We start from the raw sequence: 44,545 nt of genomic DNA, 5'->3' as shown, positions 1-44,545 counted from the left end.
CACGGCCGCTGGTGACGCACCGTCGTTGTTCGTCGGGGTGGCAGCCGCCAGCCTGCTGGCCGCTGCGCGGGCCGCCGAGCTCACCACGCGGCCGGCGCGGGCAGCGGCCAGGTCGGCGCGGAAGTCGGCCGCGTGCTGGTAGCGCTCCTCTCGGTCCTTGGCGAGCGCGTGCAGCGCTACGGCGTCCAGCGCCGGAGGAACGCTCGACTCGTAGGTGGACGGGGGCTGCGGCATCTCGCCGATGTGCTGGTAGACCAGCGAGACCGGCTCGCCGATGAAGGGAGTGCGCCCGGTGAGCAGCTCGAAGAACAGGCAGCCCGTCGAGTAGAGATCGGAGCGGGCGTCGACCGTGGCTCCCTGCGCCTGCTCCGGCGAGAGGTAGCGGGCCGTCCCGATGACCGCCTGGGTCTGGGTCATCGTGGCCGCGGTGTCGGCGAGGGCGCGGGCGATCCCGAAGTCCATCACCTTGACGGCGCCGGTCGGCGTCAGCATGACGTTGGCCGGCTTGATGTCGCGGTGGACGATGCCCTTCTCGTGGCTGTACTCCAGCGCCTCCAGGACGCCCGAGGTCACCCGTGCCGCCTCGTCCGGCGCGAACGGTCCCGACTCGTCGAGCACCTCGCGCAGGGTGCGGCCCTCGACGTACTCCATGACGATGTAGGGGATCGCGACGCCGGCGCCGCCGGACTCGGTCGTGTGTTCCTCGCCCGAGTCGTAGACCGCGACGATGGCGGGATGGTTGAGCCCGGCCGCCGACTGCGCCTCGCGTCGGAAGCGGGCGAGGAAGGACGTGTCGCGTGCCAGGTCGGCGCGCAGCACCTTGACGGCGACACTGCGACCGAGGCGCGTGTCGTGGCCGAGGTGCACCTCCGCCATACCGCCGCGCCCTATCAGCTCGCCGATCTCGTAACGCCCGCCGAGCAGGCGGGGTGCCCCGTTCATCGTCCCAACCCTGCTTCCATGACCTTCTTGGCTATCGGTGCGCTCACTGTGCTGCCGGTGGCCTCGCTGCGCAGCGTCCCACCGTCCTCCACGACGACGGCAACGGCGATCTTCGGGTTCTTCGCCGGGGCGAACCCGGTGAACCAGACGTGCGCCGCCAGCCCCTCCCCATGTTCGGCGGTGCCGGTCTTGCCTGCCACCTGCACGCCCGGGATCTGCGCGTTTCGACCGGTGCCGCTGTTCACGACATCCTCCATCATCGAGGTGAGCTGGTCGGCCACGCCCGGCCGCACCGCTTCGGAGAGTTGCTGGGGGTGGGCGGTGTCGATGACGTCCAGGTCGCTGCTGCGCACGTCCTTGACCAGGTAGGGCGACATCACCGTGCCGCCGTTGGCGATCCCGGCGGTCACCATGGCGACCTGCAGGGGGGTGACGCGCACGTCGTACTGGCCGACCGCCGCCTGGGCCGTCTGCGGCTTGTTGAGCTCGTCGGGGACCACGCTCGGCGTCACCCGCATCGGCACGTGCAGCGTCTGGCCGAACCCGAACTTGTCGGCCTGGCTGCGCAGGGCGTCGGGACCCAGCTGGAGACCGAGCCAGCCGAAGGAGGAGTTGCAGGACATCTCGAGCGCGTGCCGCAGCGTCGTCCTGCCGTTCGGCCCGCAGATCTCGTGGCCGAAGTTGGGCAGCGTCGCCGAGGTGTCGGGCAGGTCCAGCTCGCGGGGGCCCGGGACCACCGAGCTGGGCGAGTACTTGCCGGAGCTGAGGGCCGCCGCCGCGGTGACGAGCTTGAACGTCGACCCCGGCGGGTAGAGGTCGCCCGCGATGGCCCGGTTGATCATCGGCCGGCCCTTGTCGGCGTTCAGCGACTTCCACGCCTCGGACACCTTGGTGAGGTTGTGGCTGGCCAGGGCGTTGGGGTCGTACTGCGGCTTGCTGACCATGGCGAGGATGGCCCCCGTGGTGGGGTCGAGCGCCACGACCGCGCCGCGCTGGTCGCCCAGGGCTTCCTCGGCGGCCTGCTGCACCTTGGCGTCGATGGTGAGCTCGAGCGTCGCCCCCTGCGGCGGCTTGCCGGTGATCACGTCGACGATGCGTCGGTAGAACAGCTTGTCGGACTGGCCGGACAGCAGCTCGTTCTCTGCCGACTCCAGTCCGCCGCCGGCGCCGTAGGTGAAGGAGTAGTAGCCGGTCACGTGGGAGTACTCCTTGCCCTGCGGGTAGGCCCGGATCCATTTGAGCTGGTCCTTGGTGGGCAGGGACTGCGCGACCGGCTTGCCGTCGACGAGGATGGCGCCGCGCTCCTTGCTATAGCTGGCGAGCAGGGTGCGCCGGTTGCCGGGCCGGTCGGCAAGGTCCTTGGCCTGGACGAACTGGATCCAGGTCGTGGACAGCAGCAGGACACAGAACATCGCGGCCACGACGAAGGCCAGTCGGCGGATCGGGGCGTTCACCGGGTCTTCACCACCCGGGTGTCGTCTCGGCCGAGGCCGCCCGGGTCGGCGGCCTGCGGCGCGGGACGACGTGCCTGGTCACTGATGCGCAGCAGCAGGGCGACGATGGTCCAGTTGGCGAGCAGGGAAGACCCTCCTTGGGACAGGAACGGCATGGTCAGGCCGGTGAGCGGGATGACGCGGGTGACGCCCCCGACCACGACGAAGCACTGCAGGGCCACGGAGAACGACAGACCGGTCGCGAGCAGCTTGCCGAAGCCGTCGCGGGCGCCGATCGCGGTCCGCAGGCCGCGCTCGACCAGCAGGGCGTAGAGCAGCAGCAGGGCCATCGCGCCGATCAGACCGAGCTCCTCGGCGAAGCTCGGGAAGATGAAGTCGCTCTCGGCGAAGTAGGTCAGGTCGGGGTGCCCGCGGCCGAGTCCGCTGCCGAACAGCCCGCCGGCGCCCATGCCCTCGAGCCCGAGCACGAGCTGGTCGGAGACCTTGAGCGCGGCGTCGGAAAAGGGATGCAGCCACAGCAGCACCCGCTCCTGCACGTGGCCGAACATGAGGTAGGCGAGGTAGGCGCCGCCGCCGAAGAGGATCAGGCCGATGGCGATCCAGGAGCGGCGCTCGGTCGCGACATACAGCATCGAGACGAACAGGCCGAAGAACAGCAGCGACGACCCGAGGTCGCGCTCGAAGACCAGCACGCCGAGGCTGGCCAGCCACGCGATCAGGATCGGGCCGAGGTCGCGGGCCCGCGGCAGCGGGAGACCGAGCACCCTGCGGCCCACCAGCGCGAGCGCGTCCCGGGTCTGCACGAGGTAGCCGGCGAAGAAGATGGTGAGCAGGATCTTGGCGACCTCGCCGGGCTGGAAGGACAGCGGCCCGATCTGGATCCAGATGTTGGAGCCGTTGACCTGACTGCCGATGAGGGGCAGCAGCGGCAGCAGCAGGAGCACGAGGCCGGCGGCCATCATGGAGAACGTGTAGCGCGCGAGGTGTCGGTGGTCACGCAGGAACACGATCACCAGGGCCGCCAGGATGACCGACAGCGCACTCCACATCAGCTGCCGGGTCGCCAGGCCCTCCGAGATGTCGCGCGAGTGCGCAATGTCCAGCCGGTGGATCATCACCAGGCCGAGGCCGTTGAGCAGGGTGACGATCGGCAGGAGGAGCGGATCGGCATACGAGGCACGCCATCGCAGCACGAGGTGGAAGGCGCCGGTGATGACCAGCAGACCCACGCCGTAGGTGAGCAGGTCCGGCGGCAGCGAGCCGCCGCTGGTGGCGAGCCCGACGTTGACGTAGGCGACCAGCACGATGCAGATCGCCAGCAGCAGCAGGGCGAGCTCGACGTTGCGCCGGGTCCGGGGCGGGATGGAGGTCACTGTGCTCATGGGTGGCAGCTGCCTCCCGTCGCTGCGAAGACCCGGCACGGCTCGGACTCACCGCGCAGCTGCGCGACGATCTTGACGGCGTCGTCGTGGCTGGCGGCGCTGAGCGTGTCGGCCACCTGGTCGCGGTAGTAGTCGGGCAGGTCGGCGACGAAGACGTCGGTCTCCGTGTCCACTGACGACAGCGAGACCGGGCCGAGGTCCTGGGACACTCCGCGGTAGATCGTCACCCGGCCGTCGTGCTCGCCGACGTAGTACTGCTGCTGGGACCACCCGTATGCCGCGAAGGCGCCGCCGCCGATGACGACGACCGCGAGCACCAGGGCGGCGATCCAGCGGACCCACCGCGCCAGGCCCGAGTGCGGGCCCTCCTCGGCGAGGGTCGGCGGGAAGTCGTCCTCCTCCTCCACGTCGGGCGCGTTGGCCTGACGGGACAGGGCGCGGGCCTTCTCGGCCGGCGTCGGCTCCTTGGTCGGCACGACCGTGGTGGCGCGCCGCTCGGCGGCCGCCCCGACCACCTCGGCCGTGGTGGGGGTGCCGCTCTGGCTGCTCGGGACCACCTCTGCGACCACGCAGGTGACGTTGTCGCGCGCGCTCGCGCGCAGCGCCACCTGGATCAGCCGGTCGGCGATCTCGCCCGGGGTGCCGTCGCCCCCGAAGATCTCCTCGATGATCTCGCTGGAGACGAAGTCGGACAGACCGTCGGAGCACAGCAGGTAGCGGTCACCGGGGCGGGCCTCGCGCAGCGACAGGTCCGGGTCGTCGTCCGCGCGGCCGGTCATCACCCGGGTGACCAGCGAGCGCTGAGGGTGGTGCAGGGCCTCGTCCGGTGTGATCCGGCCCTCGTCGAGCAGGCTCTGCACGAAGGAGTGGTCGCGGGTGATCTGGGTGAAGACACCGTCGCGCAACAGGTAGGCCCGGGAGTCGCCGATGTTGGCCAGCGCCAGCTTGTTGCCGCTGCGCAGCATCGCGATCAGCGTGGTGCCCATCCCGTCGAGCTCGGGCGAGTCCTCCATCGCGTCGCGTAACCGCCGGTTCGCACGGCGGACCGCCTTGCCAAGCTGCTCGAGGACGTCGTCGGCGCCGTGGTTCTCGCCGTCGAGGTGGACCAGCTCGCCGACCACGAGGGAGCTGGCGACGTCTCCGGCCGCGTGCCCGCCCATGCCGTCCGCGAGGATCAGCAGGTCGGGCCCGGCGTAACCGGAGTCCTCGTTGCGGCTCTTGCTGCCGAGGCCGAGGTCTGAGCGAGCCGCGTAGCGCAGCGCGATAGGCATCCCGGGCTACTTCCGCAGCTCGATGACGGTCCGCCCGATCCGCAGGCGCGAGCCCACGTCGAGGCGGGCGCCCTCCCCGATGCGCTGGTTGCCGAGCCAGGTGCCGTTGGTGGAGCCGAGGTCGTCGGCATACCAGCCGTCGTCGCGCCGGTAGATGCGCACGTGCCGGCCCGAGGCGAAGTCGTCACCGAGGACAAGGGTGCACTCGGGGTTGCGCCCGATCAACAGGCCCGCGTCCGTCAGCGGCAGCGTGGTGCCCCGCAGCGATCCCTCGATCACGGTGATGTTGGTCGGTCCGCGACGGATGGCGCGGGGCGGCTTCGCGGGACGAGGCGTCTCCTGGGCCCGGGACTGTTTGGTGCTGCGGGAGACCACGCGGGTGCCGTAGAGGTCGCCGCGGAGCACCCCCACCACGCTGAACACGAACGCCCACAGCAGGGCGAGCAGGCCGAGGCGGATGACCGTGACGGTGAGCTCACTCATGCCGGGGCCCCCGGAGAAGTATCTGAGGCCGGGTGGCAGGGGGCCCTCCTCATCGGCGGCCACCGAGGCGGAACGTGAGGGCGGTGCGGCCGACGGTGACCCGGTCGCCGTCGGACAAGCGCTGGGAGCGGACGCGCTCGCCGTTGACGAAGGTGCCGTTGGTCGAGTCGAGGTCGCGGATGCTGGTCAGCAGGTGCGGGCCGTCGCTGGTCACCCGGATCTCGCTGTGCTGGCGGGAGATGCCGGGGTCGTCGAGCACCACGTCGGCGGAGTCGTCGCGGCCGAGCACGGTGATGGCGCTGAGCAGTGGGTAGCGCTGACCGTCGATGTCCAGCCACGGCCGGTGCGCGGCGCTCGGGCGCTGGCGTTGCGGGCGGGGCGGGGTCGGCGGGGCCTGCTGGGGAGCGGCCGCGGGATGCTGCGCCGGGGGCGGGGCGACGGGCGCGCCCGGCTCGGGCTCCGGCATACGGCCTGCGGGTGGCCCGTATGCCGAGTGGTCCGGCTGCTGCGGCTCGTGCGGCTGGTGCTGCGGGCGCGGGGCGTGCTGCTGGCGCCGGGCGGCGCGGGCCGTGGACGGGCGCAGCTGGAAGACCCCCGTCTCCAGCTCCTCGTTGCACTCGAAGTGGACGTGCACGGGGCCACCAGGGGTGTAGCGCTGGGTCTCGGCGTGCTCCTGGGCGGAGGCCACCAGCTCGTCGGTCAGCTCGTCGGCGTAGGCGGTGAGGTGCTCGTAGTCGGTCTCGGACAGCTCGACAGTGAACAGGTTGGGCACGATGGTGCGGCCCCGGCCGAGGACGGCGGCGCGGTCGTCCATGGCCCGCCGCACCGCGGAGGCGATCTCGACCGGCTGCACCTCGGACTTGAAGGCTCGCGCGAAGACCCCGTTGACCGCTCGCTCGATCCGCTGTTCGACGCGATCGAACACACCCATGTCGGCCTCCCTCCTTGGTCTTGGCCGGTCGCTCTGTTTGACGCTTGCCTGACGCCCCGCGAGGCGTGGTGGTTCCCGCGCCCGGGTTGGCGGCGGCGCTGCTCGTCGCTCGATGGTAACGGGCGGGGCTGGACCGACGGTCGAGGCGCGACCCCGGTTTGTGCTCCGAGGGGGTCGTGCAGCACACTATGGGAGCGCGCGCGAGTGGCGGAATGGCAGACGCGCTGGCTTCAGGTGCCAGTGTCCGAGAGGGCGTGGGGGTTCAAATCCCCCCTCGCGCACCAATGAGAGAAGGACCCCCACGCTTTTCGGGGGTCCTTCTCTCATTGGTATGGAACAGGCGGATTTGCGACGGCTCCCCCGCGCGTCAAGCCGCGCTGGCAAACATCGCCGGCGACCCGGCATACAGGGCCTTGAGCTCCCCTTTGCCAGCGCGGCTTGACCAGTCGCCCGGCGGAAGGCACCGCACGGGGTGGAATTTCGCAAGTCGCGCTGGCACTACTCGCTCGAGCGCGCCGAAAACCGGCGTGTCGCGACTCTTGGCGCGGCCAGTGCCAGCGTGACGTGCGTTCCGCCGCGGGCTAGACCGGCACGGCCTCGGTCTCGGACCGGCAGAGCAGTCGCTCGAAGGTGTGCGCGATCTCGTCGGCGGCGGCCGACGGGGAGCTGGAGGTCCAAGCGACCACCCCGTCGGGCCGGATCAGCACGGCTCCGGGAGCGCCGATCGCGGAGTCCGCAGCGAGCGGGTGGACCGTGACCGGCAGGCCGATCTGTGCGGCGAAGGACTCGGCCGCCACGCGGCTGGTCTCGAAGCCCTCCGGCAGCAGCAGCGCGAAGCCACCCGCAGTCAGGTCGAGGGTGGACACCGTCCTTGCCTCGTCGACCCAGTGGTGTGGTGCTCGCGCACCCACGCTCCAGCGCGCCTCGCGCGGGTCCTGGAGCGGTGGCTCCACGACGTCGTCACCCGACACGGCGCTCGACCGGTGCAGCCCGCCGAGCTCGATGGACGGGTCGTCGAGCTGGGGCTGCAGGTCGTCCTGCGGCAACGAGGGGTCGACCCGCAACACGTAGCGCGTGTATGCCTGTTCGACGGTCAGCTCGGCGATCGGACGACGTTCCGCGTCATAGGTGTCGAGCAGCTCTGGACCGGCGATCCCGCGATGCACGAGGGCGAGCTTCCAGGCGAGGTTGTGGGCGTCGGCGACCCCCGTGTTGCCCCCGAAACCGCCCGTCGGCGGCATGACGTGTCCCGCGTCGCCGGCGAGCAGCACCCGTCCGCTCCGGAGCGACTGCGCCGTGGCCGCGCCCGCCGACCAGTACTGCACGCTCTCCACCTCGACGGGCAGGTCGTCGCCGCCGCCGAGTGCCGTGCGCACGAGCTCAAGACACCGGTCGGTCTGCAGGTCGTGCGAGGGGTTGCTGTCGCGCGCCCCGTCGGCGTCGAACGTCGCGAAGACGGCGAGGAACCCCGACTGCGCATCCAGCGAGAAGCGGAAGAAGCCCAGCAGATCGGGATGGTTCACGTAGACGACGCTGAGGTTGCGGTCGCCGATCAGCTCGCGCAGGTCGGCGCGGAAGTAGATCGTCACGCAGTCGGCAAAGTCGCCGTGGCCGGTCATCGGGAGGCCGAGCTGCTCGCGGATCCCGCTGTGCGCACCGTCAGCCGCCACGACGTAGTCGGCAGTGACCTCGAACGGCTCACCCCCGTCACGGGGCCGGAGCGCGGCGGCGACGTGGTCGGCGTGCGGCGTCAGCGAGACGAGCTCGGTGTGGAAGAGGTGCTCGGCGCCGAGCTCGACGGCCCGGTCGCGCAGCACCGGCTCCAGTCCCACCTGGGTGATGAACAGCCGTGCCGTCGGGCTGAGGTCCTCGACCCCGGCGTTGAAGTTGGCGAAGAACGTCGCGAGCTGCTTGCCACCGAGGCTCTCCACCGCGACGATCGCACCGTTTTGCACGAACTCCCTGGCGGCCGCGGCCTCCACGGCTTCCTGGATGCCGAGCCCCCGAAACACTTCCATCGTCCGCTGGTGGAACGACGCCGCGCGGGGATGGATCGCGGTGCCGGCGTGGCTCTCCACGAGCAGGTGCGGCACCTCGTGTTGCGCGAGCAGCGCGGACAGGGACAGCCCGACGAGGCTCCCCCCGACGATGAGCACAGGGGTATGACGTGTGGACATGGTGACCTCCGGGCGACGGGCGACGCCGCGCGGCTCACTCGGTCTTGCCGGCCGCGGAGTCGTGCGTCGCCGAACTGGCGAAATCGGTGTAGGTGTACGGGTTGTCGAGGATCTTGGTCTCGGGGATGTCGGGGTTCATCCCGTGCTGCCAAGCCTCTTCGCCGAGCTCGGAGCGCAGGTGCTCGACGGTCGCGTCGACCTCGCGGCGCACGGCGGACAGATCGATCCCGAGCAGTTGGTGGTCGTGCTTGACGACCCGTCCGTCGACGATCACGGTGTGCACGTCTCCGCGCTGCGCCTGGTAGGCCACGTGGCCGAAGGGGTTGAGGATCGGGAACATTGCGGGTGACGCGTCGTTCTTGAGCAGCACGACGTCGGCGAGCCGGCCGGCCTCGATCGAGCCCAGCCGGTCGCCCATCCCGAGCGCCTCGGCGCCACCGCGGGTCGCCCACTCGACGACCTGGTCCGAGCGCAGGTGCAACTGGGTGATGGTCTCCCCGGACTGGTGCGCCTCGAGGTGCTCCCGTGCTCGATCGGCGCCGAGGGTGGCGCGCATCGCCGAGAACAGGTCGCCGCTCATCCACACGCTCGTGTCCATCGACAGCGAGACGTTGATGTCGTGTGCCCGCAGGGCCCAGCTGGGCGGGTAGCCCTGGCCGCAGGTCTCCTCGCTCTCCGACGCGAGCGAGACGTGCCCGCCGGTGGCCGCGATCCGGTTGTACGAGTCGTGGTTGAGCGTGGCCGCGTGGACGTAGATCGTGCTCGGAGCCATGAAGCCGTGCTCGTGCATCAGCCGGATGCCGTCGTCATTGGTGGCGCCCCAGACACCGGCGTGCGTGGTCACCGGCACGTCCAACCCGCGCGCGACCTCGAACGCGGCCCGCTCGGGGAACTCCGGGTCGCCGGTCACGTCGAAGGCCATCTGGAAGCCGAGCAGGTCGGAGCCGTGGAAGCGCCGCTCGTAGAACCGCTTGAACTCCGGGGCCGTCGCCCACTCCCACGGGCCGGCCTGGATGTTGCCGTAGGCCAGCACGAACCGCCCGGGCACGGCCTCCAGCGCGTCCACCGCCGCATCGGCGTGGTCGATCGTCTGCAGTCCGTGCGACCAGTCGACCGTCGTGGTCACTCCCGCGTCGAGCGCCTCCACGGCGGAGAGCAGGTTGCCCGCGTGCACGTCCTCGGGACGGAACGTCTTGCCGTGCTCGAGGTAGTACCAGACGAAGTACTGCGTGAGCGTCCAGTCGGCGCCGTAGCCGCGCATGGCCGTCTGCCACATGTGGCGGTGCGTGTCGATCATGCCCGGCATGACGATGCCGCCGGTCGCGTCGATCTCGACCGTCCCGTCGGGCACCGCCAGCGCCGGGCCGACTTCCGCGATGGTGTTGCCCACCACGAGGACGTCAGCCTGGGGCAGGACCGTCCGGGTCGCATCCATCGTGAGGACGGTGCCACCCCGCAGCACCACCGGACGACCGTTCTCGAATGCCGTGTGGCCAGGCGCTGTCATGGCTGCCTTCCCATTCTGCGGAGAATGGCGGACGATTGTCCGTATGACGGTCACTCTCCGATGGAGACAGGATCCGACGGGCGCTCCAGTCTGTCAAGAGGTCGCGCGGACAGTAGGGTCGACCGCGGTTCCGTTCCCGACTCACCCCGCGCAGGAGGTGCCGCATGGCAGGCCGTGACGCCAATCCGGACTTCATCGAGTCGATCGCGCGGGGCTTCGACGTCATCAAGGCCTTCCGGCCGGAGCGCCCCGCGATGGCCCTCAGCGACGTCGCCGCCACCACCGGCCTGGCCCGGCCGACCGCACGGCGGATCCTCGGCACCTTGCAGGCCCTCGGCTACGTGCGCGCGGCGGACGGGCGCTTCTCGCTCACCCCGAGGGTCCTCGAGCTCGGCCTGAGCTACGTCCAGTCCGTCGGGCTCTGGGACGTCGCCCGACCACACATGGAGAGCCTCGTCGCAGAGACCCACGAGTCGAGCTCGATCGCCCAGCTCGACGGCTCGGACATCGTGTATGTCGCACGCACGCCGGTGCCCAAACTCATCACCCTCGCCGTGCACATCGGGACTCGATTCCCCGCTGTGTCAACCTCATTGGGCAAGGTGCTCTTGGCGGACCTGGACCCGGCCGAGCTCGGGCGCGTCCTGGCCGAGCCCGGCCGATCGGGCATCGAACCCCGGATCGCCCCGACCCGCGAGGAGCTGGATGCCCTGCTGCGCGACGTCCGGGCCAAGGGGTGGGCGGCCACCGACGAGCAGCTCGCCCGCGGCATCCGCTCGGTCGCGGTGCCACTGCGGGGCGGCAGCGGCCGGGTGGTCGCGGCAATGAACGTGACGGTTCACGCCGCCGAGACCTCGATGGACACCCTGCTCGGCCAGCACCTTCCGGCGCTGCTGCGCACGGCGAGCGAGATCAGCGCCGACTTCGCCCTCCGCGACGAACTGCCGCTGCGCGTCAGCCCCACGGAACGGCACCCGGCCTGACCTTCGGTGTGCCCATCCCGCACCACTCCGCTCCCTTGACACCGACGCGACGTCGGACGAAACTCGACAAGTGCGGACAGTCGTCCGCGATGCGGACGACGTGGAGGCGAACAGGTGGCGGCGCAGGCGAACGAGACCGGGGCGGCGCCGGACGGGCCGCTCGCCGGGTTGCTCGTCGCCGACTTCTCCCGGATCCTGGCCGGCCCCTACGCGAGCATGTTGCTGGGCGACCTCGGGGCGGACGTCGTCAAGGTGGAGAGCCCGGGCGGGGACGACACCCGGACATGGGTGCCACCGGTGCGCGGCGACCGGTCGACCTACTACCTGGCGATCAACCGCAACAAGCGGTCCATCGCCCTCGACTTCACCGACGCCGACGATCTCGCCGCGGCCCGGGAGCTCGCGGCCCGCGCCGACGTCGTGCTGGAGAACTTCAAGCCCGGCGGACTGCGCAAGTTCGGACTCGACTACGAAAGCGTGGCGGCGGACAACCCTGGTGTCGTCTACGCCTCGATCAGCGGCTTCGGCTCCACCGGCGGTGCGGCGCTGCCCGGCTACGACCTGATCGTCCAGGCCATCTCCGGCCTGATGAGCCTCACCGGTGACGCGGACGGCTCGCCCTACCGGGCCGGCATCTCGGTCTTCGACGTGATGTCCGGGATGCAAGCCACCATCGGTGTGCTCGCCGCGCTCGAGCACCGCCACGTCTCCGGCACCGGCCAGCACATCGAGGTGAACCTGCTCTCGACCGCCCTGTCGGGCATGGTCAACCAGACCAGCGCCTGGGCCGCGGGGGGCGTCGTCCCCACCCGCATGGGCAACGCGCACCCCAGCCTGTTCCCCTACGAGCCGCTCCCGACCGCGGACGGCGAGCTGATCGTCACGGCAGGCAACGACGGCCAGTTCGTGAAGTTGTGCACCGCGCTGGGCGTCCCCGAGCTCGCCGACGACCCCCGGTTCGCGCACAACCAGGACCGCACCGCGCGGCGTGAGGAGCTGCGTCCGCTGCTCGTCGAACGGCTCGCCACCCGAACGCGCGCCGAGTGGTTCCGCGACCTCACCGCGGCCGGAGTCGCGTGCGGCCCGATCAACACGGTCGCCGAGGGCGTCGAGTTCGCGCAGGGCATCGGCCTCGACCCCGTCGTGCTCGTGGGTGACGGTGAGGGGGCCGTGCCGTCGATCCGCAACCCACTGCGCTTCTCGGAGACCCCCGCCCGCTACCTGCTGCCACCCCCGGAGCTCGACGAACACGGTGCCGAGATCCGCGCGTGGCTGACCGGGACCGGCGGCGACGAGCACCACGACGGAGGCACCCGATGACCGCAACACCCCAACTGCCCGAGTACCCGACGTCACTCGGCGTCTCGACCCCCACCACGATCTCGCTGCTCGGCCAGGACCTCGCGAGAGACCTCATGGGCACGGTCGGCTTCGGTGAGCTCGCGTACCGACTGCTCACCCAGCGTCAGCCGACGCCCGGCCAGGTCCGGGTCTTCGAGGCCGTGCTGGTCGCGCTCGCCGACCACGGGTTCACCCCGACCGCGATCGCGGCACGGCTCACGCTGCTGTCGGCTCCCGACTCGCTGCAGGGCGCCGTCGCCGCCGGCCTGCTGGGCGGCGGATCCCGCTTCCTCGGAGTGACCGAGGACTGTGGCCAGTTTCTTGCAAAAGCCCTGTCGCGGCATACGGATCTGGTCCCTGAGTCGCTCGAGGACGCCGCCGGATGGGACGCGCTGGGCGAGGTCGCCGTGCGCGAGACACGCGAGCAGGGGCGCTACGTGCCCGGGCTCGGCCACCCGGTCCACAAGGTGGAGGACCCGCGGACCCCACGGCTGATCCAGCTCGCCGACGAGTCCGACACCCACGGTCCGCACCTGCGCCTCTTCGAGGCGATCGGCCGGGTCCACGAACCGATCCTCGGGCGGCACCTGCCGCTCAACGGCGCCGGTGTGTGCGGGGCCGCGCTCGCCGACATCGACATCCCGCTCGGGATGCTGCGAGGGGTTGCCCTGCTCGCCCGCACCGCAGGCCTGCTCGGCCAGCTCGCCGAGGAACAGCGCGACGGAATCGGCATGGACGTCTACCTGTCCGTCGACCGCCACGCGCGATACCAGGCACCGGACGACAGCGTCCGGTGACACGATCGGACGAGGAGGTTTCGCACCATGGCCGACGTCGTTGCCGTCATCGCCTCGACCCACCACCCGTTCTACTACCGCGCGAGCCGGGCCACCGGGGATGACCGGCCGCCGTTCGCCGACGAGTGGGTCGCCAAGATCGAACGGTTCCGCGAGACACTGACCCGCGCCTCCCCCGATGTCCTGGTGATGGTCGGGAGCGACCACTTCCACCAGTTCTGGCTCGACAACATGCCGCAGTTCCTCGTCGGCAAGGCACCCTTCTACGACGCCAACTGGTACAACGAGGAGCGCGAGTTCGGCCTGCCGAAGATGCGTCTGGCCGGCGACCTCGACCTCTCGACCCACTTGCTGCGCAACGGGATCGACGCCGGCTTCGACCTCGCCTTCAGCAACGAGCTGCGGGTGGACCACTCGATCACCTGCCCGATCATCACGCTGCGACCAGAGGCCGACCTGCCGATCGTGCCGATCTACACCAACATCTTCGCCCCGCCGTTGCCGCAGCCGTCCCGCTTCGTCGAACTGGGCCGGACGATCCGGCGGCTCGTCGAGAGCTGGCCGTCGGGTCTGCGCGTCGCCATCATCGGGACCGGTCACCTCTCCCTCGAACTCGGCGGACCCCGCCAGTTCGGGCCGCATGGGCCGGACCCCGACTTCGATCGCAAGGCGGTGCAATGGATCTCGAGCGGTGACATCGAGGGCTGTCTCGCCCAGGTGACCCTCGACAGCCTGCACGCGCCGGGCAACGCCACGCACGGCTTCATGGACTTCATGCTGATGATGGGGGTGGCCGGCGAGCACGTCCCCGCCGACTACGTGGACAGCCTCGACCTGTTCCACACGATGGAGGCCTACTTCACCTGGTATCCGACGGGAGCACCGCGATGAGCAAATACCTCCTCGACAAGTTCCTCTTCACGGTCGACCGCGACCCCGAGCTCGTCGAGCGCTACCGCGACGACCCGGCCGGCACGGTGGCCTGGTGGGAGGAGCACCTCGCCAACCGCCTGCTGGGCTGTGCGACCTTCGAGGCCAGCACCGGGCAGGCGTTCAACGAGCAGGAGCGACAAGCGCTTTCGACGCACGACTACCCGACCCTGTTCGAACTCGGCGCGCACCCCTTCCTCACCCTGACGCTGTTCATCGCGATGTTCGAGCGTGACCACGACGAGCCGCTCGGCTTCCAGCTGGAGTATGCCGCCCGGCTGGCCCACCACTCGCTCCCCTACCCCGACATCAGCACCTGATGCGCGCCGCCCAGGTCACCGGGCACGGCGAGCCGCCGCGGCTCACCGAGGCCGCACCGCCCCCACGCTCGGCCGGCCACGCGCTGATCGCCACGAGCGCGGTGCCGATCACCCCGCTCGACATCCTCTGCGCGACCGGCCGTTCCTACTTCGGCGCGCCGGCGCTGCCCTATGTCCCGGGCGTGCAGGGCGTGGGCACCGTGCTCGAGTCCGACACCGTGCCTGCCGGGACCCGGGTCTGGTTCCCCACGTCGGCCGGCATGGCACCCGGCGACGGCAGCCTCGCCGAACGGGCCGTCGCTCCGGAGGCCGACCTCGTCCCGTTGCCCGAGGGCGTTGACGACGAGCTGGTCGCGGCCCTCGGCCTGTCCGGGGTCGCCGCGTGGATGGCGGTGACGTGGCGCGGTGCGCTGCGGCCCGGTGAGACCGTCCTGGTGCTCGGCGCGGGAGGAGTCGTCGGTCAGGTCGCGGTGCAGGTCGCCCTGCTGCGGGGAGCGGGGCGGGTCGTGGCCGCGGCACGTGCGCAGGACTCCCGAGACCTCGCCCTGTCCTATGGCGCGCACGCCGCCGTCGCCCTCACCGCGGACGACGACGTGCCCGGGCTCGCTGCCAGGCTCGAGCAGGCCTGCGAAGGACAGATCGACCTCGTCATCGACCCGCTCTGCGGAGTGCCGGCGACGGCGGCCGGGCGCGTGCTGGCCGGCCGCGGCCGCCTGGTCAACCTCGGCAGCTCTGCCGGTCCCACGGCCGAGTTCGACTCGGCGTCGCTTCGCAGCCGGACCGCATCGGTCCTCGGCTACACGAACAACGCCCTGACCACCGAGCAGCGGCGCGAGGCACTGTCCGCGCTGCTCGCGCTGGCCGCCGACGAGGGCCTCACGGTCGGTCACGAGGTGGTCGACTGGGCGGACGCTGCGGACGGCTGGTCCCGTCAGGCGACGGGCCGCGCCCGTCGCCGAGTCGTGGTCCGCGTCGGCTGAGGGAACGGCGGATCGCCGGCGGAGAGCCCGAGGCAGCCGGGTTCTCTGGTAGGACTGCTGGCGTGCGGATCAGCGAGGTCGACCACGTGGCGGACACGCTCGACGGGGTCCGGCGGACCACCTCGGCGGGGCTGGCTCAATGGAGGTACCACGGACGGGTGGTGGCGCGGCAGCTCGACGACACGCTCCTCGCGATCCGCGCGGAGTTCGACTACCGCGATGCCGTGCTGCGACAGTTCCCCGGGACCTTCAGCCTCCCGGCGCGCTTCGCCAAGCACATGATGGTCGTCGCCGACCTGGACGGCGGCGACCCGGGCGCGATCGAGGACGCGCTCGTCGCGGCGTGGGAGCTCCAGCGCAGTGGCGGCTGACTGGACGCTGGTCACGCGTCCTCGAAGCGTCGCAGGCAGGGGACGTGGCCCGGGAGCGAGGCACAGCGATGACTCTTGAGCGCACTCCGATGAGACGGGAACAGCGATGACCGACCAGGTGCACGGGACGCACGACTTCGCGGAGGACCCCCGCAACGAGCAGGTGCTCATCTACGTCCGCGGCGAGCTCAAGCGACGACCGGAGGCGACTGTGTCGGTCCTCGACGGTGGCTTCGTCCTGGGCGACGGGGTCTGGGAGGGGCTGCGGGTCCACCGGGGCCAGGTCGCCTTCCTCGACCAGCACCTCGACCGGCTCTACGAGGGCGCGGCAGCGATCGACCTCGACGTGGGGATGACCCGGGAGGAGCTGACCCGGGCGATCCACGAGACGCTGGACGCCAACGGGATGACCGAGGGGGTGCACGTGCGGCTGATGGTCACGCGCGGACTGAAGGCCACGCCATACCAGGACCCCCGGGTGACCATCGGGCCGGCGACGATCGTGATCCTTCCGGAATACAAGGAGCCGTTGCCTGCGGTGGCGCAGAAGGGGATTCGGTTGTTCACCGTCCACGTGCGCCGCCCCGGACCGGACATCCTCGACCCACGGCTCAACTCGCACAGCAAGCTGAACGACATCACCGCCTGCATCCAGGCCTACAAGGCCGGCGCGGATGAGGCGCTCATGCTCGACCCGCACGGCTTCGTCGCCACCTGCAACTCCACCCACTTCTTCATCGTCCGGGACGGTGAGCTCTGGACCTCGACCGGTGACTACTGCCTGGGAGGGATCACGCGTGGCAACGTGCTGCGCGTGGCCCGGGAGGCCGGCATACCCACGTTCGAGCGCAACTTCAGCACCACGCAGGTGTATGGCGCGGACGAGGCCTTCGTCACGGGGACCTTCGCCGGCCTGGTCCCGGTGCGCGAGGTGGACGGCCGCGCGATCGGCGACGGGCCGCGACCGGTGTCGACGCGGCTGCGCGGGCTCTACCGGGAGCTGGTCGACCGCGACGTGGCCGAGCGCGCGGCGGGCGGTCGCTGATGGTGGCCCGGTTGGCGGTGTGGTCGGGGCCGCGCAACATCTCCACGGCACTGATGCGGTCGTGGGAGAACCGCCCCGACACGATGGTCGTCGACGAGCCGCTGTTTGCCCACTGGCTCACGGAGACCGGCACAGACCACCCCGGGCGCGAGGACGTGATCGCGACCTACGACAGCGACTGGCGCCGGGTCGCCGAGCAGCTCACCGGCCCCCTGCCGGACGGCGTCGAGGTGTTCTACCAGAAGCACATGGCCCACCACCTCACCCCGCAGATCCAGCACGGGTGGATGGCGCGGCTCACCAACGTGCTGCTCATCCGCGACCCGCGGGAGGTCATCGCGTCCTACCAGAAGGGCCGGCCGCGGTTCGTCGCCCGTGACCTCGGGTTCGAGCAGCTGGTCGAGCTCTACGACGAGCTCGGCGCGACAGGCGAGGCGCCGATGGTGATCGACGCCTCGGACTTCCTCCGGGCACCAGAACCACACCTGCGCGCCCTGTGCGAGCTGATCGGCGTCGACTTCACCGACCGGATGCTGGAGTGGCCGCCCGGACCTCGCGACAGTGACGGGGTCTGGGCGCCCTACTGGTACAAGACCGTCTGGGAATCAACCGGATTCGCCCCTTGGACGCCCCGAGAGGTGCACCTCTCTGGGCTGGCCGCGGAGGTGGCCGAGGAATGCCGGTCTCCCTACGAGCGACTGTATGCCGTGCGCCTGCGGGTATAGCTGCGCGCACGACAGGCGGCTGTGCGCGGAGCGGTCAGAGGTGAGCTGATGGCCTTCCGCGCGGACGCCCCGGCCGCGGCCCGGATCGGCGCAGCAACAGCAGCGAGACCCCCGCAGCAACCCACCACGGTGCGGCACTCCCGACGCCCAGCAGCTGGGTCGCCAAGACCGGTGCAGCAGTCGTGGCCACACCCCACGACAACCCGAAGACCGCAAGGTATGCCGCCCGGGCACCCTCGGGTGCCAGCGCCGCCGCCCCTGCCTGGAGGTTGCCGAGCAGCAGCGCCGACCCGGCCGAGACCACGGCCAGGCTGAGCGCGAACGTGGCCAGCCGTCCCGCAAGCGCGGCCCCGGTGAAACCGGCACAGAGCACCACGGCGCCGAGGCGCACCGCCCGGTGCCTGCCCGCCGCTCCACCGGTCCACCGGCTGACCCGGGAGACCAGCGGCTGCGCCGCGAGCGCGGCCAACGCCTCCACGGCCAGCACGATGCCGGTGGCGGCGTTGGACCAACCGCGGGCAGGCACGGTCAGCGGCAGCGCGAAGACGGTCATCATGGTCACCAGGGCGAACACCGTGCCCACGATGGTGTGGCGCAGCAGTCGCGGGTCGCCTGCGGCCAGGGCCAGCGGGCCCCGCACCCGGGGTGAGATCGCGCGCGCGGCGCGGTTGCCCGGCATACCAGCGGGTGGGCGGACCGACGCGCCAGCGCCGGTGTCAGCTGTGACCGGCCGGGTCTCGGGCAGCTGCCACGTCACGAGCGCGGCGCAGAGCAGGCAGGTCAGAGCATCGATCACGAACAACCACGGAAGGCCGACGGTGGCAGTCGTCGCGGCCGCGATCAGCCCGGCCAAAACGCCCGCCACCGCAAGGGATCCCCAGACCAGCGCGTAGGCCGAGGACAGCTGCTCGGCTGCCACCAGGTCGGTCCGACAGCGCTCCGCCGAACAGCCGCGAGGGGATCGTGCAGAGGCCGAACACCGTCAGCACCAGCCCCGTCGTGCGCAAGGCGGCACCGAGGTCCTGCGTCAGGTGGACCCCGAGGAAGGCCATGCTGAACCCACCCAGCCGGTTGACGCACCGCGCGACCACGAGCACCACCAGGGCGCGGGGCGGGCGCCGTGCCCGGCAGGTTGCGGCTAGGCTGAGCGATGACTGCTGTCCATCTGTTTGCCGGTCACGCACCGGTGGACCGTACCGAGGGCGAGGGTGACTGGTCAAGTGGAGTTCAACAGTCACGTATGGCGTCTGCTCACCGTCACGACATCGCTCGTCAACGCCTTGACCCCGGGTCTGGACGGCGGTCGGCCGGTGACCGTGCCGGAGGGGCCGGCCCTGCGCGAGGTCGTGGCCGAGGCCGTGCGCACGGACGACTACCGCCACCACCCGAGCCGTGCCGAGGCGACCGCGATGGCCGATCTTGCCCGGCGGGTGCGGCCGGTCTTCGTCTCCACCGAGCAGGAAGACCTCCCCGCCGCGGCCGCACTCGTCAACGCGCTCATCGAGCAGACTGCGCCGCGGCCCCGATTGGACGGCCCCGAGCAAGGCCCGTTCCGGTTGCACTTCCACGGTCCGGACGACAGCTTCGAGCGAGGCTGGGCCGCGGGCATCGCCGCCGGGCTCGCCCTCGCGATCGGCAGCGACCTGGCCGGACGGCTCGGCGTCTGCACCGCGCCCGACTGCGACCGGGTCTTCGTCGACTCCAGCCGCAACGCGGGCCGGCGCTTCTGCTCGACCCGGTGCCAGAGCCGGGTCAAGGCGGCGGCCCACCGGGCCCGGCTCCGGGCGCACGCGCCCTGACCCGTCATATCGACGTCTGCTTGCACAGACCGCCCACGCGGTGACGGATCTTGCGCTATTGCGATAGCCTCGCAACTGCGGGAGCTCGCCGGGCCTCCCGCGGAGGAGCAGTCGTGGCAGAGCAGACCTGCGAGACGCGGAAAGCGCAACAGCTCCATCGGACGACGTCCCGCGTCGCCGACTTCCGGCGCAGTCTGAGCCGCACCGACCGTCGCAGCCTCCTCGGGATGACGGGTGTCATCCTCGCGCTCCACGTCGTCGGCTTCGGCGTGCTCCTGGGTCTGGTCGTCCCCCAGCACTACCACCTCGGCGGGGCGCACCCCGTGTTCACCGTCGGGGTGGGCCTGCTCGCCTACACCTTCGGGTTGCGGCACGCCTTCGATGCCGACCACATCGCCGCGGTTGACAACACCACCCGCAAGCTGATGGCCGACCGCGACGAGAGCGGAGTGGGCCGCCAGCCGCTCTCGGTGGGCTTCTGGTTCTCCCTCGGCCACTCGACCATCGTGTTCGCGCTCGCGTTCCTCTTCGCCGTGGGAGTCAAGGCGCTGGCGGGGCCGGTCGAGAACGGGTCGTCCGGCCTGCACTCGGTCACGGGCGTCATCGGCGCCTCGGTCTCCGGCATCTTCCTGTGGATCCTCGGGCTCCTCAACCTCGCGGTGCTGCTCGGCATCGTGAAGGTCTTCCGCAGGATGCGACACGGGGACTTCGACGAGGAGGAGCTCGAGGCACGCCTGGCCCAGCGCGGCTTCATGAACCGGTTCCTCGGCGGGTTGACCAAGTCGGTGCGCAAGCCCTGGCACATCTACCCGGTCGGCCTGCTCTTCGGCCTCGGTTTCGACACCGCCACCGAGGTCGGGCTGCTGGTCCTCGCCGGTGGGGCCGCGGCATTCAGCCTGCCGTTCTGGACGATCCTCGTGCTGCCGGTCCTGTTCGCCGCGGCGATGTGTCTGATGGACACCGTCGACGGCGTCTTCATGAACGCCGCCTACGGCTGGGCGTTCGCCCGCCCGGTGCGCAAGGTCTTCTACAACATCACCATCACCGGAGTCTCCGTGGCGGTGGCCCTGATCATCGGCTCCATCGAGCTGATCGGCGTGCTCGCCGACCAGGCCCACATCAGGTCCGGCCCGATCGCGGCCATCGCGCACATTCCGCTCGACGAAGCGGGCTACGCGATCGTGCTGCTCTTCGTCCTCTCCTGGGCCCTGGCCCTCGCGATCTGGCACTTCGGCCGGATCGAGGAGCGCTGGTCGACCACCCTCTCCTGAGCGCGGTGCGCCCTGCCCGTTGCCTGCCTGCCGATTGCCTGCCTGCCGATTGCCTGCCTGCCGAGCGACGTCCAGCACGCGCGGTGAGAAACCGCGCCCCGGCCGGTCTAAGGCTCATAGGACGGCCCTCGACCCGGAGATAAGGCATCTGACCGATCCGGTAGGGCACCTCAGGGCGCCACCGTGGAGGGCACACCACGAGACCAGGAGTCAGCATGCAGCTGTCAGCGGCCCGAGCCGCCCGGGCAGGACACCACCCCCACCACGGCGCTCGCACCGGCATACCCTGCCAGGACCACGACGCCGAGCTGTGGTTTGCCGAGCGCCCCGCCGACGTCGAGCTGGCCAAGTCGCTCTGCGGCTTCTGCCCACTGCGCGACGCCTGCCTGGCCGGGGCGGTCGAGCGGAGCGAGCCATGGGGTGTGTGGGGCGGCCAGCTGCTGGTCAACGGATCCGTCGTCGCCAGCAAGCGCGGCCGCGGCCGCCCACGCAAGAATGCGGCAGCCTGATCGTGCCCGGGACCGGGCGCCCGCAGCGGGTCCCCGGTGGTGTTGAGTAGGCGAATGCTGCAGATCGCCGTCGCCGCCGCCCTGGTGGCGGTGTTGGCCGGCCTGGCGCAGGCCGTCACCGGATTCGGCTTCGCGATGGTGTCGATCCCGCTGCTGGCGCTGTGGTCCGACTCCCGGCTCGCGATCGTGGCGATCACCATGCTCGCGGCGTTCCTCACCCTGGTCGCGGGGATCCGCGAGCGTCGTCACGTGCAGTGGCGGACCATGCGGCTGGTCACCGTGGCGGGAGTCGTCGGTATGCCGGTCGGCCTGCTCGCGCTGAAGCTCGCCAGCGTCCGCACCCTGTCCCTGCTCATCGGCGGCATGGTGCTGGTTTCGGTCGTCATCCTGGCCCGGGGCCTGCGGCTCGAACCCCGCACCAGCTCCACGCTGGCGGCCGGGTGGCTGAGCGGAGCGCTGCTGACCTCGACCGGGATGAACGGCCCCCCTCTCGTGGCGACATTTCAGGCGATGCGCCTGACACCACATACCTTCCGCGCGACCCTCCAGGCGGCGTTCTTCGTCCAGGACATGTTCGCGATCGCCGGCTTCGTCATCATCGGGCAGCTGTCCACCCATGCGCTCGTGGCCGCCGCCGCGGGTGTCCCGGGCGTCCTGGTCGGATGGTTTCTCGGTGACCGGGTGTTCCGCCTGATCTCGCCGCGGCTCTTCCGCTGGCTCGTGCTGCTGCTCATGACGGCCACCGGTTGCGTGGCACTGGCCCAGGCCGCCTGAGGCGGCCCGGGCCGGTGTCGTGCTGCGAAGCGTTGTCCCGCGGTCACCGCGGCAGGACCGGCCGCAGGTGGAGCAGGTGCCTCCACGGGTGCCGTGCCGCCTCCGGCGCCTCCTGTGCCCGCCGGCGGCGCTCCTCGCGCTGCCGCTCGGCTGCGAACGCCTGCTCGGCGCGCTCGCGGCGGTAGGCGTTCTCGATGATGGTCAACGTGGTGCTCGTGCGATACATGACTGGCTCCTGGGGACTCGAGGTGATGTCCTCGACACTGCCCGTCTGAGGTAGCCCGCCGCATCGGGCGAACGTCGTATCTGTGCCGGCGTCGTCGAACAGGGCACCTCAGGCCGACCCGACCGAAAGGCCCGGTTCCCCCTGTCCTCCCTCGCCGTCCCCAACTACGGTGGCACGGTATGCCGTCACTCACCGGTGGCGATGGACGCCGCCCACGGGGGTGGCCCGGAGAAAGGTGGTGCGATGCAGAGGATCTCGCTCGAGGCCCTGGCCCGTCAACAGCTCGAGGCCGCGGCTCGTTCCGGCGGTGGCCGTGCTGCCGACACGGTCTACGGCGGGCACGAGAAGGTGCTGCGCCAGACGGTCATCGCCCTGACCCAGGGGTCCACGCTCGCGGAGCACGAGAGCCCGGGGGACGCCACCCTGCTCGTGCTGCGCGGCCGGGTGCGGCTGACCGCCGGGGAGGAAGGCTGGGAGGGCCGGGACGGTGACCTGATCATCATTCCCGAGACCCGGCACGCGGTCGAGGCGCTCGAGGACTCCACCTTCCTGCTCACCGTGGCCAAACGTTGACCCGGACGGTGAGACGACGAGACCCCCGACCGGCGGTGGCCGGACGGGGGTCTCGAGTGGAGCTCAGACCTGCGGCGTCTCCTGGATGCCGATGCTGAACTGCACCGCACCGGCCTGGTCGACGGAGGCGTCGAGCACCTTGTCGTCCAAGGAGGTGGCTGCCTCCTGCTCGAGGAAGATCCGCGCGGGGCCGTTCTCGACGACGGTGTCGCCGGGCTCGGGGGCCTCGGCAGGGGCAACCGCCAGCGCGTTCTGGTCGGACCCTTCGTGACTGATCCGGAGGCCGGCGCCGTCGGCCTGGCTGTTCTGCTCGGTGATGGCCTGCACCACCGTGGTCGCGTTCTCGGTGAGGGTGAGCACAAGACTCTCCTGTCCGATAGAAAGTGGGACACCTCCACCCTGCGTGATCTGCCGCCCGATCTCAAACTGGCGGCAGGTTACGCGCGCGTAGGTGGTCGGTAACATGTCGTGATGCAGCAGAAGACCCCCTCCGCCAGCCCGTGGTGGTGGCACGAGCACCGTCCCTCCAGCCTGGCCGACATCGTGCCCGAGAACGCCCGCCGCCACCCCGCGCGCGTCGTGCTGAACCGGTGGCGCGACCGCGCCTGGCAACCGGTGACGGCGGCGCAGTTCGACGCCGAGGTCCGTGAGATCGCGCTCGGCTTCATCGCGAGTGGCGTGCGGCCTGGTGACCGGGTCGCGCTGATGGCCAGGACGTCATACGAGTGGACTCTCGTGGACGCGGCGCTCTGGGCGACCGGCGCGGTGACCGTGCCGGTCTACGAGACGTCCTCGGCCGAGCAGCTCGCGTGGATCCTCACCGACTCGGGCGCCGTCGCCTGCGTCCTCGGCACTGCCGGCCACGCAGCCCGGCTCGCCTCGCTCGAGGGGCGCGTGCCGGCCCTGCGCGACCACTGGGTGATCGAGGCCGCCGACGGGCAACCCGGGCTGCCGGATCTCGTCGAGGCAGGACGCGCCGACGGCACGGACGCCGCCGAGCTGGAGCGACGGCGCAAGGCGCTCACGCCGGAGACCCTCGCGACGATCATCTACACGTCGGGCACGACGGGTCGCCCCAAGGGGTGCGAGCTGACGCACGGCAACTTCCTGGCCGAGATCATCAGCGCCATCGACTTCCTGCCGGAGCTGTTCGAGGAGGACGACGCGGCCACCCTGCTGTTCCTGCCGCTCGCCCACGTCTTCGGCCGGATGATCCAGACCGCGGTGCTGCTGGCCGGGGTGCGGACCGGGCACACCGACGTCGCCCGCATCACGCGCGATTTGCCGACCTTCCGCCCCACGTTCGTCCTGGCCGTGCCCCGGGTCTTCGAGCGCGTCTTCGACGGCGCCCAGCGCAAGGCGGCCGCGGCGGGCAAGGAGCGGATCTTCTCGATGGCGGCGGACACCGCGATCGCCTACAGCACCGCCCTGGAGACCGGCCGCCCCGGGCCGCTGCTGCGAGCGCGCCGGGCGCTCTTCGACCGGCTCGTTAATCACAAGATCAAGGACGCGCTCGGCGGCCAGACCTCCTGGGCCGTCTCGGGCGGTGCAGCGCTCGGGCCACGGCTGGCGCACTTCTTCCGCGGCATCGGAGTGACGATCCTCGAGGGTTACGGTCTCACCGAGACCACCGCGGCCGCGACGGTCAACACCCGGGCCGCGACCCGGATCGGCACGGTCGGACGCGCGTTGCCTGGCTTCGAGGTGCGGATCGCGCGTGGTGGAAGCACGGATGGCGAGGTGCTCGTGCGCGGTGACCACGTCTTCCGCGGCTACTGGGGCAACGAGGAGGCCACCGCGGCGGTCGTCGACGACGAGGGCTGGTTCCACACCGGCGACCTCGGCCGCCTCGACGATGACGGCTACCTGACCATCACCGGCCGCTCCAAGGAGATCCTGGTGACCTCCTCGGGCAAGAACGTCTCCCCCGGCCCCCTGGAGGACGTCATCCGTGGGCACGCGCTGGTCAGCCAGGCGATGGTCGTCGGCGACGAACGCCCGTATGCCGCGGCGCTCCTCACGCTCGATGCCGAGTCGGTCACCGACTGGCTCGAGCGACGGGGCGCCCCGGACCGGCCGATCGACGAGCTGCGAGAGGACCCCGCCCTGCTCACCGAGCTGCGCACGGCCGTCGACGCCGCCAACGAGACGGTGTCGGACGCGGAGGCGGTCAAGCGCTTCCGGGTGCTGCCGGGTGACCTCACCGAGGAGTCCGGACACCTCACGCCCACGCTCAAGCTCAAGCGCGCCGTCGTGATGCGCGACTTCGCCGACGAGGTCGAGGCGCTCTACGCGAAGCGCCGCTGAGATCGGCGACCGACCCACCCAGCCCGCGAGCCCCCGAGAGGCGAGCGGACGTCATACGGTGTGGGCATGGCCCGCCCGCACGCCGCAGCGCTGATCGAGGACGTGCTGCACCGACCCGTGGACCTGGTGCTGCGCCGCTTCGGGTGGGAACCGCGGATCGTGCCGGGCACGGGCTATGGCGCGACCGGGTTCGTGCGGGTGCTGGCGCGGGTCATCCTGTCGCGGCAGACCGACGCGCCCCGGCCGGAGGTCGCCCAGACCAGGCGGGGATGGCGCAACTTCCTCACCTCGCCGGCGGTGGGTGTGCCCGTCATGGTCCGGGCGGGTGAGGCCGTCGCCCGCACGGTGACCGACCGGAGCGGTTACGTCGACGTGGTGCTCGCCGACCACGGGCTCGCCCCCGGGTGGCACGACGTGAGCATCGAGGTCGAGCAACGGCCCGCCGTCGCGGCGCCGGTCTGCGTGATCGGCCCCGACGTGACCTTCGGGCTGGTCAGCGACATCGACGACACGGTGATGGTGACCGCGCTGCCCCGTCCGCTGATCGCTGCGTGGAACTCCTTCGTGCTGCACGAGCAGGCGCGCCACGTGGTGCCCGGGATGGCACAGCTCTATCGCGAGCTGCTCGACGAGCATCCGGGCGCACCGATCTTCTACCTGTCCACCGGGGCCTGGAACACCGCGCCGACGCTGAGCCGGTTCCTGCAGCGGCACGGCTACCCGCTCGGCCCGCTGCTGCTGACCGACTGGGGCCCGACCAACACGGGATGGTTCCGCAGCGGCCAGGAGCACAAGCGCGAGTCGCTGCGACGGCTGGCGCGCGAGCTGCCGCAGATCCGCTGGGTGCTCGTGGGCGACGACGGCCAGCACGACCCGAGGATCTACGGTGACTTCGCCCGCGCCCACCCCGACCTGGTCCAGGCGATCGCGATCCGGCAGCTGACGCCGGGTGAGCAGGTCCTGTCGCACGGCCTCCCGGTCGCCAACGAGGACTTCGCGCACCACGGTCCGCGACCGGTGCCGATCTACCGGGCCGGGGACGGATTCGGACTGGGCCGGGCCCTCGCCGCCGCCCGCCGCGCCGGCTGACCCACCACCCACCGCTCCCACCGGCCTGTGCTCACCCCGGGCCGCTTTGCTCGGCTCAGACCGGTCCCCGGGGTCGCGAGAGCGGCCTGGAGCGCGCAAACCGGTCCGAAACGAGCACGCGCCGCGGCGGCGCGATGGGCCAGACTGTGCCTATGCCGGAGCTACCCGAGGTGCAGGCCCTCGTCGACTTCCTGCGGACGCGGACCGACGGCCTCGCCGTCACGGGGGTCGAGCTGGGTTCGATCAGCGTGCTCAAGACGTATGACCCGCCGCCCCAGGCGCTCACCGGCCTGCCCGTCACCGGCGTCGAGCGGCACGGCAAGTTCCTCGACCTCGAGGCCGAGGGCTTGCACCTGATCTTCCATCTCGCCCGCGCCGGGTGGCTGCGCTGGACCGACCAGATGAAGCCGACGGTGCTGCGTCCGGGCAAGTCGCCGATCGCGTTGCGCTGCCGGTTCTCCGACGGCTCCGGGTTCGACCTGACCGAGGCCGGCACCCGCAAACGACTGGCCGCCTATCTCGTCACCGACCCGCAGCAGGTGCCGGGCATCGCGACGCTCGGCCCCGACCCGCTCGCCGACGACTTCGGAGAGCAGGAGTTCGCGGCGCTGCTGGCCGGCCGCCGCACCCAGGTCAAGGGCCTGCTGCGCGACCAGAGCTTCCTCGCGGGGGTCGGCAACGCCTACTCCGACGAGATCCTGCACGCCGCCCGCCTCTCCCCCTTCGCCCTCGCCTCGAAGCTGACCGACGAGGAGGTGGCGCGCCTCTACGCCGCACTCCGCGACACGCTGGTCCACGCGGTCGAGACCGCCTCCGGCAAACCGGCCAAGGAGCTGAAGGACGCCAAGCGGGCCGGCATGCGGGTGCACGGGCGCACCGGCGAGGTCTGCCCGGTCTGCGGTGACGTGGTGCGCGAGGTGTCCTTCGCCGACTCGTCGCTGCAGTACTGCCCGACCTGCCAGACCGGGGGCAAGCCGCTCGCCGACCGGCGGATGTCTCGGCTGCTGAAGTAGTGCGGCGCGTCGATTTGAGAGGATGGGGGCATGACCGGCATACCCCAGATCGACGTGACCGACGTGACCGACGACGCCACGCTGCTGGACGTTCGCGAGCCCGACGAGTGGCAGGCGGGCCACGCCCCCGGCGCCGTGCTCATCCCCCTGCGCGACCTGCCCGGACGCCTGGCCGAGGTCGCCGCGATGGGCGAGGGGACCCTCGCGATCGTGTGCCGCAGCGGTCACCGCTCCGGTCAGGCCACCGCCTGGCTCACCCGACAGGGGTATGACGTCACGAACGTCGCGGGCGGGATGCAGGCCTGGCAGCGTGCGGGCAAGGCGATGGTCACCGAGTCGGGGGCCGAACCCCGGGTGGCCTGACCCGCCGCGCAGCTGCCGTCAGGCGCGGATGACCGAGATGGACAGCTCGCGGACCTCCGCCGGGCTCTCCTCCCACGGTCGCGACAGCGTCAGCAGCAGGACCCCGGTGCCCGGGCCGGCCGCCTCGAAGCGGAACGAGCGAGCGGCGGCTCCACCCGGCATACCGGCGGGTGCGGTGCGGTCGCCCCTGGGCTCCAGGTTGTCCGGGACCGCCGCGGTGGTCCACAGGTAACCAGCGCCCCCGGGCTGCTTGAGCCGCACCTCGAGCGCGTCGCCGGGGTGCAGGGTCGCGGCCGCCCCTGACGCGGGGTCCTCTATGACGTGACGCATCTCCACCTCCGGCGCTCATGGGGTGCCGGACAGTCCGGCACCCTCTCCACACGTGCTCCACACGTGGCTGCACCGGCAGGTGCCGCGCTGCCCACGACACCTGCCGGTACGTCCTGTCCCCCGCGGGGACGGTCCGGTCTCACCAGACGTACATCGTCCCGATCACGCCGGCCGAGTCCACGGCCAGGTCCGGCGCCGAGCCGGTCGCGCGGGCGTGAGCCGCGAGCAGCGTCATCGTCGTCGAACCGGTGTCGGTCAGCGTGCTGAGCTTCTTCCAGCCCGCGGTCTGCAGGTGGGCCCACGCGTTGCGGTTGCTCTGCTCCGCCCACAGCGCCACCACCTTCTGGCCGCTGAGGCCGGCGCGTGCCGATGTCGCGCTCGCCGCTCCCCCGAGCTGCGGAGGCGTCATCGTCGGCGCCGGGCCGGACCCGTCGAGGGCGACGGTGTCGACCTGGTCGGTCACCGTGTCCTGCACGAGGTCCTGCTCCTGCTCGGACAGGTCGTGGGGTGCCGGTGCGCCGGCCGCGGTGCAGATCTCGGCCTTGCCTGGTGCAGGGGCCGCGCTGGCACTGGTCTTGCTCGTGCGGGCCCTGCTCGTGCGGGTCTTCGTGCTGCTGGGCATGGCGTGCTCCTCGTGCTCTGCCGGTCAGTAGGCGTAGGTCTGGGTGATGAGGCCGTCGTCGGAGTAGGCGTTGACGTAGGCGCTCTTCTCCTTGGCGGTGAGCAGGTCGTCGAACATCGCCACGTGTGCGGTGCCGGACGTGCCGCCGACGTGCAGCCAGCCGTTGTCCTGGACGTAGACCCAGCCGTTACGGTCGTGGCCGGTGCAGTAGCCGCCGAGGACCTTCTTCGCGTCGGTCCACCTGCGCACGGTGGCTCCGGTGACGGCGATGTTGGACCAGGTGTCGACGTAGCACTCGCCGTACCTGATCAGCCCGTAGCCGTTCATGCCCCAGCCGGTGCCCCAGCTGTTCTTGACGATCCAGGCGCCCTGCGCGTCGTCGTAGCCGATGATGGCGAGGCAGTGGCCGCCCTCCTCCCGGCCCGAGGCCTGCTCGTAGACGCCGGAGCGGTAGCTGAAGAAGTCGGTGTAGACGATGAGGCACCCGGTGACGGGGCCCGTCGCGAGCAGGTGGGCCTTGATCTGGTCGACCTTGTTCGTGAGGTCCTGGGTGCCCGTGGCCTTCGCGCGGTGCTGGCTCCAGCCGGCCGGCAGCGAGCCACCGTTCGAGTTGCCGGCCGAGTAGGGCCACTCGGCCTCGAAGGTGATGCCGCCGGTGGTGCAGAACGTCAGCGCCGGCAGTGGCATCCACCCGGTGTCACAGGTGACGCCGACCGTCGAGCCGTAGCCGTAGTAGAGGTGTGCCTCGGACAGGTCGATGTCCATGGACGGGACGCGCGGACCGTAGCGCGCGGTACCTTCCATCACCGCGACCGACGCGAAGGCCACGCAGGACCCGCACGCGCCCTGGTCACGGATGCCGCTCACGTAGTTCTGCCCGCTGACGTTGCGCAGGTCGAAGGAGGCCGGCAGCGCCGCCACGTCCGCGAGGGGGCGCGCCCCCCGCACAGTTTCGCGCACCGCAGCGGCTCGCTGTTCCAGCGTGGCCCGGTGGGCCTTGTCCGGGAGCGGCACCCCGAGGCGGCGGCCACGTTCCTTGCTGGTCAAGCGGGTCAGGTGGTTCTCCTCCGCGACCCAGGGGTGCTGCTTCTGCTCGAGCGCGGCGCGCACCGCGCCGACGTCGATGCGTTCCTGTCCTGCCATGGTGCTGCCTCCTCGATGCACCCCCGGTGGGTGTGGCTGACACGGAGGAGGAGGGCTCGTGACCGTCGCTGATACGACGCGGGGGGAGCCGTCATGACGGGCCGCTGACGGGTCGGCTACCAGCCGGCTCCGAAACAGATGAAGGGGCAGGGGGCCTCGTCCGCAAGCCCGGCGGTGACGGCCGCGAGCGCCTCCGCGGGCGGGCGGCCGGCGGACAGCCCCTGGTGGATCCCGCCGAGCACCTCGCTCGCGACGTCGTCGTCCACGCTGGCCGGTGAGGCGATGACCACGCGCGCCCCGGCGTGCAGCCAGGCCGCCGTCATACCGACCGCCTCCTCGCCCCAGCGCATCGACGACCGGCCGACCTCACAGGCGGAGAGCACGACCGTGGACGGGATCGAGGCGAGCCGGTCGATGTCGTAGCCGAACCACGGACCGTCGGCCAGCTCGAGACCGGAGAAGAGCGGGTTGTCCGCCGCGTGCCGGCCGTGTGCCGCCACGTGCAGGACGTCCACGTCGGCAGCCAGGGCCGAGACCGAGGCGGCGTCGGCGTCCGGGCCGACGAGCGTGCGTTGGTGGCGCCAGGCACCGGACGCCCGCCGGATCTCCTCCTCCGCCCGACGGACCCGAGGGCCGGCCACGAAGCCTGCCCTCCGAGGAGGGGAGGCCACCCGGTGGAGGTCGAGCCACAGGCTCGCCGACCGCGGCACGGTCACCGGACGGCCGCGCAGGCTGGGCAGCATCGACCAGGGCGTTCCGGCGAGCGCGCCCGCCGGAACGAGAACGACCGGACCGTCGCCGATCGGTCCGAGCGAGCCGGTCAGGTGCTGGTCGAGCTCGGCGAGGCGGGCGTGCAGGCTGCGGGTGACCACCTGCCGCATCGGACCGGGCAGGTGCGTCGCCGCCATGTCGAGGTCGGCCTGCATCCCTTCGAGCAGGCGGCGGACCGGCCCGAAGTCGCCGAGGTCGACCAGCCGTGGGGGTCCCGCGCCCGCGACGAGCGCGTGCAGGTGCTCGGCCACGAACACGTGGGCGATGAGGACGCCTCCCAACGGCTCGAGCTCGGCCATCACCCGCATCAGGTCGACAGGCTCGGTGACGACACCGGATCCGGCGCCGTGCCAAGCTCGTTGACGGATGGTGGCGCGCAGGGCAGCGGCCCGCCTGCGCTCGGGGGCCGCCGTCGCGCCTGACTTCTCGGCGGCCCGGATCGCGGCGTGCAGCTCACGCAGCTCGATCAGGAGCTCGGCCGTCTCGGGGTCTGCGGGTGGACGCATGGGCGCGACCTGGCTGGCCAGCGCACGGGCGCGCTCGGCCCACTCGAAGACCGTCGTGGGCCGGCCGTCCTCCAGCGCCAGGGAGAGCCCGTGGAAGGCGAGCCGCTGGCCGTGCCGCACCAACGAGGTCTGCAGGTCGAGCGAGCCGAACGATGCCTGCCAGTCGAGCAACTCCCGCAGGCCCTGGCGGACGTGACCCAGTGCATGCACGCGCCGGCCCTGCGCGGCGGCCAGCTCGGCGCGGACCTCCCGGCCGAGCAGTCGGTGCTCCAACGGTGAGGTGGGGCCGACGCGCACCGTCGAGATCACGGTGCGGGCGAGCGCGGGTTCGTGGCGGGCCAGCGCAATCCGCGCGGACTGGAGGGTCAGCGCGCCCGCCTCCTGGCGCAGCCCGTGCCAGCGCAGGGCATCCGCGACCTCGGTCACCTGCGGCAGCAGTGCCGCGTCGTGACGGCCGGCGAGGATGTCGGCGGTGAACGCCACACCGCGGGCTCGCAGCGCCCAGACCTCGCTGCCCCGCGCCGAGAAGAGCCGCGCTGCTCGGCTCGCGACCGCCTTCGCCTCCCTCGGTTCATCTCGCAGGAGCAGCTGCGCCAGGACCAACAGCGCCTCGGCCTGGCGCTGCCGCATCCCCCGCGAGGCGAAGGCGCGGCTCGAGGTCCGCAGGGCCTCCGCCGCGTCTTCAGGCTGCCCGGCTGCGATCAACGCCTCGGACCGGTCCTGGGCGCCGACCGCCTCGGAGACCTTGGACAGTCCCTTGAGCACGGGGCTGGCCTCGTCCATGAGCCGCAACGCGTCCGGGAGGTCGCCCGAGAGCAGCTGCGTGTAGCCCAGGTTGTGCTGGGTCTTGCCCTGGTGCACCTCGAAACCACCGCGGGCGTAGTGCCTGGCTGCGGCTTCGAAGTCGTGCCGTGCCTCGGCCACCTGGCGTCGCTGCAGGTGGATGTTGCCGCGCGTCAGGTGCAGGTTGCCGAGGGCCTCGGCCTGGTCGTCGTCGAGCAATGGCTCCGCACGGGCGAGGGCCGCCAGGGCGGCGTCGCCGTCACCGGCGCGCATGTGGAGCAGGCCCAGCTGACCCCAGATCTTGCCGCGCACGAGGTCCGGGACCTCGGCCAGCCCGAGGGCGTGCTGGCACAGGGCCAGACCGGTGTCGACGGTGCCGAGCTCGGACTCGGTGTAGGCCAGGCTGAGCTCGATCTGGGCCACCGTCTCGTCGTCGGTCGCCCGGTCCAGGGCCGTGCGGAAACTGCGCCGGGCGGCCGCGTGCCGGCCGGCATTGGCCTCGTCCAGGCCACGGCGGTGGAGCGTCGCTGCGCTGAGCACGCGTCCATCATGGCCCGATGCCGGTGACCTTCCTCACCGCACCCCGGGCGCGGGCAACCCGCTGCCCGGCGGGATCCGGCTGCCCCTGGGGGGGCAACGACCCTGCCAGCGCCCCAGCCAGCCGGCCGGCCACGAACGGCGCCGCGAAGGACGTGCCGCTCCACACCCCGAAACCGCCCGTGAAGTCGTCCGGGTCGATCGACTCGCGCACCAGTCCGTGTGCTGTGGTCCGGGCGACCGGCTCGAGCCCGCCCTGGAAGGCGGGCATGGTGCTCAGGACCTTCGCGCCCGGGGCGTAGCAGCGGACCCAGTCGCCGGTGTTGCTGAAGAGGGCGACCGAATCGCAGTCCGGATTGAGTGCACCGACCGACACCACCGGCACCCGCTCGGGCCCGCGCGGCTGGTCGTCGCCGCTGCGTGGGGCGAAGGCCGCCGGATAGAACTCGCGCGCGGTCGCGTCGTTGCCGACCGAGCAGACCACGGCGACGCCGCACTCTCCGAGCAGGTCCAGGATGCCGCGGAGGGTCGGGTCGAACAGCGCGTCCTGCGGGGTCTCGTGGTAGTAGCCCATCGAGAGGTTGAGCACGTCGATGGGGTGGCCACCGGGCTCCCCAGCGGCGTGCCGACGGGCGAGCTCGGCGATCTTGACCAGTGCGTCGACCCAGTCCGACTCCACGATCGTCCCGCTCGAGGACACCACCCGCCAGGCGACGATGTCGGCGTCGGGGCAGACCTGGTGCACCACACCGCAGATGAAGGTGCCGTGACCGGAGAGCGGGTCGAGGGACCCGTCGAACGGCCCGGAGTGGTCGCCGCCGACCTCCGGGTCGTTGGCCCGTCCGGTGTCCCCGATGGGGGTGCCGTCCAGGGTCACCGAGGTGTCCACGATGCCGTCCAGCCACGGGTGAGCGCCGCACCCGGTGTCGAGGATCGCCACGACGGGTCGCCGCCCGGGGAGTTCCGAGTCCGGTGTGCGGTGCGGGCGGCCGCCGATGAACGCCAGCGGTGACCGGCCGCCACCACCGGGCCGGCCATAGGACGCCAGCCCCGCGCCGTCGACCGGATTCGAGCTCTCGTAGGGGTTCGAGCTCTCATACGGGTTGGAGCTCTCGTAGGGGTTGGAGCTCTCATAGGGGTTGGAGCTCTCGTACGGGTTGGGGTGCTCGACCGGGGTCACCTTGAGCAGGTGGTCGAGGCCGACGCCACCGAACTGCTCGGCGCCGAACCGCGCCCGCGCGTGCTGCAGCAGCGTCCATCCGTCCGGGGCGGGCGCAGCCTCACCCGGCCGCACGGAGACGACGACCCGGGTCAGTCCGAGGGGCGGTGCACCGTCACAACCACAGCCGTGTCGGTGACCTTCGCCGGTGCGCGTCGACGCCGGGTCGATCGCGCCCGCGACCCGCGAGCAGGGATAGGCGTCGTCCAGGCTGACCTGCCACCCCAGCGGATCGGCCGCCTCCCGCAGGCGTGCCAGCACGTCGTCCCGGTCCTGGCCGGCCGAGATCACCAGGCGTCTCCCGACGTAGTCGGTTGAACGCGGGGTGACACCGTCGACGGCCTGGGCGGTGCGTGGGTCGAGGCTGTGTCCCCCGAGGGACCGCACGTGGCTCCCAGAGATCGGCCGAGGGTCACGGTCACGGTGGTTGAGGGCGGGCAGGTGCCGACGCCCGTCGTCGCGCGGGTTCGCCTCGGGTTCGGTCACGGCATACCTCTCATCCGTGGCGGCCCTGCCGCCGGAACGTGTCTGGACCGGCTGCGCCGGTCGGTCGGTCAGAGCTCGAAGGCGGGAGTGGCGAACTGCAGCGTCTCGCCCTCCTCGGCGGGGTCCTCATCGGGTTCGCCGTCGGCCGGTGGCTCGTCGAGGTCGGAGAGCACGACCCGCGACAGGCCGCTCGGCAGCCGCGGCAGCTCGAACCGTCCCTGGGCGTCGGCTCGCGACTCCCAGGTGACCCCGTCCTGGCGCACGCTGACCCGCAGCCGACGCGCCGGCGAGATCCATCCGTCGAGCCGGCGCTCCGAGGGGCTCAGGGCCCGCACCTGCATCATCAGCCAGACGCTCACGCCTGAGAACACGATGGTCAGCGCCTCGCTCTGGCTGCGGGTGCCGGCGAGCTCACGGGTGTGCTGCACGAGGTGGAGCAGCTCGTAGTCCGCGTCCAGGTCGTCGAGCGCCAGCGCCACCAGCACCGTCTCCGGCAGGTCGTGGGGCATGGGATCGCGTGCGTCCCACATGCGGGTGAGCCGGTCGTATGTCGTGTGGTCATCCAGGAGGGAGAAGTCAGACTCGGACACGGGTGGCCCCCTTGATCGGCTCGGTGAGGAGCGTTCGCAGCTTGTCGAGGCACCGGCCGCGGGTGGGGCCGATGCTGCCCACCGGCATCCCGAGCTCGTCGGACAGGTCGGTGTAGTTGGGTCGAGGGGAGAAGGCGACGATGCGCAACAGCCGCTGACACCTGTCGGAGAGCTGCCGGACGCCTGCCCACAGCCGGTCCTGCTCGTCGCGCACGAGCACCTCGGCCTCGGCGGACTGTCCGGGTGGCACCTTGTCGGCGAGGAACTCGTCGGTCGCCGTCGACGTGCGGGACTCGGCTCCGGACTGTCGCCAGGCCTCGCGGCGCGCCGTCGTGGTGAGCCACGCACCGATGGCCTGGCAGTCCTTGACCGAGTCGGCTCGTCGCACGAGGGTCAGCCAGGTGGTCTGCACCACGTCCTCGGCCCGGTCGCGTTCGAGCCCGTAGGCTCGCACGACGTGCCAGAGGACCGGGCTGAGCAGGCGGACCAGGTCGTCCAGTCCCGCCGGATCCCCCTCGCGCCAGCGGCTGAAGGCCTCGGCGGCGTCGGACCACAGGGACGCCCGCGGCTCCACCACCGGCCTCCGGTCCACATCCACCATGGCTGCGCTGCTCTCGTCCTCGTCGTCGAGTGGGACCCGGGATGGGCCCTCACAGCGACAGGAGCGGCCTGCCCGGCCGCTGATACATCGATGACCCAATGTAGTGGTCCGGCCGCTCTTTGCCGAGAGGCATCGGCGACACGATGTCGTCGTATCGGCATGTCTCATGATCTCGCTAGACGGCCGTATAGGGTGCGATCGTGGATCCGATCAAGAACCCCTATGCCCCCGGTGCGGGCCAGCGCCCGCCCGAGCTCGCCGGTCGCGACGAGCAGCTGCGCAGCTTCGACGTCGTGCTGGAGCGCATCGCGCGGTCCCGCCCGGAGCGGTCGATCATCCTCACCGGCCTGCGGGGCGTCGGCAAGACGGTGCTGCTCAACGCCCTGCGCTCCGCAGCCGTCCGCGCCCACTGGGGGACCGGCAAGCTCGAGGCACGTCCCGACCAGCGCTTGCGCCGTCCGCTGTCCGCGGCGCTGCACGTCGCGACCCGCGAGCTCGGGCACCCCCAGGGCGACGACGTCGACCACGTCCTCGGCGTGATCAAGGCTTTCGCGCAACGCGATTCGGCTCCCGGCGCCAAGCTGCGGGACCGGTGGAACCCCGGCATCGACGCACCTGCGATCACCGGCCGGGCAGACTCCGGGGACATCGAGATCGACCTCGTCGAGCTGCTCACCGATGTGGGTGGACTGGCGGCGGACGTCGGCAAGGGCGTCGCCATCTGCATCGACGAGATGCAGGACCTCCACCCCGAGGACGTGTCGGCCCTGTGCGCGGCCTGCCACGAGATCGGCCAGAGCGGGCTGCCGGTGATCGTCGTCGGCGCCGGCCTGCCGCACCTGCCGGCGGTGCTCAGCGCCAGCAAGTCCTACAGCGAGCGGCTCTTCCGCTACTCGCGGATCGACCGCCTCGACCGCGCGGCCGCCGATCACGCGCTGCAGTTGCCCGCCCGGGAGGAGGGCGCCGACTTCACCCCGGAGGCGCTGGAGGCGATGTATGCCGCGACCGGCGGCTACCCCTACTTCATCCAGGCCTACGGCAAGGTCGCCTGGGACGTGGCACCGCGGTCGCCGATCACCGTGGAGGACGTCGCCGTCGCTGCGCCGGAGGCCGAGTCCGAGCTGGCGGTGGGCTTCTTCGGGTCCCGCTACGAGCGGGCCACGCCGGGCGAGCGGGAGTACCTGCGCGCGATGGCGGACGCCGCCACGGCCGAGGCGGACAAGGCCGAGGACGTCCAGCCCGACGACGTCGACTCGGTGCCGACGGCGGCGGTCGCCGCGGTCCTCGACCGCAAGCCGCAGTCGCTGTCGCCCGCCCGGGACGCCCTGCTCAAGAAGGGTCTGATCTACAGCGGGGAGCGGGGCCGGATCGCGTTCACCGTGCCGCATTTCGGCCGTTACCTGCGCAGCACTGCCTGAGCCAGGCCTCGCGAGTCTCCTGGCCACCACCCATCGGGCCTGCACCGGTCATGACATCGGCGCCATCGGCACCCCACCCGAGCAGGCACACCCCGTCGGGCTGTGATGGCAGGACGCACGGCGTCAGGTTGCGCGCCTGGTGGACAGCAGGAACGCCGGCAGGTGGAGCTCCTCGCCGTCGACGTTGGCGAGCACGTCCGCCGTATCGACGGTGGTGTCGACCCAGTGCGGTGCCGGGAAAAGCTGGTTCAGCGCCTTGGGCGTGAGGTCCCAGCCCGGACCCGCCTCGTCCGCCACGGCAAGGATGTGGACCACTGCCCCCGGAGCGCAGATGGCGGTGAGGCCTCGGAGGTAGGCCCGCCGGCCACCCTCGTCGAGGTTGTGCAGCAGCCCTGAGTCGAAGACCGTCCGGGGCCTGACGGGGAGGTCCTCGAGGCGCTCGGCATCACCCACGAGGAACTCGATGTCCAAGGCACTGTCCGCCGCCTTGGTCCGAGCCGTGTCGATCGCGCGTCGGGAGCAGTCCAACCCGACGACCTGGTAGCCCCTCTCGGCGATCAGGATCGCGAGTTCCCCCGTGCCGCAACCGGCGTCGAGGACCGGGCCCTCGAGCGAGATCCGACCGACCAGCGCGGCTAGGGCGGGCTGAGGCCCACCGATCTCCCAGGGCGGAGGCACGTCGACGGCATACTGCTCGTCCCAGTTGTCGTGTCCTTGTCGCGAACCCATGGCATGCACGATATCCGCGCCGCCGCCGGTCGAGGCGCCGGGAAGCCTGCCATCCCGCGGTGATCGACGTGGGCACCGCAGAGGGAGCCGGTGATCCGCGTTCACCGCAACTCACGAGGCGCGACCAGGCCGTGCTCGTAGGCGTAGATGACTGCGTGCACCCGATCGCGCAGGTCGAGCTTGAGCAGAACGCGCGCGACGTGGGTCTTCACGGTGGTCTCGGCCACCACGAAGGTCCTGGCTATCTCGGCGTTGGAGAGGCCTTGCGCGACGAGGTCGAGGGTCTCGCGTTCGCGGGTCGTCAAGGTGGCCAGCTGCGCGGCGACTGCCCGGTCGGGTGCGGGGCGACGGGTCAGGAAGGTCTCGATCATCCGCTTGGTCACCTGCGGCGCAAGCAGCGACTCACCGGCGTGCACCGCGCGGATCCCCGCGATGAGGATGGCCGGCTCGACGTCCTTGAGGAGGAAGCCGCTCGCCCCGGCACGCAGCGCCTCGTAGACGTAGTCGTCGAGGTCGAACGTGGTCAGCATGACGACCCTGCTCGCACACTGGGGTAGCGACATGATGCGTCGGGTGGCCTCGATGCCGTCGACGCGCGGCATGCGCACGTCCATCAGGACGATGTCGGGTCGCAGCCGCCGCACCTGCTGCACCACGTCGAGCCCGTCAGTGGCCTCGCCGACGATCTCCAGGTCCGGCTCGATCTCGAGCAGGAGACGAAAGCCGCAACGCACCAGCGCCTGGTCGTCGGCGATGAGGACCGCGATGCTCATTTCGGGGTCGCTCATGACATCTCCAGCGGCAGCGTCGCGTGGAGCTCGAACCCGCCGTCGGACTGGACCCCTGCGACGAGCCGACCGCCATAGACACCAACGCGTTCACGCATCCCGATGAGCCCGTGGCCCGGCGTCACCTGCCTCCGCGAGGGCCTTCCGTCGTCCCGGACCGCGAGCTCCAGCACGTCGGGTCCATAGCTGATGAGCACCTCGGCACGCTGCGGACCGTCGGCGTGCCGCAGCACGTTGGTGAGACCCTCCTGGACGACGCGGTATGCCGTGAGGTCCAGCCCGGGAGCGACCGGCCGGGCCGATCCGGTGACCGTGAGTCGAACCGGCAGTCCTGCTCCCTGGAAACGCGTGATCAGCTGATCCACCTCGGCCAGGCCCGGGGCTGGCGTCAGCTCGACCACCTGACCCTCGGCGCGCAGGATCGCGACCATGCGGCGCATCTCGGCGAGCGCCTCCCGTCCCACGGTCTCGACCGTTCCCAGCGCCTCGCGCTCGACCACCTGGTCGGGGGTGAGCCGGCGCCGGACGGCGGCGGCCTGGACCGTCATGACGCTCACGTTGTGGCCGATGACGTCGTGGAGCTCGCGGGCGATCCGGTTGCGTTCCTCCGAGACGGCCCGGGCGCTGACGTCCTGTTCACGCAGCCGCCGTTGCTCGCGCACCTGCATGCGGGAGCGGATGAGCGCACCGACGAGCCAGGCCACCATCGGCTGGAGCCCCCAGAAGAGCGACTCCCCACGCATCGTCCAGGAGGTCACGAGCGGGTCGAAGCCGATCCACCCGGCGGTGAAGACGGCGAGGGCAGCCAGCCCCCAGACGCTGGGATACCGACGCTCCCACCGCCCGACGCTGTAGGCGGCGATCGCCGGCATGGTGCCGACCGCGTTGCCCTCGGGCGACCCGAACGTCGTGAAGGCGGCCAGGTAGACGACCACGATCACGGCCAGCGTCTCCAACGGCCGCCACCGGCGTCCGACCAGCAGCAGGGCCGTGATGGCGTAGGTCAGCGCCTGAGCCCAGTGCGGACCCTGCCGGTGCGTGGAGCCCGCACCGTCCCACACCTCGATCTGGCCGAGCGCGAAGGCCACCAGCGCGACGGCCACGTCGAAGGCCCAGCTGGCACGGCTGCGACGGCCCATAGCCAAGAACGGTAGCGCCGCTGCCGGTCGTCGACGTCCTCCTTCAGGAGGATCGCCGGTCGTCCTCCGGCCGACTCGGGACGCGCTCACCAGGCATCCACAGATCGTCAGGTCGAGGGACGACAGCTGGCGACTGCTGTTCCTACCGTCGAGGAACAGCACCCTGCTGTCAGACCCCTTCTGCCCGAAAGGAACCCACCATGGTCCACCGTCGCACCGCCGGGATCGGCCTGTTCGTCTTCGGCCTCGGTACTCTCGTCACGTTCATGACCGCCGAGATTCCTGGCGGCGACTACGAACCGGTCAAGGTCACGGCTTACCTCGCACAGGGCCATGCCCTGCGCACCTTCGTCCTCGCCTACGTGGGCATCGCGTCCATGCTCGCGCTGCTCGTGTTCGCCCACGGGATCCGCGACGAGCTCGGTCGGCTCGGCGAGTTCGTCTGGGGACTGTCGATCGCCGCCGTCGCCACCGGCGTCGTGGGCTGGTTCATCGGAGCGGGGGTCGTCGTGGCGACCGCGGAGGGTGGTCCGGACATCACGGCCGGGATTCCGCTGCCCGTTGCCCACACCATCGGGGAGATCGCCGGGCTGCTCGGTGGGTGCGCGCCGGCGCTGTTCATCGGGGTGGTCGCGATCATGCTGTGGCGGACCGACCTGCCCTTGTGGCTGCGCGGCTTCTCGGTCGTCGCGGGCGTCTGTGGCATCCTCGCGCCGCTCTTCTTCACGCTCTTCGTCTTCGTCCTGTGGACCCTGGTCTGCGGCGTCTCCCTGATGCGGTTGCAGTCGAGCCCGGCCACCATCGAGCCGATCCTGCAGTCCTGACGCGCCTTCGGACCGGCCGGGTGAGGCTACCCGAGCCGGGCGGCGACGTCGGCCGGGAAGCCGCCGGTCGCGATGGGCCCCCAACGGGTCGGCGTGATCCGGATGAGCGACTTGTCCTGGATGCGCATCGCCTCGCGGTACTCGTCCCAGTCGGGATGCTCGCCCGAGATGCTTCGGAAGTAGTCGACGAGCGCGTCCTCGGCGTCGGGCATGTGCAGCACCTCCGCGTCGCCGTCGACCTGCACCCAGGCGTCGTTCCACTCGTCCGACATCACGACGACCGACACCTGCGTGTGGCGTTCGGCGTTGGTGGTCTTGGCGCGGCCGGGATAGCTCGAGATGACGATCCGGCCGGCCGCGTCCACTCCGCCGCTGACCGGCGAGATCTGCGGGCGTCCGTCAGCACGCGTCGTGGCGAGCACCATCCGGTGCCGCGGGCGGACGAAGTCGAGCAGGGCGTCGAGCTGGACCACGGTGTTCTTCGCGATGCTTCGGGCCATGACGGCAATCTACGCGCTACCGGTAGCGGGGCTGGTCCGCGTCGGGGTCGGCCGGGACCACGTCGAGCCGGGAGTCGGTCAGCAGCTCCCCGATGGCGACGGGGTCGGCGCCGATACCGGCCCAGTGCGGGTCGACGTCCTTGGCGACGCACCAGGCGTGATCGGCCGGCCAGACGAACGCCGGATCCGGCGCGAAGGCGCGTGAAGGCCCTCGGAGAGCTGCGTGGGGATCCGCCGACTCCTCGCGGCCGGCCCACTCGCCGAGCCCGGACACCGGCCCGTGGAAGAGGTAGTAGGCGCGGTGGGGGAGGACGACCTTCGGCCAACGTGACCCGGACGGCGACGGGGCAGGCGCAAAACCAGGGACAGCCGCGGGGTCCGGCTGCTCCGCGCCGTCGTCCTCGGTGACGGCGCCATCGCCGAGGCTCATGACGCCGGCACCGTCGAGGCTCACGCCCCAGCCGTCCCAGAGGCAGAAGTAGCACTCCTGCGGAGTGCGCGTATGCCGTGCCAGCGTCTCCAGGACACGGCGCAACTGCGTCGTCTCGGGGGGAGCGTCGTCATCGTCCTCGCGGTCGTTCTCGCTCTGCCCCTCGTAGCTCGGGTCGGGAATGAACCGCAGCCGCGCATATGCGGGCAAGCCGTCCGGCCCGAAACCGACGAGTCGGTCCCAGGGCCGGGTGCTGGTGCACAGCCACCGTGCGGCTGACAGGTCGGAACACGGCGTGAGCGTCACGCCGCACCACGTGAGCCCGCGGCCGGGCTCGGGGGAACCGTCGAGACAGCATCGCCGCGCGCCGCGATGACAGCGGTCCCTTCACCATCGAGCCGGGCGAGAGCCGCTGCCGTGCGGCCGGTGACCAGCAACAGCAGATCGGCCAGTCGCCCTGCGACCACGGGCCCTTCGCCGACGCAGACCCGGGCGTCCGTTGCCACCAACCGCACCCCGCGCATCCGGCGACGTGCGTGGAAGGGCCAGCCCATCCGCCATACGTGCTCGAACGAGGTCTGCGCGGCTTCGGTCGGCGCGGGACGCTCGAGGCCGAGCGGCACGCAGATGTCCTGGCCGTGCACGAGGACGTCGAGCAGCAGGTTGTCCGCGTTGGTCAGCCGAGGCATGCGGCGGGAGGCCGCGTCACGGTGGAGCTCCTCGACGATCAGCTCGGTCGGTCGCCGGGCATGGGCGATCGCCAGTGCGGCCCCTGCCGACCAGAGGTTTCCCCGTGACCGGACCAGGGCGCGGACCAGCATGCCGGTGTCCGTCCCGGTCGGCGTCATCGCCACGTGCGCAGCGACCTCCCTGACCCGCCAGCGGGCACACAGTGACGGGTGCTCCCACTGCTGCGGCGTCAGGCCGCCCAGCAGCTCGGCCAGGGAGTGTCGTTCGCGCTCCATGCTCGACCAGAGTGCCTCGTCCATGGCCGTTCACCTCATATGGTAAGAAGTTCTGACTAGTCTGCTCTGCTCGACCAGGAAAGGCAAGTGGTATGCCGTGACCGGCCCCAGCCTGGGTGTGCTGCTGTTCCTGCCCTACCGCCACCTGGAGGAGCGCGTCCTCGACGCCGTGCGTGCTGCGGGTTACTCCGTCACCACCGCCCAGGCGCGCGTCTTCCAGCGGGTCGATCCGCAGGGATCACGGTTGACCCGCCTCGCCGCGGCGGCCCAGGTCACCAAGCAGACCGCCGGCTACCTGGTCGACCAGCTCGAACGTGGGGGATATCTCGAACGCATTCCGGACCCGTCCGACGCGCGCGCCAGGCTGATCCGCATCACGGCGCTCGGCCTCGAGGCCGCCGCGGTGGCGAGACAGGAGGAGGCGCGGGTCGAGGCCGAATGGGTCTCCCTGCTCGGACACCGACGAGCGGAGGAGCTGCGCCAGACCCTGCTCGCGCTGCGCTCGATCACCGACCCCTACGCCACGGACTGACCGTCGCTCCCTGATCCGCTGGGCCGGCCGCCGCATCGGTGGCGCGTCCGCGTTACCTTGGGCACCAGACCGGATGGCGAGAGGTCGCCACCCGCGAGGACGCCACCCGGTCGACCGTCACCGGCCCCGACCACAGGAACTGACCCATGTCGAGTGAGACCCTCCGCACCCCACTGGCCGCCGAGCTGGACGCGTTCTTTCGCCAGTACACGGAAGCCGACCAGGCTAAGGGGCTGGTCTACGGCCACGCCACCGCCGAGGGGCTCTCGCACTCCAGGGGATTCGGGGTGGCGAACGACGACGGACTGGAGCCCGACGCCGACACCGTGTTTCCGATCGCGTCGATGACCAAGAGCTTCGTCGCCTGTGCGGCGCTGGTGGCACGCGACCGCGGGCTCCTTTCCCTGGATGACCCGATCACGGCATGGTTCCCCGACTTCGCAGGAGCCGGCGCCATGGAGGACCCCTGTGACCCACCGACGATGCGGATGCTCTTCAGCATGTCCGGCGGGCTGACCGAGGACAACTCGTGGATCGACCCCTTCATCCACATGGACGAGACCGAGCTGCTGAGGCAGCTGAAGGACGGGGTCCGCTACAGCCACTCGCCCGGGTCGACCTACGAGTACTCCAACCTCGGCTACGCCCTCGCCGGGCTCGCCGTGGGGCGCGCCGTCGGTCGCCCGATCGAGGAGTTCGTCCACGACGAGGTGCTGGTCCCGCTCGGCCTGACCCGGACCTTCTTCGACAACGCTGCGCCGGCCGGCATCGACCGCGCGACCGGCTACTCCTTGGACGTCGAGGGCCGGTGGACGCCCTTCGCGCCGACGGCATCGGCGGCCTTCGCGGCGGCCGGCGGCATGATGAGCACGGTGCGTGACCTGGCCACCTGGATGACCTGGCTCGGCGCGGCCTTCCGCGCTCCGCGGGCAGACGGCCACGGCGACCACGATGAGGTGCTGAGTCGCGCCTCGCGCCGGGAGCTGCAGCGGCTGCACATCGTGGACCCGCCGGTGTTGTCCATGCGCTCCAATGGCGGGTTGCAAGCCAACCTCGGCGGATACGCCCTCGGCCTGCGCGTCTCCCAGGACCTGTGGCGCGGGACGGTCGTCTCACACGGGGGAGGGCTGCCCGGTTTCACCCTTTTCATGTGCTGGCACCCCGACTCCGGAAACGCGACCGTGGTGCTGACCAACAGCCACCGCGGCGACCCGGCCACGTTGTGTCGCGATGCCCTCGGACGCGCCCTTGCCCGCGACGAGGTTGCCGCGCAGACCATCGTGCTGTGGCAGGAGACGGCCGACCTGCGCGCCGAGGTCGAGTCGCTGATCCGGGCCTGGGACGACGAGGTGGCGGCCCGGGTCTTCGCGCCGAACGTGGACTTCGACCGGCCGCTGGTGCAGCGGCGCGCGGAGCTCGAGCGGTTGGTCGACGAGATCGGACCGTTGGGCGCGCCACGCCCCCTAGCCGACATCGTCTCTGCCGCGACCCCCGCTGACGTGACGTGGTCGGTGCCGGGCGAGCACGGTGAGCTGATCTGCATGATCCACCTGACGCCGATCAACCCCGCGCAGGTACAGGAGTTCGTCGTGGAGGCGGTGCCCTTCGGCCGACCCCGCAGTGCATCACCAGACGACGTCTCGCCCCGCCGGAGCGGGCTGGGTCCAGCGTTCATCGGGACGATGCCCAATGTGCGGGTGCTGCTGCCCTGACGGCGAAACGGCATACCCGCCGTGCTGGCGAACCTGCTACTCGGGCAGGTCGATGTCCACCTGGTCGGGATAGAAGGCGACATGGTTCGCGATCTCGGCCACCGCCGCGTGGGGCGCCGGATAGGTCCACACCGCGTTGTCGGCGTGGGCGCCCGCTGTTTCGTCGTGCAGGCTGAAGTAGGCGGCGTCACCCTTGTAAGGGCAATAGGTCGCGTGGTCCGTCGGCTCCAGGACGTCCTCGACAACATCGGCGAGAGGCAGGTAGGGCACCGAGGGATAACCGCAATGCCGCGCAGTTAGTGGTGTTACGGATGTTGCCAGTGTGGCGGGTGTGTCGGCGTGTCGCGGGATGAAGCA

Annotated in this window: 47 protein-coding genes and 1 tRNA gene; 23 read left to right on the top strand and 25 right to left on the bottom strand. The window is 71.2% G+C overall.

Features of this window, described 5'->3' with window-relative positions; genetic code table 11:
* From FCN22_RS17440 to FCN22_RS17415, 6 genes are all read right to left on the bottom strand, one after another.
* A partial coding sequence (locus FCN22_RS17440) for a protein kinase domain-containing protein (protein ID WP_137122842.1) occupies positions 1-942 on the bottom strand: 942 nt, incomplete at its 3' end.
* Positions 939-2,396, bottom strand: coding sequence for a peptidoglycan D,D-transpeptidase FtsI family protein (locus FCN22_RS17435; RefSeq protein ID WP_137122841.1), 1,458 nt, complete (start codon positions 2,394-2,396; stop codon positions 939-941). The genes FCN22_RS17435 and FCN22_RS17440, both read right to left, overlap by 4 nt.
* Positions 2,393-3,778, bottom strand: coding sequence for an FtsW/RodA/SpoVE family cell cycle protein (locus FCN22_RS17430; protein WP_137122840.1), 1,386 nt, complete (start codon positions 3,776-3,778; stop codon positions 2,393-2,395). The genes FCN22_RS17435 and FCN22_RS17430 overlap by 4 nt, the downstream gene beginning before the upstream one ends.
* Positions 3,775-5,049 carry a PP2C family protein-serine/threonine phosphatase gene (locus tag FCN22_RS17425; RefSeq protein WP_137122839.1) on the bottom strand — a complete coding sequence of 425 codons (1,275 nt, stop codon included), beginning with the start codon at positions 5,047-5,049 and terminating at the stop codon, positions 3,775-3,777. The genes FCN22_RS17430 and FCN22_RS17425 overlap by 4 nt, the downstream gene beginning before the upstream one ends.
* Before the next feature lie 6 nt (positions 5,050-5,055).
* Positions 5,056-5,532, bottom strand: a complete 477-nt coding sequence (locus FCN22_RS17420; RefSeq protein ID WP_137122838.1) for an FHA domain-containing protein FhaB/FipA — start codon at positions 5,530-5,532, stop codon at positions 5,056-5,058.
* A gap of 49 nt (positions 5,533-5,581) precedes the next feature.
* Complete coding sequence (locus tag FCN22_RS17415; protein WP_137122837.1) at positions 5,582-6,463, bottom strand: FHA domain-containing protein; 882 nt, start codon at positions 6,461-6,463, stop codon at positions 5,582-5,584.
* Between the two features lie 198 nt (positions 6,464-6,661).
* On the opposite strand from FCN22_RS17415, the gene FCN22_RS17410 reads away from it, so the two are divergent.
* Positions 6,662-6,747, top strand: a tRNA-Leu gene (locus FCN22_RS17410).
* Between the two features lie 297 nt (positions 6,748-7,044).
* On the opposite strand, the gene FCN22_RS17405 is transcribed toward FCN22_RS17410, so the two are convergent.
* Both FCN22_RS17405 and FCN22_RS17400 read right to left on the bottom strand, forming a co-directional pair.
* Positions 7,045-8,640 carry an FAD-dependent monooxygenase gene (locus FCN22_RS17405; protein WP_137122836.1) on the bottom strand — a complete coding sequence of 532 codons (1,596 nt, stop codon included), beginning with the start codon at positions 8,638-8,640 and terminating at the stop codon, positions 7,045-7,047.
* Positions 8,641-8,674: 34 nt separating this feature from the next.
* Entirely contained in the window at positions 8,675-10,147 is a 1,473-nt protein-coding gene (locus tag FCN22_RS17400) for an amidohydrolase family protein (RefSeq protein WP_137122835.1), read from the bottom strand.
* Positions 10,148-10,311: 164 nt separating this feature from the next.
* On the opposite strand from FCN22_RS17400, the gene FCN22_RS17395 reads away from it, so the two are divergent.
* The 9 genes from FCN22_RS17395 to FCN22_RS17355 all read left to right on the top strand — a co-directional run bounded on the left by FCN22_RS17395 (position 10,312) and on the right by FCN22_RS17355 (position 17,639).
* Positions 10,312-11,130, top strand: a complete 819-nt coding sequence (locus FCN22_RS17395; RefSeq protein WP_137122834.1) for an IclR family transcriptional regulator domain-containing protein — start codon at positions 10,312-10,314, stop codon at positions 11,128-11,130.
* 114 nt (positions 11,131-11,244) lie between these two features.
* On the top strand, positions 11,245-12,450 hold the full coding sequence (locus FCN22_RS17390) for a CaiB/BaiF CoA transferase family protein (protein WP_137122833.1): 1,206 nt from the start codon (positions 11,245-11,247) through the stop codon (positions 12,448-12,450).
* On the top strand, positions 12,447-13,268 hold the full coding sequence (locus FCN22_RS17385) for a citryl-CoA lyase (RefSeq protein ID WP_137122832.1): 822 nt from the start codon (positions 12,447-12,449) through the stop codon (positions 13,266-13,268). Before FCN22_RS17390 ends, FCN22_RS17385 begins: the two co-directional genes overlap by 4 nt.
* Positions 13,269-13,295: 27 nt before the next feature.
* A complete protein-coding gene (locus tag FCN22_RS17380; protein WP_137122831.1) occupies positions 13,296-14,159 on the top strand; it encodes a DODA-type extradiol aromatic ring-opening family dioxygenase in 864 nt (287 codons plus the stop codon).
* Positions 14,156-14,518 (top strand): hypothetical protein, encoded by a 363-nt coding sequence (locus tag FCN22_RS17375; protein ID WP_137122830.1) that lies wholly within the window; start codon positions 14,156-14,158, stop codon positions 14,516-14,518. Before FCN22_RS17380 ends, FCN22_RS17375 begins: the two co-directional genes overlap by 4 nt.
* The gene (locus tag FCN22_RS17370; RefSeq protein ID WP_137122829.1) at positions 14,518-15,498 is read left to right on the top strand and encodes a zinc-binding dehydrogenase; all 981 of its coding nucleotides are present in this window, start codon (positions 14,518-14,520) and stop codon (positions 15,496-15,498) included. Before FCN22_RS17375 ends, FCN22_RS17370 begins: the two co-directional genes overlap by 1 nt.
* 62 nt (positions 15,499-15,560) lie before the next feature.
* The gene (locus tag FCN22_RS17365) at positions 15,561-15,869 is read left to right on the top strand and encodes a hypothetical protein (RefSeq protein ID WP_137122828.1); all 309 of its coding nucleotides are present in this window, start codon (positions 15,561-15,563) and stop codon (positions 15,867-15,869) included.
* 106 nt (positions 15,870-15,975) lie between these two features.
* Entirely contained in the window at positions 15,976-16,914 is a 939-nt protein-coding gene (locus tag FCN22_RS17360) for an aminotransferase class IV (protein ID WP_137122827.1), read from the top strand.
* 17 nt (positions 16,915-16,931) lie between these two features.
* Positions 16,932-17,639 (top strand): sulfotransferase-like domain-containing protein, encoded by a 708-nt coding sequence (locus FCN22_RS17355; RefSeq protein ID WP_238384807.1) that lies wholly within the window; start codon positions 16,932-16,934, stop codon positions 17,637-17,639.
* Positions 17,640-17,673: 34 nt separating this feature from the next.
* On the opposite strand, the gene FCN22_RS17350 is transcribed toward FCN22_RS17355, so the two are convergent.
* A complete protein-coding gene (locus FCN22_RS17350) occupies positions 17,674-18,558 on the bottom strand; it encodes an MFS transporter (protein ID WP_137122825.1) in 885 nt (294 codons plus the stop codon).
* A 301-nt stretch (positions 18,559-18,859) separates the two neighbouring features.
* On the opposite strand from FCN22_RS17350, the gene FCN22_RS17345 reads away from it, so the two are divergent.
* From FCN22_RS17345 to FCN22_RS17330, 4 genes are all read left to right on the top strand, one after another.
* Positions 18,860-19,438, top strand: coding sequence for a CGNR zinc finger domain-containing protein (locus tag FCN22_RS17345; protein WP_202911652.1), 579 nt, complete (start codon positions 18,860-18,862; stop codon positions 19,436-19,438).
* Positions 19,439-19,551: 113 nt separating this feature from the next.
* The gene (gene nicT / locus FCN22_RS17340) at positions 19,552-20,709 is read left to right on the top strand and encodes a Nickel transporter NicT (RefSeq protein WP_238384806.1); all 1,158 of its coding nucleotides are present in this window, start codon (positions 19,552-19,554) and stop codon (positions 20,707-20,709) included.
* A gap of 215 nt (positions 20,710-20,924) precedes the next feature.
* Complete coding sequence (locus FCN22_RS17335; protein WP_137122823.1) at positions 20,925-21,218, top strand: WhiB family transcriptional regulator; 294 nt, start codon at positions 20,925-20,927, stop codon at positions 21,216-21,218.
* 54 nt (positions 21,219-21,272) lie between these two features.
* Positions 21,273-21,992, top strand: coding sequence for a sulfite exporter TauE/SafE family protein (locus tag FCN22_RS17330; RefSeq protein WP_137122822.1), 720 nt, complete (start codon positions 21,273-21,275; stop codon positions 21,990-21,992).
* A 43-nt stretch (positions 21,993-22,035) separates the two neighbouring features.
* On the opposite strand, the gene FCN22_RS17325 is transcribed toward FCN22_RS17330, so the two are convergent.
* Positions 22,036-22,218, bottom strand: a complete 183-nt coding sequence (locus tag FCN22_RS17325) for a hypothetical protein (RefSeq protein ID WP_137122821.1) — start codon at positions 22,216-22,218, stop codon at positions 22,036-22,038.
* 243 nt (positions 22,219-22,461) lie between these two features.
* Between FCN22_RS17325 and FCN22_RS17320 the strand changes: the two genes are divergently transcribed.
* On the top strand, positions 22,462-22,791 hold the full coding sequence (locus FCN22_RS17320) for a cupin domain-containing protein (RefSeq protein WP_137122820.1): 330 nt from the start codon (positions 22,462-22,464) through the stop codon (positions 22,789-22,791).
* Between the two features lie 63 nt (positions 22,792-22,854).
* On the opposite strand, the gene FCN22_RS17315 is transcribed toward FCN22_RS17320, so the two are convergent.
* Entirely contained in the window at positions 22,855-23,151 is a 297-nt protein-coding gene (locus tag FCN22_RS17315; RefSeq protein WP_137122819.1) for a Fe-S cluster assembly protein HesB, read from the bottom strand.
* Between the two features lie 111 nt (positions 23,152-23,262).
* Here FCN22_RS17315 and FCN22_RS17310 point away from each other — a divergent pair, with 111 nt between their 5' ends.
* From FCN22_RS17310 to FCN22_RS17295, 4 genes are all read left to right on the top strand, one after another.
* Entirely contained in the window at positions 23,263-25,098 is a 1,836-nt protein-coding gene (locus FCN22_RS17310) for an AMP-dependent synthetase/ligase (protein WP_137122818.1), read from the top strand.
* Between the two features lie 66 nt (positions 25,099-25,164).
* Positions 25,165-26,187, top strand: a complete 1,023-nt coding sequence (locus tag FCN22_RS17305; protein ID WP_137122817.1) for an App1 family protein phosphatidate phosphatase — start codon at positions 25,165-25,167, stop codon at positions 26,185-26,187.
* Between the two features lie 152 nt (positions 26,188-26,339).
* Complete coding sequence (locus FCN22_RS17300) at positions 26,340-27,200, top strand: Fpg/Nei family DNA glycosylase (protein ID WP_137122816.1); 861 nt, start codon at positions 26,340-26,342, stop codon at positions 27,198-27,200.
* A gap of 30 nt (positions 27,201-27,230) precedes the next feature.
* The gene (locus tag FCN22_RS17295) at positions 27,231-27,563 is read left to right on the top strand and encodes a rhodanese-like domain-containing protein (protein WP_137122815.1); all 333 of its coding nucleotides are present in this window, start codon (positions 27,231-27,233) and stop codon (positions 27,561-27,563) included.
* Positions 27,564-27,581: 18 nt separating this feature from the next.
* Here the strand turns inward: FCN22_RS17295 and FCN22_RS17290 are convergent, their stop codons facing one another.
* From FCN22_RS17290 to FCN22_RS17260, 7 genes are all read right to left on the bottom strand, one after another.
* Positions 27,582-27,893, bottom strand: coding sequence for a protease inhibitor I42 family protein (locus tag FCN22_RS17290; protein WP_137122814.1), 312 nt, complete (start codon positions 27,891-27,893; stop codon positions 27,582-27,584).
* A 139-nt stretch (positions 27,894-28,032) separates the two neighbouring features.
* The gene (locus FCN22_RS17285) at positions 28,033-28,515 is read right to left on the bottom strand and encodes a hypothetical protein (RefSeq protein WP_137122813.1); all 483 of its coding nucleotides are present in this window, start codon (positions 28,513-28,515) and stop codon (positions 28,033-28,035) included.
* Positions 28,516-28,539: 24 nt separating this feature from the next.
* The gene (locus FCN22_RS17280; protein WP_137122812.1) at positions 28,540-29,658 is read right to left on the bottom strand and encodes a C1 family peptidase; all 1,119 of its coding nucleotides are present in this window, start codon (positions 29,656-29,658) and stop codon (positions 28,540-28,542) included.
* Between the two features lie 116 nt (positions 29,659-29,774).
* On the bottom strand, positions 29,775-32,258 hold the full coding sequence (locus FCN22_RS17275) for a CHAT domain-containing protein (protein WP_137122811.1): 2,484 nt from the start codon (positions 32,256-32,258) through the stop codon (positions 29,775-29,777).
* A 7-nt stretch (positions 32,259-32,265) separates the two neighbouring features.
* Complete coding sequence (locus tag FCN22_RS17270; RefSeq protein ID WP_137122810.1) at positions 32,266-33,960, bottom strand: S8 family peptidase; 1,695 nt, start codon at positions 33,958-33,960, stop codon at positions 32,266-32,268.
* 68 nt (positions 33,961-34,028) lie between these two features.
* Entirely contained in the window at positions 34,029-34,550 is a 522-nt protein-coding gene (locus tag FCN22_RS17265) for a hypothetical protein (protein ID WP_137122809.1), read from the bottom strand.
* On the bottom strand, positions 34,537-35,151 hold the full coding sequence (locus tag FCN22_RS17260) for an RNA polymerase sigma factor (RefSeq protein ID WP_137122808.1): 615 nt from the start codon (positions 35,149-35,151) through the stop codon (positions 34,537-34,539). Before FCN22_RS17260 ends, FCN22_RS17265 begins: the two co-directional genes overlap by 14 nt.
* A 200-nt stretch (positions 35,152-35,351) precedes the next feature.
* Here FCN22_RS17260 and FCN22_RS17255 point away from each other — a divergent pair, with 200 nt between their 5' ends.
* Positions 35,352-36,569 (top strand): ATP-binding protein, encoded by a 1,218-nt coding sequence (locus FCN22_RS17255; protein ID WP_137122807.1) that lies wholly within the window; start codon positions 35,352-35,354, stop codon positions 36,567-36,569.
* A 123-nt stretch (positions 36,570-36,692) separates the two neighbouring features.
* Here the strand turns inward: FCN22_RS17255 and FCN22_RS17250 are convergent, their stop codons facing one another.
* From FCN22_RS17250 to FCN22_RS17240, 3 genes are all read right to left on the bottom strand, one after another.
* Positions 36,693-37,298, bottom strand: coding sequence for a class I SAM-dependent methyltransferase (locus FCN22_RS17250; RefSeq protein WP_137122806.1), 606 nt, complete (start codon positions 37,296-37,298; stop codon positions 36,693-36,695).
* A 101-nt stretch (positions 37,299-37,399) separates the two neighbouring features.
* Complete coding sequence (locus FCN22_RS17245; RefSeq protein WP_238384805.1) at positions 37,400-38,086, bottom strand: response regulator; 687 nt, start codon at positions 38,084-38,086, stop codon at positions 37,400-37,402.
* Positions 38,083-39,225 carry a sensor histidine kinase gene (locus FCN22_RS17240; RefSeq protein WP_137122805.1) on the bottom strand — a complete coding sequence of 381 codons (1,143 nt, stop codon included), beginning with the start codon at positions 39,223-39,225 and terminating at the stop codon, positions 38,083-38,085. Before FCN22_RS17240 ends, FCN22_RS17245 begins: the two co-directional genes overlap by 4 nt.
* A gap of 200 nt (positions 39,226-39,425) precedes the next feature.
* Here FCN22_RS17240 and FCN22_RS17235 point away from each other — a divergent pair, with 200 nt between their 5' ends.
* Positions 39,426-40,049 carry a hypothetical protein gene (locus tag FCN22_RS17235; RefSeq protein ID WP_137122804.1) on the top strand — a complete coding sequence of 208 codons (624 nt, stop codon included), beginning with the start codon at positions 39,426-39,428 and terminating at the stop codon, positions 40,047-40,049.
* 26 nt (positions 40,050-40,075) lie between these two features.
* Here the strand turns inward: FCN22_RS17235 and FCN22_RS17230 are convergent, their stop codons facing one another.
* From FCN22_RS17230 to FCN22_RS17220, 3 genes are read right to left on the bottom strand one after another with little or no spacing between them, the layout of a single operon-like run.
* On the bottom strand, positions 40,076-40,549 hold the full coding sequence (locus FCN22_RS17230; RefSeq protein WP_137122803.1) for a PPOX class F420-dependent oxidoreductase: 474 nt from the start codon (positions 40,547-40,549) through the stop codon (positions 40,076-40,078).
* A 16-nt stretch (positions 40,550-40,565) separates the two neighbouring features.
* Positions 40,566-41,285, bottom strand: a complete 720-nt coding sequence (locus FCN22_RS22330) for a hypothetical protein (protein WP_137122802.1) — start codon at positions 41,283-41,285, stop codon at positions 40,566-40,568.
* Entirely contained in the window at positions 41,282-41,968 is a 687-nt protein-coding gene (locus FCN22_RS17220; protein ID WP_137122801.1) for a maleylpyruvate isomerase family mycothiol-dependent enzyme, read from the bottom strand. Before FCN22_RS17220 ends, FCN22_RS22330 begins: the two co-directional genes overlap by 4 nt.
* A gap of 73 nt (positions 41,969-42,041) precedes the next feature.
* Between FCN22_RS17220 and FCN22_RS17215 the strand changes: the two genes are divergently transcribed.
* Complete coding sequence (locus FCN22_RS17215; protein WP_137122800.1) at positions 42,042-42,476, top strand: MarR family winged helix-turn-helix transcriptional regulator; 435 nt, start codon at positions 42,042-42,044, stop codon at positions 42,474-42,476.
* A 146-nt stretch (positions 42,477-42,622) separates the two neighbouring features.
* Positions 42,623-44,188: a serine hydrolase domain-containing protein gene (locus FCN22_RS17210; RefSeq protein WP_137122799.1), complete on the top strand. Its 1,566-nt coding sequence runs from the start codon at positions 42,623-42,625 to the stop codon at positions 44,186-44,188.
* A 36-nt stretch (positions 44,189-44,224) separates the two neighbouring features.
* On the opposite strand, the gene FCN22_RS17205 is transcribed toward FCN22_RS17210, so the two are convergent.
* Positions 44,225-44,545: DUF427 domain-containing protein (locus tag FCN22_RS17205; protein ID WP_137122798.1), on the bottom strand; the 321-nt coding region annotated here is incomplete at its 5' end.

The sequence above is a fragment of the Segeticoccus rhizosphaerae genome (assembly GCF_005222685.1).
Classification (GTDB): domain Bacteria; phylum Actinomycetota; class Actinomycetes; order Actinomycetales; family Dermatophilaceae; genus Segeticoccus; species Segeticoccus rhizosphaerae.
The sequence above is the reverse complement of the archived record's forward strand: the minus strand, read 5'-3'. Positions and strand labels throughout refer to the sequence as shown.

What these genes read in the sequence shown, in the direction of transcription:
- FCN22_RS17240 (WP_137122805.1), bottom strand. Translation starts at nt 39,225, where the DNA reads ATGGGCCGTCGCAGCCGTGCCAGCTGGGCCTTCGACGTGGCCGTCGCG.
- FCN22_RS17230 (WP_137122803.1), bottom strand. Translation starts at nt 40,549, where the DNA reads ATGGCCCGAAGCATCGCGAAGAACACCGTGGTCCAGCTCGACGCCCTG.
- FCN22_RS17280 (WP_137122812.1), bottom strand. Translation starts at nt 29,658, where the DNA reads ATGGCAGGACAGGAACGCATCGACGTCGGCGCGGTGCGCGCCGCGCTC.
- FCN22_RS17220 (WP_137122801.1), bottom strand. Translation starts at nt 41,968, where the DNA reads ATGGACGAGGCACTCTGGTCGAGCATGGAGCGCGAACGACACTCCCTG.
- FCN22_RS17395 (WP_137122834.1), top strand. Translation starts at nt 10,312, where the DNA reads ATGGCAGGCCGTGACGCCAATCCGGACTTCATCGAGTCGATCGCGCGG.
- FCN22_RS17285 (WP_137122813.1), bottom strand. Translation starts at nt 28,515, where the DNA reads ATGCCCAGCAGCACGAAGACCCGCACGAGCAGGGCCCGCACGAGCAAG.
- FCN22_RS17380 (WP_137122831.1), top strand. Translation starts at nt 13,296, where the DNA reads ATGGCCGACGTCGTTGCCGTCATCGCCTCGACCCACCACCCGTTCTAC.
- FCN22_RS17425 (WP_137122839.1), bottom strand. Translation starts at nt 5,049, where the DNA reads ATGCCTATCGCGCTGCGCTACGCGGCTCGCTCAGACCTCGGCCTCGGC.
- FCN22_RS17325 (WP_137122821.1), bottom strand. Translation starts at nt 22,218, where the DNA reads ATGTATCGCACGAGCACCACGTTGACCATCATCGAGAACGCCTACCGC.
- FCN22_RS17235 (WP_137122804.1), top strand. Translation starts at nt 39,426, where the DNA reads ATGGTCCACCGTCGCACCGCCGGGATCGGCCTGTTCGTCTTCGGCCTC.
- FCN22_RS17210 (WP_137122799.1), top strand. Translation starts at nt 42,623, where the DNA reads ATGTCGAGTGAGACCCTCCGCACCCCACTGGCCGCCGAGCTGGACGCG.
- FCN22_RS17415 (WP_137122837.1), bottom strand. Translation starts at nt 6,463, where the DNA reads ATGGGTGTGTTCGATCGCGTCGAACAGCGGATCGAGCGAGCGGTCAAC.
- FCN22_RS17250 (WP_137122806.1), bottom strand. Translation starts at nt 37,298, where the DNA reads ATGGGTTCGCGACAAGGACACGACAACTGGGACGAGCAGTATGCCGTC.
- FCN22_RS17260 (WP_137122808.1), bottom strand. Translation starts at nt 35,151, where the DNA reads ATGGTGGATGTGGACCGGAGGCCGGTGGTGGAGCCGCGGGCGTCCCTG.
- FCN22_RS17370 (WP_137122829.1), top strand. Translation starts at nt 14,518, where the DNA reads ATGCGCGCCGCCCAGGTCACCGGGCACGGCGAGCCGCCGCGGCTCACC.
- FCN22_RS17360 (WP_137122827.1), top strand. Translation starts at nt 15,976, where the DNA reads ATGACCGACCAGGTGCACGGGACGCACGACTTCGCGGAGGACCCCCGC.
- FCN22_RS17405 (WP_137122836.1), bottom strand. Translation starts at nt 8,640, where the DNA reads ATGTCCACACGTCATACCCCTGTGCTCATCGTCGGGGGGAGCCTCGTC.
- FCN22_RS17300 (WP_137122816.1), top strand. Translation starts at nt 26,340, where the DNA reads ATGCCGGAGCTACCCGAGGTGCAGGCCCTCGTCGACTTCCTGCGGACG.
- FCN22_RS17305 (WP_137122817.1), top strand. Translation starts at nt 25,165, where the DNA reads ATGGCCCGCCCGCACGCCGCAGCGCTGATCGAGGACGTGCTGCACCGA.
- FCN22_RS17310 (WP_137122818.1), top strand. Translation starts at nt 23,263, where the DNA reads ATGCAGCAGAAGACCCCCTCCGCCAGCCCGTGGTGGTGGCACGAGCAC.
- FCN22_RS17385 (WP_137122832.1), top strand. Translation starts at nt 12,447, where the DNA reads ATGACCGCAACACCCCAACTGCCCGAGTACCCGACGTCACTCGGCGTC.
- FCN22_RS17330 (WP_137122822.1), top strand. Translation starts at nt 21,273, where the DNA reads ATGCTGCAGATCGCCGTCGCCGCCGCCCTGGTGGCGGTGTTGGCCGGC.
- FCN22_RS17295 (WP_137122815.1), top strand. Translation starts at nt 27,231, where the DNA reads ATGACCGGCATACCCCAGATCGACGTGACCGACGTGACCGACGACGCC.
- FCN22_RS17375 (WP_137122830.1), top strand. Translation starts at nt 14,156, where the DNA reads ATGAGCAAATACCTCCTCGACAAGTTCCTCTTCACGGTCGACCGCGAC.
- FCN22_RS17420 (WP_137122838.1), bottom strand. Translation starts at nt 5,532, where the DNA reads ATGAGTGAGCTCACCGTCACGGTCATCCGCCTCGGCCTGCTCGCCCTG.
- FCN22_RS17400 (WP_137122835.1), bottom strand. Translation starts at nt 10,147, where the DNA reads ATGACAGCGCCTGGCCACACGGCATTCGAGAACGGTCGTCCGGTGGTG.
- FCN22_RS17290 (WP_137122814.1), bottom strand. Translation starts at nt 27,893, where the DNA reads ATGCGTCACGTCATAGAGGACCCCGCGTCAGGGGCGGCCGCGACCCTG.
- FCN22_RS17320 (WP_137122820.1), top strand. Translation starts at nt 22,462, where the DNA reads ATGCAGAGGATCTCGCTCGAGGCCCTGGCCCGTCAACAGCTCGAGGCC.
- FCN22_RS17335 (WP_137122823.1), top strand. Translation starts at nt 20,925, where the DNA reads ATGCAGCTGTCAGCGGCCCGAGCCGCCCGGGCAGGACACCACCCCCAC.
- FCN22_RS17430 (WP_137122840.1), bottom strand. Translation starts at nt 3,778, where the DNA reads ATGAGCACAGTGACCTCCATCCCGCCCCGGACCCGGCGCAACGTCGAG.
- FCN22_RS17245 (WP_238384805.1), bottom strand. Translation starts at nt 38,086, where the DNA reads ATGAGCGACCCCGAAATGAGCATCGCGGTCCTCATCGCCGACGACCAG.